Genomic DNA, 57,671 nt, shown 5'->3' with positions numbered 1-57,671 from the left:
GTGTGCACATCCATGTCGATGCGGGATTCGGTTACATATCCATTCGTGACCGTTTTCAGCTTTGGCTGCTTTTCCGGTTTGTTTTTGTACACGGCCATGCCTTCAAAAATTGATCCGGTTACATCGTAGATTTTCATGTGGAGTCACCTGCCTGGACATATGTTTTGAAAATGGCTGCTATTCCACTGCAAATACTGCTGTTCCACAGCATCTGCCGGTTTGTGCCCGATCTCGCCATCACGTCAATGGAAAGGCATCTACATCGATGCGGACAGCATTTCCCTGCGAACCACCAGCGTTCCTTCTTCCGCATGGCGGTTGAGTTCCCACCATGAAAAACCGTCTTCCTCCAGCAGGCGAAAAGCGGCTTCGGGACCCTGCGTGCCGGCTTCGTACAAATGAAGCGGAACTTGCTGATCGGAGAAGGCGTCGAGAATGGGCTGCACCCACTTCCAGCACCATTCAACCTCTTCCCAATGGGCAAAGAACGTAGAGTCGCCTCGCAGCGCGTCATAGAGCAACAGCTCATAGGCTTCGGGCACATCGTTGGCATTTGCCGCAAACTCCATGGTGATCGGCTCCACCCTGCTGTCTTTCCCCGGATGCTTGCTGTTTAATTGAAACGAAACACCCTCGTGCGGATTTACATGGATGGCCAACAGATTGGGAGCTGGATTCACATGGACGGGATACGACTCCCTCAACGGATTCTTGAATTCGATCACGATTCGGGTCGACTTCTCCTGCATGCGCTTCCCGGTCCGGATATAAAAGGGGACCCCGCTCCACATCTCGTTGTCAATCCACAGCCGGGCGGCGACGAACGTATCGGTGTTCGACTCCCTGTCCACCCCCGGCTCGTCCCGGTACGCCGCTGCCGGCTTCCCGTTGATCCATCCGCTTCCGTACTGCCCGCGAACCACATGCTTGGCCACGTCTTCCCGACGCAGCGGACGCAGCGCTTTTACCACCTTGATCTTTTCATTGCGGATTTCCCGGGCGGAAAACTGCCGGGGCATTTGCATCGCCGTCATCATGAGCAGTTGGAGCAGGTGGTTTTGAAACATGTCCCGAATCGCGCCCGCCTTGTCGTAATACCCTGCCCGTTCTTCCACCCCGACTGTTTCGCTGGCGGTAATCTGGACATTGGCGATGTGTTGATTGTTCCACAACGTCCGCAAAATGGGGTTGGCAAATTCCAATACCTCGAGGTTCTGCACCATGGGCTTGCCAAGGTAATGATCAATGCGGAAAATCTCCTCTTCGTCGAAGAACTGCCGCAAGGAACGGTTGAGTTCCTGGGCTGACCGGAGATCGTGCCCAAACGGCTTCTCGATGATCAGGCGTTTCCAGCCTGTTGCCGAACCCAACTCACTGTTTGAAATATGGGAGGCAATCACGCCAAACAGCTCCGGTGCCACCGACAACGAGTAGATTCGGTTTTCCGGAATCTTCCCGTCCTGCTCACGCTGCCGGATGCGCTGCGCCAGCTTCCCGTAATCCTGCGGTTGCGTCACGTCCATGGCGCAGTAGTGAAACATGCGCAAAAACTGCCCCGCACGGTCACGATCGTCATCCCAGCGACGGGAGAATGTTTTCACCGACTGTTCCACATGAGCACGAAAGTCCTCATCGGACATCTCCCGTCTTCCGGTACCAAAGACAGCAAACGCGCGCGGCAGCTTGTCATCAAGAAACAGATTGTATATGGCAGGATATATTTTTCTTTTTGCCAAATCCCCTGTTGCTCCAAACAGGATAAACGTCATCCCATCCATCCTTACACCCTCCGTAACTGCATATGACTGACCTGTTGTTGACGGATAACCGTGACGAACTCAATACATCGAACAATGATACATTATGATTCTTTCAGCCTAAATAAACAAGTATCTACTCAAGCAAAAATATTTATTGTCATTTTCTGGCGATCGACTGAACATAAAAAAACAGCACCTTTTCACTGGTGCTGCAATTGTTGTCCACTTCACCGGACGAGCTCATCGGGTTGCGTGACCAGCCGCACTTTCGTGACGGCGCTCGTCCATCTGTCAAGAGCAACCAGATCGTCCGCATTCACGTCCCTCACAGACGTTTTCCCCAATGCGCGAATGGCAATTTTCATCTCTTCTGCAAAGGCTTGAAGCAAGTTCTCCAAAGACCGCGCCGCCTTTTCCACTTCAAACTCGTCTTTCAGGCTTCCCGTGTAGAAGGCGAGCTGCGTGGGCGGCTCCCACGGAATCGCTTTTGTCACCTGATCATGGGCCATCCCCCACAGCAGGGCCGTTCCCATATAGACGCCGTCCGCTCCAAGGGCGAGCGCTTTCAAACATCGGCCGGGCGTGGCATATCCTCCGCCGGTAAGGAGGGTGATCCGGTCTTTTACGCCCCGTTTTTTCAGATATTCCACGGCACGGGACAAGGCAAAAATCGTCGGCAGGCCAAAATCGTCTTCCAGAATAGGCTCTCCCGCTTTTGTGCCGGCATTGCCTCCGTCCAGACTGATAAAATCCACCCCGGCCTGTATAGCGGCTTCCAGATCCGCTTCCAGCTGTCCGGTGGCACACATCTTCACTCCGATGGGGATGCCTTGGGTGATGGTGCGCAGTTTCTCGACCAGGGGCTTCAAGTCCTTCGGTTCGACCAATTCCGGAAAGCGGGAAGGGACGACGAGTACCTCATCTTCCGGAGCATGCATAAGTTCACGGGCCCTTCCCTTCAGATCCTCGGGCGAAATCTCGGTCCCGGCCCCTGCAACCGCCCCTTGGCCGAGACGAATCTCGATCGCGTCCGCTTGCTGGAGAATCTCTGTCTCTTTGGCCCAGTATCCGGAATGGTACTGCAGGATGTAGTGGGCGGCGCAGGCCCTCTCTTCGGGCAGCAAAGGGCCTAAACCTGAGTTCGTCGCGGTTCCGACCGCAGCCGTTCCTTTGGCGATGGCGATTTTCACCTTTTCGGACACCCCGATCCCGTAGCCCATCGCTCCGGCCAGCAGGGGGATGTTCAGGATGAGCGGCCGTTTGGCTTGCGGGCCGATCGTAATCATCATGTCGACGGGAGCGTTTTCCGATGCGGGCAGCGTGGCAAGCTGAGCGGGAGAAAAAACCAGGTTGTCATAGAACAGATACCGGCGCGGGGTGCCAAACGGTCGTTTGATGACGTCTCCTCTGGCTGCACGCATACTGTTTTCCACGACAATCCGGGGGCTTGTCCTGGTCAGCGCCGAGACCATCTCCCAGATGTTTTCCGGGTAACGGTCTTCCATCAGCCGTTTCGTAAAGCGCCCGATCACCCATTTGATCATGGGCCGGGCAGTCGCGATGGCAATCAGAGCCGCACAGAGAATGGCCAGGCATGCGCCAATAAACGAGCCGACGAGAAATTCCCCCCAGTTGATGGTCATGACAACCTCCTTGCACTGTTTCTTCCATCATTATCCCGCTCATGCGCGCTGTCTATGCACTGATCGGCTTGGGCCTAAGCCGCGTCCCGACCGCGTTCTCAAGCATCCCTACCGTTCCTGCTCTCACGCCCGCGAATCGTGACGGTCACTGAGGAGGTTTTCTCCGAATGCTTTATTGGCTGCCGTTCACGGGGAAATAGTTCGGAAAACGCACGGTGCAAGGCCAATTCGCCGTATTCCGCCCGGTATTCCTCCATCGCGGCGGAGCGGACGATTGTTCCGTTTATGACAAAAAGCGCCCGATCCGCCACTTCGTTCGCTGCTTGCAGCTGGTGCGTGGAGAAAATCACAGAGATGCCTTCCCTTTTAAGAGTATTTACCAGATCCACGAAGGCGCCCATCCAGTACGGGTCCAAACCGTTTGTCGGCTCATCCAGCACAAGCAGTGCCGGTTTGCCCAACATGGCCTGGGCAAACAGCAAACGCTGCTGCATGCCTTTGGAAAACACGGACACTTTTTTGTTGCGGGCCTCGTGAAGACCTACCGCCTTGAGCGCCTCATCTGCTTCTGACGCTGTCCTGCCGCGAAGCGAAGCGTAAAACCGCATGCACTCGCTCGCCGTCAGTCCGGCTGGAAAATTGAAGTGGTCCGGCATATAGCCTATTTGCTGCAAATAATTGACACGATCTTGCTTCAAGTTTATTCCGTTCAGCTCAATCGTTCCCGCACTGGGTTGGGTAATTCCCACAATCATGCGGAGAATGGTGCTTTTCCCCGCCCCGTTGCCCCCGCAAACGGCAACAACCTGTCCCGGTTCGACGTGCAAATCAAACGGATGCACAATGGTTTTTCCGCCGATCGCCTTTTCCACCTGCATCATGTGCAGTCCGGTCTTAGTCACGGTATCGCCTTCTTTCCCACACCGCTATCGCGGTCAGCATTGTTACGCCGATCCACATCAGGCAAAGCGCGGCAAACCCCGCTATGCCAAAAGGGGATTCCATCCAGGTTACCCACTTGTAGTACTCCGGACCGAAGATGGCGCCTCCGCCCAGGCTGACGACGGAAAACATGCGCACCAACTCAGCGGGATTCAGGCAGCTGGCCACCTGGAGTGCCGGTTTGATCCACGTATACGGCAAAAAGCTCAAGAGCGAGATCAGGAGCGTGGGCCAGGCCAGAACCAAGAAAAACCAGATGCTGACCCCGAGCGTGAGCGCCTGCCACCGATTCCGGCTGAGAGAGCCGACCACCATGGCGATCCCCAGAAACAGCAGCACAATGCAGATGGAAAACAACAGGAAAAACAGCAGGGCGGAAAGGGTGAACCCTTTTCCCAGAAGCGTGCCGGACAGCCCGGCAAACCCGTAACTAAAACACACGATGGAGACGAGCACCGCTGCCAATCCCGCGTACTTCCCCCACAAAAACGACGTGGCGGTAACGGCGTAGGTGGACAGAAGCTCCCAGCTCCCCTCCTCCTTTTCTGCCGTCACCGAAAAGGAGGCGAGCAGCATGGTCATCAAGGGGAGCAGGTACAAGATCAGGTTGAGAATAGTGCCGGTCGTATACGTGTATCCCTCCATGTAGGACTGGGATTGAATGATCAACAGGGCCAGCGTGAACAGGGAAAACAGGGCCGTGAACGAATACGCCCACGGATTGCGAAACCCGATCTGTATTTCCCGTTTGGCAATCGTCATGATGTGCACGTGTGCCACTTCCTCTATTAGTTTTGTGTTTGCTGTGCTTCTTGCGTACCGTGCTGGTTATCCTGCATGCCGTGCTGGTCGTCCTTCGAGCCATGCTGATCCGATTCTGAATCGCCCTTATGTTTCCCATGTTTTTTCATGCTTCTCTCCCAGGTGTGCTTGTCCAGTTCCTGTACGCTCATAACCAGGCCGGTTTGCTTTTCCTTGACGAACGCTTCCGCCGCTTCCTTGTCCTTGAAGGAATAGATGCCATAGCCCATTGGGGTCTCGAACGATTTGTCGTAAACATACGTCGCCTGATCGGTGTTTACCCATTCCTGGGAGAGGTAGTCGCGCACGAACTTGGCTTCCACCGATTCGTTTTCATGCTCCTTTGTCCAGCGGTGCATGCATCCGATATCGTCAAATTTTAACACTTTCCCGTTTTGCAAAACGATTTCCGTTGCGTTGTGGTCATTGGGCACATTCATATGGCAGACGTCGCATTTGTCCACGCCTTCGACAATGTCCACCGGTTTTGCTGCCTCCTTGCCGCATCCTCCCATCAGCATGGAGAAGGTCATCACCACTGCACCAATTGTCCACTTTCGCGATTTCATGTTCGTCTCACTCCTCTATACATCATTAAACAACTTCCGCTTAACAGCAGCACACTGAGTACGCCTGTAACCGTCTGCTGTTCCGCCCGCTGTTGGTCCGTTTGCGTCTTTGCCGGAGCCAGCAACGGGGCTCCGTCCCGAATCGATGCGTCGGTCCCGGCAGTAAACAGCCCCTCCAAAAACACAAAGCCGGGCGCTTGAAAAAAGATCTGATAAGGCGGCACTGCGTCAGTCAACGCCAGGAAAAACGGGTTGAGCTGATAGGGAATATTGCTGCGGCCGTCTGCATCCAGATCAATGCCCTGCATGTCGTCCCAGTAGTTCCCCTCCAACGTGTTGGCTGTGCTGTCCTGTGCCTGCGCCTGGATGACATTGGCGACAAAATGGTTGGACGTCATGGCATTCCCTGAGGCTTGTTTGAGCTGCATCCCGACGAAGTTCAGCGTGACTTCGTTGCCTTCCAGACGGTTCCCTGTGGAGCGTTCCACGTACACTCCGACACGGTTTCCCTCGATGCGGTTCCCCTCGAATTGCGAGCCCGTTACGTCGTAGAGAAGAATCCCCTGGGCGTTGGGATTTTCCCTTTGTTTGACAAAACGATTATGCTGAACGACTGCGCCATCCGATTCCATGAGCATCGCGCCTGTCATGTTGGCACTGCCCGTGTTGCCGAGCAGTTTCGTGGCATTCGCGCTCATCAAATGAAAACCGTAGCGGGAGTTCTCCACGACATTTTGCTCGATGCGGTTATCGTTGCTGTTTTCCACATAGATGCCGTCAAACACGTTGCTGATCCGGTTGGATACGATCTGGTTGCGATGAGCGTGTTTCAAGTCGATGCCGTTTCCTTTTTTGGGCGTTACCTCCGGATTTTTGTTGACTGGTCTCAACAGATGGTGCGCGTGTTGGCTGTGATTGTGAAGACCGTTTTCATCCTTGTCCGGGTCGGTTACCATGCCGATCACACGGATGCCGCGCAGCGTATTGTCGCTGGCATTGCGAAGCTGCACCCCTGTTCCCATCGTCTCGATCACAAGGTCCTCCACAATGTTGTGGTTCCCCTTCATGACCACCGACGCTTCAGCGGCATTGATCCGGTTGTCCACGATGGTCATTCCCCGGACGACGGCACGGTCGGTCAGGACCGACAAAACAGGGCTGCTGCCGTCACTGGCAATCTCCACGCCCCCCTCTGCCTGCAGCACGATCGGTTTGGTAATGCGAATCGGCCCCTCGTATTTTCCGGCCGGAACGGTGACGACGGCTCCCGGTTGGGCCCGATCGATGATCTCCTGCAAGGAGACCGATGCGGCACTGACCCGGTCGAAACAAACGGCCCCGACCGCAAATCCGGCGATTCCCGCGGCCAACAGCATGCGAGCAATGGTGCGGTTCTTTGATCGTTCAAACAGATGTCTCCCCCCTTTTCCATAAATCTTGTCAACTCCACCACCAACATAGCGCTCCCAGGGGGGTTCGTAAATGACTCAACCGGGCTATAAACCTTGACAAAAAAACAAATTTTTAATTCCCCTGACAGATTGCAGCAGGGTGGTGTCCAACCAGCAGCAACAAAAAAGCAGCACCTACTGCAGGTGCTGCAACCAATTTTTTCGTTTACGCCTTGATGGTCATGTCCCTTTTCTGAATGTCCAACACCTCTATCCTCACACTGCCGCCAAGATGATGACTCACTAACCGTGACAGTTCTGTAAGCGCCTTATGGAACTCATCGGTTCTGGTCTCATCCAGCAATTCAATGCAGAGGAATGCATTTGTCGTCGCTTCGGTCAGCATGGTCCGTTTCGCTTCACGCCAATTCCAGCATCTGCAAACTGCGCCGGCATCATCTTTGTACACAATCTCCCCTTCATATGGCGGTTCATTTTCATCACTTCCCAATGGAATAAACGGTTCAGTGCCATTGGCTTTCGTCAGCCGCAGATCGCCTGCAAACGTGTCGATGTCTTCTCCGCCGCACGGAAGCCCATAGCGTAATGAAATCGAGTTGTAGATGTCAACGAGCGGGTTTATCGTGCCTATATGCTTGCCGTTTTTCACTCTTTTTAACAATGCTTCAATGGAACACCTTGCCCCTCGCTTGGTCTTGAACTGTTGAAACGCTTCTCGCCATACCGCAATCACCGGATTGCTGCTGAATTCCTCCAGACTCAGGAATTTGTGTGCTTCTTTCTCCGCCTCCAGCAGCATCTGCTCGTACATTTCCACATCTCGACGCGAATTATCGATGCCCTGGCAAATAACCGTGCCGATTTTTGCCTGGGGGAATAACGACCAAAAATCATCTTCAATGATAAATCTCGTCATGCCACATCTCTCCATTTCTTTTTGCCATCATCTCTTGGTACAATCGCTATTTCTGCGCCACGAACGGCGTCATCACGTTTTGGAATGGGAGGGGCTCGCAAAGGCGGAGAATACCCCCAGAACGATATAGACATAACCGGTTATCCGATTTTGCAGTGCCGTATTTACGTTCATCCGTTTTCTGATACTTGCTGCAAGAAGTGCATACAGACTGTCGCTGATAAACGCCAGGAGCAAAAATATCGCGCCCAATTGCAAAAATTGCACGCTGACTGACCCGGAAGCAGGCGAGATGAATTGCGGAAAGAACGCGAGAAAAAAGAGGGCTGTCTTGGGATTCATTACTTCTACGAGCGCTGATTGGTAAAAAATCTGGATCAACTTTTTGCGGGGCACTTGTGTAACTTCAGCAGTCGTTTTGTCAGATTTCGAACATAACGTCTTGCACCCCAGATAGATCAGATACGCAGCACCCAGGTATTTCACAAGTTGAAAGGCGGTTGCTGATGTCATCAGGATGGCAGAAACGCCAATCGCACCAGCCAACACGTGAACAGAACCGCCAAGCGATACACCGAGAACGGATACCAGGCCTGCTTTCTTCCCTTCATTCATACTTCTCGCCATAATATAGAACACAGCTGGTCCAGGTATTAGTAACAGCGTTGCAGCAGCGATGACAAATAGCCAAATCGTTGAAAACTCCATGTCATGCAGCTCCTTGTTGCAGTTTTGCCCATGATCACAGCGGGCCCTTCAGTGATGAAGAAAAGCAAGATCACCCTATGTTTTTCAAATTTTCCTTCATCAGGGAGGCAATCTGTTGCTCGTTTGGAGATGGAATCTGTTCCAACTGTTTGATGACGAGCTCTTGTCTGTGTCTGGAATGGTTTTGACTGAGCTTTGCTTTGCCTTCGATCTTTTCGATTTTGATTTTGAATCCCTGCACGCCTTTGTTCATGGCTGAAAGGAGTTCAGCATCTACATCCTCCAATCGGTACGGACTGTCAGGCGCTTCATACTTCACGACCATGTCATGCATGGAACGCATGAGTTCGTGTTCATCCTCGATTAGTTCAACGTGCCCGTAAACATGAACGGTCACGTAATTCCAGGTCGGCACCGCCTGATTGGTCTCATACCAGGCGGAAGAGATATAACAATGAGACCCGTGGAAAACGGCCAAGACCGTCTGCTGTTGAATATCATGCCACTGCGGATTCGGACGGGCAAAATGACCGTACAGATAGGTTTGCTCCTTATTTAGCAGCAGCGGCAAGTGAGTGGCAAACGGCATGCCATGATGAAGGGAGAACAATGTGGCAAAACTGTTCTCCTGTATGACCTGGTAGGCGACTGTTACGTCTTTGATCAAAAATTGCGCAGGGATATACATGACACTCCTCTCCTCCTTTTTGATTGTTACGGACAGCACATATCCTTTACACGGTATGATATAATCGAAACTGACATGTTAAAAGGTACAATTTTAAAAAATTCTACATGTCAGAGGAGGGATGGCATTGAAAACGACCATTTTTCCCTTGGATGACAACACTCCGAAATACAAACAAATCTACGAAAAATTTAAATCGTTTATCGAACAAGGTGACTTACAGGCGAATGAACCCTTGCCCTCCATTCGTCAGCTTGCCGATTCCTTGCGCGTCAGCCGCAATACAACGTTACAGGCGTATGAACAACTGGTCGCGGAAGGGTATATCCGTGTAGAAAACCGAAAAGGGTATTTTGTAAATGAAATCGAACCCCGATTCTTTCAAAACGCGCCCCGTTCTGCTCAGCAGAAGCAAGCAGAGACAGTCCCGCCTGTCCGCATTGATTTCCGCGCAGACATGGTCGATCAATCGCATTTCCCTTTACAGACGTGGAGAAGGATTTCCAATCGGATACTCACCCGAAAAGACTGCTTTCGATACGGCGATCCATTGGGTGAATGGTGCCTTCGTGAACAAATTGCAGCCTATCTGCTCCAGGCTCGCGGGGTGCGAACAGATCCACAGTCAATCATTATCGGAAGCAGTACCCAACAAATGCTTGTATACCTGGGGCATATACTGAAGGATGAGTTTGAAAGCATTATCGTGGAAGACCCTGGTTACGACGGGGCCAGGGAAGCCTTCCAGTTCCATCGTTTTGCGATTGAAACCGTGCCGGTATATGAAACAGGTGCGGATCTTTCTCAATTGGACCAAATGACATCACGCTTGATCTATGTAACCCCTTCCCATCATAGCCCATTGGGAGTAAGCATGCCGATTCAACAACGCCAAATGCTCATTCATTGGGCAAACAAGCAGGAAGGCTATATTATCGAGGACGATTATGACAGTGAATTTCGCTATACCCAACAACCGTTCCCCGCGCTCGCTTCCATCGATTCAGCCAGAGTCATTTATCTGGGGAATTTCTCAAAGTCCTTTCTGCCAGGGATACGGTTAAGCTATATGGTGCTGCCGCAGCCGCTGTTGGACCGTTACAAAAACTACTATCAACGGTTCGAGAGCACCACTTCCATTTTAAGCCAACTCACGATGGCTGCATTTATGGAAGCGGGAGAGTGGAATCGCCATATTAAACGGATGCGGCTTGTCTACAAACGAAAAATGCAGCAGTTGGTTTCAGCATTACGCCATCATTTGGGGCAGCATATATCCATTATCGGCGAGCAGTCCGGTCTGTACATCCTGGTCAAGGCAGACCTGAATCGTTCAGAAGAATGGCTCATCCAGCAAGCGCTCCTGCACGGTGTGAAAGTTTACCCTACCTCCATTTACTTCATAAAAAATCGCACCGATAAACCAATGATAAAACTGGGGTTTAGCAATCTGTCTTGTGAAGACATCCAGCTTGGTGTGAAGCTCTTGCAGCAGGCATGGTTGTAAGTCAAAAAAACAAGGCCTCTCGTCCAATCGGAAAAGAGGCCGTTTTTTATACCCATTGATGTATGTTCAGCGTGTGCCGGCTGGTACGCAAAAATGCCTGTCCACACCAGAGGCGTACATCATTTCTACGTTTCACACAGGAAACGTGCGTCCATCTTATCTGCCAGGATTTTGATTCCTGTTTCGACCGGCCAGCCCTGCAAGACCAGCAAGCCCCAACAGACCTACCCATCCCCAGTCCACATCGTTGTCTGCAGCAGTCGTTCTATACATATTGTTCATATTGTTGCCTTGGTTTACATAATTTGCGTCTGTATTCCCGGCAGCACCAGTTTCTGCATGAGCGCTGAAGCCCATGGATAGCAGTAACACCGCTGTCAAAATCATTACGCTCAATTTCCGTTGCATAAGAACCTCCTAGACCATGTAGTTACTTACCATTAGTCATTATTTCCACCAGATAAATCTTTATGCATAAGAGCGTCCCCGCCGGGGGGAGGAAGTCTCCAATACATTTCATCCGACAAGAAAAGGCTTGGCGTTTGACAAACCGCGCTCGATTGGGTAAGGTGAGAGTAACGAACGGGAAAGGGTGACAATGAAGACAATGCACAACTAATCCTATTCTTACGAAACGATCAATGGAAGGCTGCACGGCTCGGATCCCCTGTTGATCCGCTAGTCGACCAATGCCGGTTTGTGACCATGACTGGTCTTGGGTTTGCTATGCCTTCAACCGCGTTTCAGAATAGGATTAGCATATTGCATTTGTCCCAGTGCGTGACCCTTTGCGGATAATATGCACCGTAACGGCGTGCATCTATGCCTCCTATTCTGAATGCAGAAAAGGGGGCTTTTTTTATCTGATCCCCCTCCTCTAATCAACCGAATCATGGGGATGATGCACGATGTTATTAGAGGCACATCACATCAAAATTTATGTAAAAGACCGCTTGCTCGTTGAAGCTCCACACCTTTATATTGGTGCGAATGACCGCATCGGACTTGTCGGACGCAATGGCAGCGGCAAAACAACGTTGATGGAAGTGCTGGCGGGAATGAAGTCACCGGATGAAGGCATGGTGACGCTCCGCGCCAGATGCGAATTCATTCCGCAATTGAAGCGAACGGATACGACCAAAAGCGGCGGCGAACTGACCCAGGAAATCATCCAGAATACGCTCTTGAAAGAACCGGAACTGCTGTTTGCCGATGAACCGACCACCAATCTGGACACTTCTCACATCGAGTGGTTGGAGAAAAAATTGCAGAATTGGCAAGGCGCGTTCGTCATCGTCTCGCACGACCGCACCTTCCTGGACGCACTCTGCACATCGATCTGGGAAATCCGTGACGGGAAGTTGAACGTGTACAAAGGCAATTATTCGAAGTATGCCGAGCAGCGGGAACTAGAAGACTGGCAGCACGATCAAGCATATGAACAATACATGCAGGAGAAGAAACGGCTGGAGCGTGCGATACGATTAAAGGAGGAAAAAGCCGAACGAGCGACGAAAAAACCGCGAAAAGTCTCACCTTCGGAAAGCAAAATCACCGGCGCCAAGCCCTACTTTGCCAAAAAGCAAAAAAAGATGCAGAAAACGGCCAAAGCGCTGGAGACGCGGCTGGAGAAGCTGGAAAAAGTGGAGAAACGGCGGGAGCTTCCCCCGATCCGAATGAATCTGTTGAACGAAGATACGTTCAAAGGCCGGATCATCATGCGGGTGAACGACCTGTCAGGAACGATTGAAAAGCGCATCCTCTGGCAGCCGGTGAGCTTCAATGTGCGCGGCGGCGATAAGCTCGCCATCATCGGCCCGAACGGCTGCGGCAAGACGACGCTGGTGAAGTCAATCATCCGGCCGAACGAACACGTGAAGCTCTCTCCTGCCGTCAAAATCGGCTACTTCAGTCAAAACATCGATCTGCTGGACATCAACAAGTCTGTATTGGATAACGTCCGATCCACGTCCTCACAGGATGAAACATTGATCCGAACGGTATTGGCACGACTCCACTTCTTCCGGGATGATGTCTACAAACCCGTGGCAGTATTGAGCGGCGGCGAGCGTGTCAAGGTCGCGCTGGCCAAGTTATTCGTCAGCGACGTCAATACGTTGGTGCTGGATGAGCCGACCAACTTTCTCGATATCGAGACGATCGAAGCGTTGGAATCTCTGCTGCAGGAATACGAAGGCACAGTGTTGTTCGTCTCTCATGACCGTCGGTTTATCAAGAACATTGCGAAGCGGATTTTGGCTTTTGACAACAGCCGGATCACTGTATTCGAAGGCAGCTATGAGCAGTTTCTCACTTACGTACCGCCGGATACGGAACTGAAAAACAGGGAGGAACAACTGCTTCTGCTCGAGACGAAAATATCTGACGTTCTCAGCCGTCTGAGCCTGGAGCCGTCAGAGGAATTGGAGAAGGAGTTTCAGCTGCTGCTCGCAGAAAAGCGGAAATTACAGTCGACCTAAGGTTTGCACATAGTAAACCGGCCTTTCCCGGTATCGTGGTATCACCGTGGAAAGGCCGCTTCGTTGCTTCCCCTCGCTCCTTTTATCAATTACGTTCGGGCACTGTAAAATCCCATTTTTTCATAATTACCACATAAACAACAGACAGTAAGAGATTGGATAGTAAAGGCGGAAAAAAGATAAAGTGTCTTCCCCCAAGAAATACTGCGAATTCAATAAGAGCAATGCTAACAAGCAAGATAAACAACTTTATGCTTCCCAGTCGGCAGATGATGTATATAACCAACGCCATGAAAAGGAAGCGAATCACCGTCAGTTTTGAAAGGCTCCAAAACTCATCCCAGGGCACTACCCCCTGGTTCACATCATCTGCAATTACAAAATACAGAAACCCTTCTAGCATGGAACTGCGAATAATAAAGATGGACAAAATCATTGAAATTACAGGACGGCAAACGTTTTGTGCCAAATTCACCTTCCAAATACCACCAATGCTAAGAATCGATTCCATTATACACAACCTTTACAACTATTTCAAATTACGAAATTAATTTTTGGGATAGATAAAAAATCGCCACTCTGCTTCCTTTCCAAGAAAGTGAGCGGCGATAAAACCTAGTCTTGCGTACCAGTGTACACTGTCACAATCACGCCATCCATATTGTTGCCTGAGATTTCATAATGGCCATGCTCAGGCACAGGGATCGTAATAGCTTGGGAGACTGGATAGTAATAGATGTTATAAACCTGGTTGTCGATCGTAACCGTAATGGACTGCTGTTCCTTCAAAAAATCCAGATATTCTTCGAGAACGAAATTCGCCTGGTTCATGATCGCACTGTGCGGCCAACCGACATAGCGGATATGCCATGGTTCATATTGAATGCCGGTCACATCGGTTTTATCTTCTGGATAGCGTAAGATAAAGCCGTATTTCCAGGCATTTTCTTTCAGCCACTTTCCTTCGGGAGCTCGCTCCATTTTCGTTACACTTGATCCTACATCAAGTGCCAAGCCTGAATTGTGTTCGCTGTAACCTCCCGGCAAGGAGTGAGCAGGGCCCATTTCTGCATACAATTGATTTTGCTCATGAACGGTACGGTATCCGCTGTTCATAAGGAAATGATTTACTCCATCCTTTTCGGCATCTATGACCATCTCGGAAAACTTTTGTGCGACTTCTTTTGACAGATACATATTTTGATGATGTAATCCGTAGCCTGCCAGCAATTCAGCATGCTTCGCCACATTGACAATATCTGATCGTACTCCCTCCTGGCGAACAGGATAGGTACTGTTGATTAAGAGCAGGTTTCCTTGGTAAATCTGTTCCTTTGCAATGGTTATCGTTTTTGTCAGGTTACTCTCAGCTGTACCGCGCGTTTCTATGTGGACATTGTTCCTTTGGTGAAATGGTTGAATCGCTCCTCGATCCTGAAAAAAAGGAGAATCCTTTATATAAACATAACCGGCTAAAACGAGACACAATAAAAATACCCACTTCTTCATCTTTTGCTTCCTCCTAAGTGAGCGCTTGTTGAGAGTGCCGCGCTTGCATGTGAGACGGCCTACGCGCCTGTTCTTGGTGAGGACGGCCTGTCCTCCCCGTGCTCAGCGGAAAAGGGAGACGAAATAAATGGACGGGCGGCACCTCACACCGCCCGTTTGCTCCGCCCATTGTCAACAGGCGGTTACGCTTATTTCACAGGGAAATCAAAATACGTATTGGGATAGGGTTCGTTTCGTAACACATAGTGCCACCATTCGAATTGATAGGATTCGAACCCGCTGTTTTCCATAATGGAACGCAAAAGTCTGCGATTTTGCAATTCCATGTCTGTAATCCCTTTGGCCTCATGATGTGAACGCTCATCCAACAAATCGAAGCTGCCTCCCATGGAAACAAGTTCACCCGTATCCAAGTGGTACAGCGTAAGATCAATTGCACTCCCGCGGCTGTGACTTGATTGTGACGCAATATATCCCTTTGCCACCAGCTCGGATCGCTCGATATTCGGATAGAATCTTTCTTTTGTGCGGTAGTCTTCCGGTTGTTCACACCAGCGCATGAAGCACTCTACCGCACGCTTGGGCCGGTACCCGTCCCATAACAGCAAACCGTACCCAAGAGCCGCCGCCCGCTTCTGCGCTTCCAGCAGCGCAAGGGCCAAGGCATGTGTTCCCACGATGCGATTGACTTCATAACCGTCTACGGGTTTTCCCGTAAAATTGTCCCACGTGGCGTATTTGGCGTCCCAGCGAACACCGGGCAGTATTTCATCCAAATAAACAAATCCCTGTTCCATGCTGATCACCTCTCTAACGCTAATACGATCAGGCGGTCAATCAATTCGGAAAGCGTTATGCCTGCAGCAGCCATCATACGGGGATATCGGCTGTATGAAGTGAAGCCGGGCAAGGTATTGACTTCGTTAAGCACAATGCTGCCGTTCTCTTGTAAAAACATATCAACACGGGCAAGACCGCTGCAGCCGAGCGCCTTGTATATTTGTTTGGCCGTTTCCTGTATCCGTCTTCGCTCCTCTGCCGACAGGTCTGCGGGAACGGTGATCTCTGCGTTTTCAGAGCCTTTTTCCGGTTCGGCTTCCTGATGAATGCGAAAGAAACCGTGCCGCAGCCTGATTTGGTCTACCTCGCCAACAATCAATTCGGCGCTGTTTCCCAATACGGCACAGCCGACCTCACAGCCCGATACAGCCTGCTCAATCAAGATTTTGCTGTCATATTGTCTAGCCGTTTCAATGGCCGCGTCCAATTCATCCGCACTGTTGACTTTTGTCACGCCAAAGGATGAGCCTGAACGCGCCGGTTTCACAAAAACCGGATAGGGAAACGCTTCTGCCGACAGCCCCTCGTCATGATTCAAGATCCAAAATTCAGGAGTCGCGATGCCAGCGTTTTTGGCAAGGATGTATGCCAGCGATTTGTCCATACATATCGCGGAGCTTTGAATATCGCAGCCTACATAGGGGATTCCGGATAATTCAAACAAACCTTGAATTGATCCATCTTCACCCGACTTTCCGTGCAAAACCGAAAATGCTGCATCAACGCGGCGGATTTCAAATTCGTTGTCCTTTAGCACAATCAATCCGTGTATGTGTTTATCCGGCGAGAGCACGGCTGAACAACAATTGCCGTTTTCCCAGTCCGGGCGCGGTTTTTCGCACAGTTTCCAAACACCCGATTTCGTAATGCCGATGTAAATCGGCTCGTATTTATCGGTATTAATGTTGGCGGCGATCTCAACAGCCGATTTTACCGACACATCATGCTCCTCCGAGCAGCCGCCAAAGAGGATGGCAACTTTGATTTTATCCATGAGCCAGACTCCTTTCAAAATCCATACAGTTTTGGACAGTTTTTTCAACGATTTCACGCAGCGCCTGTTCGGTATAGTAAGCCGTATGCGGCGTGATAATCACGTTTGGCATCCGCTGCAGTTTCTGAAAAAATGGATGGTCAATTGGTTTTTGGGTGTAATCGCAGTAGAAAAGCCCCTCTTCTCCCTCCAATACATCCAATGCGGCGCCGCCAAGTTTTCCGTTTTCCAACGCTTGAACCAGCGCAGCGGTATCAATGAGCGCACCGCGCCCTGTATTGATAATCAACGCGCCTTGCTTCATTCTTCGTATTTGTTCGCGGCCGATCATATGGCGCGTATCCGCATTGAGCGGCACATGAAGCGTAACAATGTCGCTCGTTTGCAGCAGCGTATCAAACGGAACATAATTCGCCTCGATTTTTTGGCTGCGACTATAAGCCAGCACCCGACAGCCAAATCCCCGCAGCCGCTCCATAACCGCTTCGCCGATACAGCCAGTCCCCACCACGCCGACCGTCATGTCGCTCAGCACCTTGCCGCGGACGCCGTCCAGCCTGAAATCGTGTTTTTCCACAGAGCGCATCAGCGATTTCGCGTTGCGTACCGCCATGAGCATCAGCATCATGGTATAATCGGCTACGCTATCCGGCGCATACGTCACATTGTCGACAGCAATGCCCAATCTCTTGGCAGCAGCCGTATCGATATGATTGCAGCCGACGCTTCGGGTCGAAATGTATTTCACGCCGGCTCGCTTCAGCGCGAGAAGGATAGAGGCAGAAACCTCGGTTTTGTGCCCCACGCTGATACATTCATGGGCGTATTTTGCGTTGGCTTCTGACACAGGGTCGTGAATGATCGTGGGAATCACGCCAAAACGCGGCGAAACGGCACGGAATGCATCTGCCTCATCCTGCTCGCATCCATAAACGGTGATGTTCATGTGTTTCAATAGGAAGTCCCCTCCTTTCAGCGAAAGGCACCCTTTTTCCATTGTGAACACCTGTTGTGCCCAAACGAAAAAGCTCGTTCTTACGGGTTTAAGTCTACCGCATAAGAACGAGCCATTTTTTAATAGGAACTTGTTATTTTCCTAAGAAAAAGTGGAGATTACCTTTAGATTTTCTTAAGAATCCATATTCGTTTCTCAGGAACTCCGTTTATCCAATTCTGGCATGGCCGGGAGCTCTACCGTGAACGTCGTGCAGTTATCATCACTTTCCGCGTAAATCTGTCCGCCGTGCTGAACGACGATTTCTTTAGCAATCGCCAATCCAAGTCCCGCGCCGCCCGTATCGGAGGAACGGGCATTGTCCAGCCTGTAAAACTTCTCAAAGATGGTAGCAAGCTTGTCTTCGGGAATGCTGCCGGTGTTTTTAAACGCGATGGACACCTTGTCCCCGGAGAGACCCGCTGTAATTTCAATCAAGCTGTTGTGCTCGCTGTATGCAACGGCGTTTTTCAAAATGTTGTTAAAGACCCTCGCCAGCTTGTCGGGATCACCGTATACAGTCAAATCCTCGGGAGCGTGCAGAACCGCCTGTTTTCCATTTGCGGCAAGCAGAGGATAAAATTCATCAATCATCTGCACGAGCATATAGTACAGGTCAATGTGCTTTTTCGTAAGCGTAATCGTTTGGAGGTTATACCGCGTAATCTCAAAAAACTCGTCGACCAGATGTTCGAGGCGAGACGCCTTGTCCAACGCAATCCGCACATACTTTTCCTTCTGCTTCTCCGGCATGTCCGGCGCCTCGTCTAGCAGGCTCAAATAGCCGATGACAGATGTAAGCGGAGTTTTAATATCATGCGCCAGGTACATGACAACCTCATTCTTTCGTCGTTCGGCCAGTTTGGCATCCTGCTCCCGCTTTTCCAGCGTCTGTTTTAATGTGTTGAGCTTCTGTTCCATGAACCCCAATTCCGGAGAAAGCTCTATTTGCTTGTCCTCGTTTTGAATCAGGATGTCAATGCCGGAATTGATCTCGTCGAAGTATGTTGCGAATTTTGATATCATGATGCGGCACAGAAGCAGAAAACTGATGGCAATCGCCGTAAAAATAATGAGTTCCATATTGTTGCGAAAAACATACTGATAAATCATCATCGCTTCCAGACGCCTCAGGTAAAAGATGTCTTCCAGTAACCGCACGATCCAATCCCCAAGTTCCCCCTGAATCAGGAAACGAATAGACAGCACCAATCCAACGGCTGCCACAGCATTCAAAAGGATATACACGTAGAGTTTTCGTGTCAGCTGGGAATAATCGATTCTTTTATTTGTCAATTTTATAGCCAACTCCCCATACGGTTTTTATATACTTCGGATTATCCATGTTCTCGTTCATTTTTTTGCGCAAATTCCGGATATGCACGGAAATGGTGTTGTTGCTCTTGCTGTAATATTCATCGCCCCAGATCGCGTGAAATAACTCCTCAGAGCTGACCACTTTCCCCTTGTTTTCACAGAGGATGCGCAGAATGGAAAATTCAGTAGGCGTGAGGGACAGAGGTTTTTCGTTCAAAAAACATTCGTGTGTGTTTATATCAAGAACGAGGCCAGAGTGGACAATAACATGTTCATGTTGCGCCGCAACTCCGCTGTATTTCTTGTAACGGCGCAGCTGCGCCTTGACCCGTGCAATTAACTCCAGCGGGCGAAAGGGCTTCGTGATATAATCGTCCGCCCCGATTGTCAGCCCGGTAATTTTATCCACCTCTGAATCTTTCGCGGTCAGCATGATGATGGGATAGTTGTGCTTTTCACGTATCTGCTGGCAAATTGAAAGGCCGCTCGAACCAGGAAGCATAACATCCAGTATCGCGAGGTCAAGCACGGTATTCTCGATGCATTCCAACGCTTCTTTTGCAGTATAGCATTTGAACACGGTATAATTCTCATTTTTCAAGTACAGCTCAACCAAATCGGCAATTTCCCGTTCATCGTCCACAACAAGTATTTTATCGCTCATAGCTATTACTACTCCTTTATGGTTTTGCTTTTCTCCATCGGGCTCTTCACCCGGACGGAACCGGACGGAACCCAATGAAACCACTGAACACTGACATCAACGATGATGTCTGATTACAGTGTTTCATTATATACGAACGATTGTTGGATTGCATTGTTCCACAAATCCCTATTTATGGTGCATTTTAGACCGTAAGCAAATAACACTTCGAAGGAATTCGCACAACGGCGAATTCAACACCCGAAGTGGCGGAGCGCTAGGGTTCATAGTATTGGCGAAAACCTTTCGTTATGAATCTGATGAAAATGGAAATGTGATAGAATAGCAGTGATGGAAATTCTTCTTTTTCAGCTTCTATTCCATGTTTTCCGTGGGGCTGCGTTGAGTCGAGCCTGATTAATCAATCCCATCGAAAGTCATATTGGTCTGTCAGGATGTCAATTCTCTTGCCGTCAATTTCAATTGTGCGGTCATCAATCCATTTCGGCTCTTCAAATTGATTGCCGCTAATCCAAAACACATTCCGCCGTTGATCGCCATATTCAATTTCTCCGATGTAGCTATAGTCAGACCGCAGCAAAACCCCTCCCATTACATACGTTTTTAGTACATAATGACCATCAGGTGACACACTTTCGGACACTACTTGAAGCCTCTTCGTATTAACGCTTTCAAGGCTGGGATAGAACCGGACCTTTATACCGACGGCGAATGCCAATAAGAGGATAACGATAATGATAGAGCGCCAATGCAAGCGCCATTTCATGTTTCTCACTCCCATTTCCGATATCGTCCAACTCTCCGTGCAATCTCCCTGGCTTGGCCATTTCCCAAAATTACTCCGCAAAAACACCAGACGATCTTTTCATTTGATTGTGATACGTAAAAGGTACTTACATGAAAAGGGGTTCTTCATTTGATTGCTCTTTTTCCTTATGCAGTCGCGTTTTTGAGTCGAATCGTCAGTAAAGTTTGACAGCGAAAAAATGTGATGTGACGACAAGGGAGGTTCATCCAACGTGAATCGTTCTATTACTTTACCCGAAGCCATCGCGCTATATATTACAGCGATTCTTGGCTCAGGGACTCTCTTTTTGTCTTCGAGTACAGCGACTGTGGCGGGGCCCGCCTCTATTGTTGCTTGGATGATGATGGTCCTGTTCAGCTTCCCGCTCGCCTATACATTTGCCGCGTTATCCCGTTCGTACCCCGACGCCGGGGGCGCAGCGACGTTTGCGCGCATGGCTTTCGGGGAGCATGCCGGAAATCTCGTGGGATGGTTTTATTTTTTGGCAGCGGCGGTCGGACAGATTATTGTGTCGTTGACAGGCGCTGCGTACATCGGAGCCGCCTTTGACTTCTCCGCTATGGAAAATGCCCTGATTGCCTGCTTCATGTTGCTTATCGGAGGTCTGTCCAATCATTTCGGTGTTCGGATAAGCGGCAAATTGTCTTTGGTGCTCAGTATACTTTTGCTCCTGTTGTTGTGTATTGCAGTGGCGGTCACATTGCCATACGTTCGCTGGGATCACTTCCATCCCTTTGCGCCAAAAGGATGGTATCCTGTAGGAACAGCTGTGATTATGATTTTTTGGTCCTTTTTCGGCTGGGAGGCAATCTGCAGTCTGGCTGACCGCTTCAAACATCCAGAGAAAGATTTGGTGCGCAGTGCTCTCCTTAGTGCGGTGATCATCGGCATCGTGTTTCTTCTGCTCAGTTTTATGACAATCGGCAGTGGAACGTATGGAAATGTGGAAAGTGATTCATCCCCTATCGGAATCATGATTCATCGCGCTTTGGGATTTGAAGCACAGCTGATTACCGCTATGTTGGCCTTGATCATATGTACGGGTACGGTCAATGCGTATGTTGCCAGTCTGGCTCAACTCGGTTACGCATTAGGGCGAGATCAAGCGCTGCCTGCCTGGTTTCATTATTTACACCCCCGAACCAGGACGCCTACGCGCGTCGTTTGGCTGGTCGTCATTTTTGCCGGATTGGGGGCCATCCTGACCGCGTTTTTACAAATTCATTTTACCCAATTGCTGTACATCCCGAATTCCCTGGGTATTTCTGTTTATATCATCTCGATGCTTGCCGCCCTCACCTTGTACAAAAGAAGAACCACACCATGGATGAGCAGTCTGGTCTCCTTGATCGTGCTTGTTCTTGCCGTTCCTTTTCTGGGTTTTCACTTGTTGGTCCCCGCTGTGGTGTGTGTTGTGTATTTTCTATACAGGAAAGCGACAGGAAAACGTAAAATCCAGTATCGAAATGATATGTAACGCGCAAAGGAGGAAGGCAATGAAGATTCAACGTGAAACCATGTGGGAAGCCGTTGTTCAGTGTAATGCAATGTATGACGGATGCTTCTACTATGCCGTGAAAACAACGGGAATCTTCTGCCGCCCCTCATGCAAATCCAAGACACCCAAACAAGAGAATGTCGAGTTCTTTTTTCATATAGCAGAGGCATTGCAAAAAGGGTATAGACCTTGTAAACGGTGCCGTCCGGATCTGGATCAGTCCACGTATGACCCCAATCACGAAGTCATTCAAGAAGTGCAACACATTTTGGAGAACGAATACGATAAACCTTGGACGCTGCAAACATTGTCCAAACGGATTGGAATGAGTTCGTACCATCTGCAGCGGTTGTTCAAGAATAAAACAGGAATCAGTCCAAAAAAGTATTTATACCACATTCGCATTGAACAGGCGAAACGTTTACTGTTACAGGGAGAGAAAAATAATACGGAAATCTGTTTTTTGGTAGGCTTCAATGATACTGCCCATTTTTATCACGTGTTTCGCAAACTCACCGGCTTTTCTCCGTTAGCGTTTAAACATCAACATTCCTAAACGTTGCGAAAGAGGACGTCATTGCCAGCTGCCGGGTAAAGAAATCCGTGTTATCCCCAAAGCGCATTTCTCTTCGTTGCTGAAAATGTTCGGCTTGCCACACACTCCTCTTCCAAGGATAATATGGTATTACATGTATGTACAGGTTTATTTTGTTTGCAGCTTTTTGAGCAGGAGGTGCAGCTCTCGGATGAATGCTTTTCGAAAAGGTTCCCTTTTTTGGAGGATTGTAAGCGGACTGGCAGGTTTCTTGCTAGCTTTCCTTGTATGGTATTTTTCAGTTGTCCATCAAACCTTAAACGTTTTGGACTTGTTTCTTGTGCTTTATATCGTCCTTCCAGCCGTATTCGCTTTTGTTGTCTTCTTCATTCGTACCCCCATCATCGCGATTCCTTTCATTTTTACGCTCTCGTTAAGCCTTTTCTTGTTATTCAGTTCCGCACTGATCTGGTACGAAGGAACCAAACACCTCATTTTGGAGTGACGTACTGCACTCCAGCGGACATAAGTTACTTGCTCACCAAATTCCATTATTTTTAGATTAAGGAAAAAAATGAGCGTCATCAGCTGTTTGTCGATTTGAAAATCAATAAGAAAACCGGCCCGTTTTCTGATCATTTACGCGAGATGATAAAAACTTTCGAGGATGATGGAAATACAGAAGTGGAAGTACATCAAGTAGTGAAAGTAGATAAAGGTGAATTCCTTATTATCTTGAATGTAAGTTCTGAGGAATAGGAGCACGCTTGGCACCCACGCGGTGCCTTTTCTTTTGGAGGTGGGTGATGTGAAGTACGTTTTATCCGGAACTGATGTGTCAACGTATCAGCCCGAGGACGTGAAGGAGCGAATCCAGGGGCTTACTGCGTTGCACGATTTTACGCCTGCGTTCAGTCATCTCATGACAGAGGAAGAGTTGGCTGCCAGACAGGCGGAATTCACGGCAGTTGAGCATCCTGTGGTTCGCACCCACCCGGAAACCGGGCTCTTCGTGAATCCATCCTTTACAACCCGAATCTTCGGGCTTGATCCAGATGAAAGCGAAAAACTGCTGCAATATCTATTCCGTCAAGCGCATGTCCCCGAGTACCAGGTGCGCTTTCGTTGAGAGCCAAATTCTATTGCCTTCTGGGATTACCGGGCGACGCAACATTACGCGGTATCCGATTGTTATCCTCACCCGTGTAAAGCTGAACGCGTTGCCATTGTCGGCGATCGTCCTTATTAGGTATCCAGCAAACGTGAAGAGAAATGGAACCGTAACTGGTTCCATTTCTGCCTGAATTCAAACTGTTTTTTATTGAGTGTCCGCAAGGAAACGATCTTCCATCGTTTCCAGGCCGGAAGGCCTGCACATTCAAACAGCCGCTCCGTTGCCTTCATTATAGATATCTCCCCCTAGAACGTGACTTCACAGTCGAGAAACCGAACCAGCAATGGGTGCCCATTTTACCCAGTTTCGTGTAGGAGATCAATAAATTTTCTTATCAGCAAGAAAGACTTTTTTTCAACGACAATACGCTTGTCCTGAAGACCTTTTGGAAAGCATTTGAAAAGAAAAAAGGATGTAAATGGACTGATACAGCGATCATGGCTACCAGTACACGTCCCGTGCGTACCACAAGATGCTGGTGAAGGTTGAAACACGAATTAGTATGACCCTAAGGGGCAATTGTTTGGAAAGTTTCCCCTATTAAGGGTTTACAAAATGTCGATCAGCATTATAAAAGCTTCATCCTCGAATGGATAAATTAGGTGATGAAGCTTTTATATTTATCTATTGTTTAAATGGGTTTACTCAAAATGGTTGACAGACTCCATGCTAATTATTCCATTTCGTAAATAGATCCAATTTTACTTCCAAAAAGTTCACCATGTATTTTCTCAGCGTAACTATCAGTCATACCTGCTAGATAATCAGCAACAACTCTCTGCCATCTCCATATACTCTGATTTTCCAGATACCTTTGATACCAATCAATTGGAATAATATCTTTAGCATTTGAATCTTGCATAAATACAGACCATAAGTCTTTTAATATTTTCTCACTTCTTTTTTGGAGACGTTGAACACGTAAATCTTTAACCATGGTAACCCAAGCTAATTTTTTTAATACTATCATTTGTCTTAATAAATCTAAATCTTCTTTGTTATCACTAATAAATGTTACCTTATACCAATCATCTTCTTTTATTATTCCTACTTTAGTTGCAAATTTATGAACCCAGGTTGCTTTCATATCTCTGCGTGCACGAGAAATATCTCTTTCACTTTCCTCTAATGTTCTGTTCCAGTCATCTTGATAATTTTTCAATATGCGCTCTACTGATTGTTTGATATCAACATTATGCCAAACTGATTCATACTTTTGAGCCTCATTCTTTATCTCTTCAACAATACCTTGGATCAGTTTTGTGTCTCTTGATAAATCAGAGGTAATATTTATTTTTCCAGCTTTTATACCATCTTCTATATCATGTGTAGAATAAGCTATATCATCACACAAGTCCATTAATTGTGCCTCAAGAGTTATTTTTTCTGAAGGGATACCCCACTCATCTCTCAATGACTTGATTTGATGCCATTCGGTACTGTATATTCCTTTTTTTCGAGCGTCTTTGCCAATTTCATAAGGATATTTATTTGTGGCCAGGAGAACTGCTGCTGTTAAATTTAATCCATTTCGATTCCCTGTTCTTTTTTCTAAGAACATTAATATACGAAAATTTTGCGCATTTCCTTCGTAGTGTAGACCGTATTCCTTAAGTAGTGAATCTAGGACTTGTTCTCCTTTATGCCCATAAGGTGGATGTCCTAAATCATGTGCGAGAGCAGCGCATTCAACTACTTCTGGATCAATAGTTAAACCGGCATTAGTGGGCCATTTCAGTAATGCCTCATACTCGTTTAAAAGCTTATAAGCCACTTGACGGGCTATTTGTGCCACCTCGATCGAATGAGTTAGTCTGGTCCTAAAGTAATCACCAGATCCAGCCCCAAAAACTTGCGATTTTCCTTGAAGCCTTCTAAAGGCAGGAGAATGAATTAATCTTCCATAATCTCTTTGGAATGGACTCCTAAAATCCTGTCTGGTTCCCTGTTCTTCGTCTAATCTTTTTTCTCTAAGATACCTAATATCTTCAGGTAGACTCATATCTTGTTACCCCCCTGGTTAGTTTATAATTGATTTATTTACTGATTATTTAGAGGAATCACCAATTAAATATAGCCTTTCAACCGTTATAGTTCTAACAATCTATACAAATATTGAATTATGCACTAGCATTTACATAACCAAACCATACTCTTTTTAAATATTCGACCAAGCAACTTGGTGTTTCAGCATATTGAGAAAAACTTGAAACAATGTCAGTGAACCCTCCACTAATACTTCTGGGTTTGTTAAAATACCCTAATCGCGGACGAGCAAGTTCCTCTTGAAGTTTTTCCAAAAAACGTCTTAAAAACTCTATCTCAAACTTGCCTCTGAAAAAGGCTTGAGGATCAACTGATTGTAACTCTCGCATTTTCTTTTCTAATTCTTCATCCGGTACTATATATTTACCTGAAAAACGATCTTCTATTTTCTTTTTATCATACAGAGGTTGGACAGACTCTAAACTAATTTTTACGAAATCCCTTAACTCTAGATTAGAGATTGAAGGACCTTTTTGAGTCCCTATACGTTCAGTTTGTTCCTTTACGCATTTGATCCAGGAGTTTAGCATAAGCATACTTTTATGAAATTCATTTTGCCTCTCTTTAAACAACATTATGCAAATTTCAAACTCCTCATCATCTTCCGTGATTTTAAATCTATTTCTTAATATCTTTATGAATGTGTCAATGGTTGTATAAAAATTTTCTATTGAATAACAAGGGGTTTCATATATTAGTGGATTTGATATTAACTCATCAAAATCTCGATCTACAAAATAAAACAACTTACCGTCTTTAAATTTCATACTTTTATTGATTAATTCATAGGTTTGAATAACTCCCTTTTTTCCATTACATTTTATAAAATACGGTTCTTGGTTCTCACATTGTATTTTGACCCTCAAACCGTAATATGCTTCGTCCTCACCTTCAACAAAACAAATAGGCTTGTCTTTATATTTTGGAAACTTAGTTAGGAATCGATGATATCCTATTGGTACCTGTTCCAACTTTTCTCTCATTATCTCTAATCTCGTCGTCTGTGTATTATTCCTCATATGTAATCTCCTCAATACATAATTCCATACTATCTGCATACTCATCTAAAGAATTATCTGTGTAAATAAATGGCGAGTGAGTAACCGCTAGTAGTAATTTGCACTTTCCGGAATTAACCACATCTGGCAATAATTTTTGTTGCCATTCAATAGATAAGGACAATTCTGGTTCATCAATTAACAAATAAATCTCATCACAATCAGTTAAGTACAATTTAGAAAAAAGTGAGACAATTTGCTTTTCTCCAGAAGATAGTTGGCTTAATTCAACATCTTCACCACTTCTTTGATCTTTAACAGCGATTTTTACGAGGTTCTCGTCGTAAGCTACATACTTATTCGGAAGCATATAACCGCTACATACTTTAGCAAATGTTTTAATCGCGTTATCTTTATCTCTTTGCTGATTATAAATGTTAATTAAGTTATACAAAAAATATATCAATAAGTTATAGTTCCCTTTTGTATCTTGAAAAATATCATTATTAGTGATTAATTGCCTAATTCTCCTTTTATCATCTTCACTTAAGTTACTACCGACACGATCCAATACTATATTCAGAGACTCAATGTTTTTAATACTGTCCCTCATTTCTTCTGTTATTGTGTTTTCTTGGACCAGTTGAGAAATCATCTTACCTGTAACTTCAGAGTACCCTTTAATAGCTGAATCCTTAATTTCTTCGGTAAAATTCTTGATTAAGTTCTGTACATCATCCATACCAAACTGAATAAGTTCAGTGTCAGTAGTAATGTTTTTACGTACAAAATCCACAGTTTCTTTTCCAAATGCATTTCTTGTCACAATTTTTTCAACCTTATTTGTAGAAACTATTAAGCCTAATTTACTTAAATCTTCCTCAATTCTACGATAAGTGGGCAAATAGAGTATTTTGCCATTTAGACGAGCAGACAATACCCTTCTGATATCCTGGAGAGAATCATTTAAAACAATCTCCAAAATACCAATATCAAAATTTTTAGTAATAAATTCAATATCTCTCGAGACGATATGAACCGGAATCTTACGCTCTCTAAATATTGAACGATATTTGTCAAGGAAATTTTGTAAAGACATAGATTGTTTCTTAACCACTTCATTAATTAGAGTTTCTATTTCTTCAGTTGTAAGGAAATTTTTTAGCCTTTTAACAGCACTTTTTACAAAAGAAGAAAAATCTTCGTCTTCTTCAAACATTAGCCACTCCCTCTTAATAAAAACCTTAACAGAGTCGGAAAATACTACTTCAATCGAATCAAACTCTATATCTTTCAACTTATTAAATTGTTGGGAAAGTGTATAATAAAATATGTTTAATATTGTAGTTTTGCCAATTCCATTTTCTCCAACATATATTTTGATATTTGTATTAAAGTCTAAATATACATTTCTCTTCCCATATAACCCAAAGATTTTAAATGATTTTATAGTTGGCTTTGCATTTTGCATGGCCCACACCTCAATACATTATTTGTTTAATTACTAAACTTTCGCAGTTTTCCCGAAACAAAAAGGTTTTGACAGAGAACGTCAGACTGATCCCTTTTATTCCCTTGAACGCCAAGAAAATGCCTATCAGGTATTGCAGAGCATAAGAAAACAGTCCTCCAAACGAACGTGCATCGTTTGGTTGACGACTTTCCTACTTCATCACGAGATGAAGCGTAAACACGAGATGCAATAGGAACAGCCTTTAAACTCCGTAACCAGCTTCAGATACGATCTGGCAAATTTGAAGAACGCCTCGATGCTCCAATGCATGCCATAGATGCGAACGATCTCGGTTTCTTTTAACGCCAGGCCGGTGCTGAGCAAAACAGCTAATCCCGCTGCCGGTTGTGGGAGTATAGCTTGGCGTATGCGCAAAAGCTCTTACATTTCAAAAAAAAGATCCACCGACTTAACTAAGTTAGTATGACAAAGTTAATGGGTGAAAGCGGAAGCAGGCCGATAAAGATACCAAGTCGTATCTACTCAGGGCTTTGTTCCTGTGAAAATAGTACCATGGTAAGATTTTGTATTTCAATGCTTAAATTACGTATATTCAGCAATGTCCGTCTCTTATTCTAACGATTCCATGTCGGTAATACGCCAGATATATCGAGGTCACAAGGAAGATTGCATGTTGCCTTTATGCTGCTTTCAAGCTATGACGAGTATCTACCCGCCTATGATCTGTTACCCCTTTCACAATTACTATTGTTGACCCATAAAAAACTCCTTTTCTAGTACCTTGTTAAAATCGTTTGGCTTTCAAATCTGTCAAACGTAAGTAACCGGGCTTTGTTCGAATACAAAGCGGAAGCCTTTATCCAGTCAGTTCTCCGGGGAACATTTCGTAGATCCTCGATGATGTGTGAAAGAATTGCAAATTAAACGGATAGCCCTTGTGAACTCCTCCTCATTTATCGGCTTGACCAATTGGGCCAATAGGCACGCATCATTTTGAACGCTGTAATGAATTTAGAAGGCCACGGTGTGAAGATCCGTTCCATGACCGAACCCTTTGACACTGGTGACCCATCTGGTCGCTTCCTCTGTGAAGATCAGCGATAAAATCCCCAATAGAATCAGTTGAAAATTCCCCATTTTCATTGACTCTCTCCTTGGAGGAGAGAGAAGTTATGGTAAAGAATGGGGAGTTTTACATGATTCACGAGATGAGGAAACGTGGCATGAGTATTACTCGGATCGCGCAGGAAATGGGGAGGGATCGAAAAACCATTTGCAAGTGGCTAAACAAGAAGGAACCTGAATCCTATCAGCGAAAGGTCACTGGTCTCGGCAAGCTGGATCGGTTCACTGCTCCATGAATTACGGGACAAGCGACGAACATATGTTTGAGCTAAAACGGTAAATTGTCAAAACGCTTGTCCAATCCATCCAGGTTCATACCATTGTGTACGGAACGATTAAAACTAAGTATCCTCCTTTTGCATTTTCTCCGTTTCATCAACCTCAACAATATCCCATGAAGTAAATGAAGTTTTATGCAATGTAAATATGAGAATTCCTCCATAAACTTCACGTATTTGATTATCTTCACCATAATCTATTGCTTGGGAAGTGGCCATTACTTGAGCATTGTCGTTGTTTTCCGCTACTTTCCTAACCTGCACTTCGAAAGGGGCAAACTGGTTAGCGTCTGCAAATTCAAAATAAGAGCGAATGTCTTAACATAGGGGCAACTTGTTGACTCGATTTAATGGTCTCTGGGTGGTAATCAGTTCTTTGCTGACTTTTTCGGTGTATCCGTGGATTACCTTCTCGGTCGTACCGATGATCCGGCATCCATCAACAAAAGCGAACGTCCTTAAACTGAACTAGAGAACCTCTTAACACAACCTTAGTCAATTCACTAGGTTTGTCAGACCGCGTGATTTCAAATAAAGAACCTTTCTTTAATGATATTTTATGTTAACATTACTCCTCTCCATTTTTTTAAATTATGGATTGACTTTTTAGCCATTGCTCGATACACCGTTTCATTTTTTGCCTTTGAAGAACCACCAATGGAGAAAATTTTGTTGTAGTTTGATCTATTAATTTTTCAATTATGATTAATTTGTTTCTTTTAAATGTTAACACGTGGCATAAGTAATCGGTTAATTGTTGTCTCGTTATTGGAGAGATACTTTCAATCCAGATCCAGCCAAGTATTGTTGCTACAAGATTTATCAGGAAATCTTCACTGAATTCTTCTTGCTTAAGATAGTCAAATAAAGCGATTACTTGTTCATTCATTTTAAAATTATTTTTCTTTAGATAATAAGTAAATACCTTTTCATTGACTGGGATTAAGGCATATCCCATCATAACCAGTTTTCCAATGCATTCACTCCACTTGTCATTGTCTATTACCCCTTCAAGTATAAAAACCTCCAGCACATCAAACGTCGTAAAATAATTAACCCCATGGCTTTCTCTTGCGTAACAACCTGTTACAAAACTATCCACTAGCATGGTAAATGAACGGTTTTTGCTCACTCGTATTGGATGATTTAGAAAAGCAATTTTATCATTTTTATTATCAAAATCATTTTCAATCACATTGCCGACCTTTTTGCAATTTTCATTTAACCATTCAATGAATTCTTCCTGATTTTTGACTGACTCCTTGACCAGTTCTGACGAAAATTCACGCAATACCAATCTGTCATTCTCATATGACAAGGTCTTAAGTCCATCGTCACTAATTAACTTAGTATTGAGGTATTCTTGAAAAACTAAATCAAAGTGCTCTTGATGAATGTACAGGTCGTATCTTTCCTTTAACTTGTCCAGTAGACCAAGGTGACGAATCGTAAGTAATGTAGTTACATCGCACAATACCTCTTTTGCATGTTTGGCAGCTTCTGCCCCTCGTAATAATTCTCTTTGATCCCCTTGAAGCATCCAGATACGCATATCCCGTTCATTCATAACATGTCCCCATGTCTCAAAAGGTCCCTTATTCAATGCATTAATCAAAAAACTTAAAGGCAATTTATATCTTTCAAAAACGGTTTTTACATGTAATATAGATTCTGTAGATTTTTTCAGTTCTTCAATAAATTGATTCGAGATTTTTCCTTCCTCGATTGCTTTAAACTCTTTAAATAAGGGTTCTTCATCAGGAAATTTTTTATTAAATTGAGTCGCAACTTCACTATAAGCCTCTAACCATTCTTTTTCCGGATCTGCTATAAACTGACCTAAATGTGCCATTTGCCAGAAAAAGAAACGCCATGCATTCGGGTTTTCTTTTCCCGCAAGGTAGGTTTGATATGCATACTCCATAGATTTTTGATACTTCAACGCATTCATAAAAGCAATGCTTAACAAATTAAAATCTTCCATTGATCCCGATTTCTTAACCCTATTCTCCGCTGACTCCAAAACTTCTAAACAATGATTTGCATTTCCTAATCGAAACAAACAATCAGCATATCTTAATAGATAATGTAACTCTTGGGTCTTTTGGTATAGGTTCAAAAAGTTTACTTTTGCAACTTCATACCAGCCTAAGTTAAAATAAATGGTTGTAACTACATTTAGCAAAAAGTCTGATTTTTCTGTCAACTGATCAATTAAGGAAAGAATTTGTTTATATTCTCCCAACTGAAATAGAGCACGTACATACCGATTGACAAGGATTTCATGTTGCATCCAGTTTGGTATCGACACAATTAATTCCTTCAGCTTTTTTAAATCGGCTTCTGTTCCTCTGTTCAAATAAGCAATGCTAAGTTGTATCTTACACTCGATTACAACTTGTCCATCTAACTGATCAATACATGACTCCCAATTGGTTACTGCTTCTTCCCAATCATGAAGTTTCATCGCGTAATAGGCTTTTAGTGCGTAGATTCCCTCACGGTCTGAGGTTGTCAAGTTAAGTACTTCAATCAAATTTTTTATTTCGCTATGATTCACATTTAGGAATAAGGCATCCATATATGTGAAGTAGTACTTTAAAGGAATCTTGAGTTCTGTCTCAACCAGCGACTTATTAGCCTCTAATAAAGCTAATGCATCATTTGGTCTTCCAGCTTCTACATAAACTTGACTTAAGGTAATGAGATCATTAAGATTTGGGGTTTCAACGGATATCTTCTCTTGAAGTAAATCAATCGCTCTATCCCAATCACCGTCAAATATACAACAAGAAATGAGATTATTGATATTTCCTTTGTCACGATACACTTCTTCATACAATATTTTTGCCTCAGAAAAGCGCTTGTTTCTAAAATATAGTGCCGATTTCAATTCCTTGATCCTGGTCAGAATGCCAATATTATCAATGTCTTGTTTCTCCAAATGATCCAACACTGGCATTACTTCTAGTAAAATTTTTTCAGGATCAACGAAAACGTTATTTGAAATATCATTTTCCATTTTTAGGATTTTTGATTCAATTTTGATTAATAACCAATTGATATTGTTTGGTTCATTATTCAAATAGTAATCAGATAGTTCGGTAACTTGATCGTATTTTTTTGTGTTCAGCAAAACGTGTGCCTTTATTTGATCTAAATCGGAGTCTGGGTTCTCTAGCAATATTTTAAGTGCTTCATCATATTTTTTTTGTTGGAGAAAAATGTTTATCAGAATCTCTAAATTCTTCGTTGTTTTACCTTCAATGTCAATCGCTTCTCTAATATTAGATAAGGCTTTATCTAATTGATTTTCGAAAATGTGTATTAAAGCCAGCAGTCTCTTTTTACGTGCTTCGTCGTTAGAATTTGCAACAGCGGCATATAAATGTGGAATTGCCTCGTTCTCTTTACCGCTCACTATATAACTTGTTGCGATTATGGAATGCAATTCCAAGTATTCTTCTTGCTTAAGGCTTCTTTTTAGCCTCTCTTCGGCTTTTTCACGGGCAACATTTGTTTTTCCCTGTTTTATGAGTTTACTTAAATCCTCGAACCCCACAGGGGTAAGAGCCTGTTTTAGTAAACGATTGTTTTCTTCTGTAATTTGAATAGTCTTTATTTGATTTTGCTCAATATTCTTAAACCCCTCTTTAATTTCGTCCTCAAAATAATTAATTCTATTTAGGATTTGCAAAAATTCAGGTTCCCATTGAGTAACTTTGTATTCTTCTAGTTTCAATAAGATAGTTTGGAAAAAAGGTACAATAAAGTCCTGATAAGAAGGATATGCCTCCATATATGGTTCCAGATTTAGCTGTTCACGAGTAAATTTCTCATATGGGACTCCCTCTAATATCCAACGAAACATTTCTTCTCTGTTAGTTCGGTCTTCTATTAGATCCCGAATTAACTCATCGGGCAAATCAAAAGTAGCTTTCGCATCAGCAAGTGCTGCTTCGAACATTAAGGTCGTTTTCTTGGCATAGTTATCTTTGACCCATTTTGCCTGAAGATCTCTAATTAACTTTGAGTTTTTTATTTTGGGCATCAAAAAGGAAAAAAACAACGGACCAAGCTTTCCCAAAATTGCCCCAAAATCCATAGAAATCACCTCTCATGGAAGTTTAATTCTAAAAAACTTCATTGTAAAAAGAGCCTGCCCATTATTACTAAAGTTTCCTTCCTGAATAAGCGACAACACCTAGCAAAATTTTACACTAGATAGTATAATACAAATAGTTCAATTGCACTACTTTTGATTTTAACGCGAACACATTCGCAGTCAAGGTGAAGGATCTTGTAACTTACCGTATTCCCCTACTCCGTTGGAATCATGTGTCTCGCGATTCTCCTATCCCTCGGTATTCGCGGGCCCATTGATATAGTTGAGTCCCGAATTGCGAAAGCCTTAATTATCTTTCTTGTGTATAAGGACGTCCCCTCACTGTCATACAAATTCGGACGATTCAGGAGCATTACAATAAAAGGCTTCCTGCCAAAGTTCAACGGGAACGCTTTTACCATATGAGATTTATCATATCCTCCGTCACGCTGGACGACAAATCATGCTGCTATAAGCGTTCCGAGAGCTTCCAGAGTGGGATTCCAGGAATTTCACCCGATATGCTTTTTTGCCATTACATATGCTAAGGATTTTAATTATTGAAGATCTAAGTATTATAAGAACAATTCAAGGTGACACCAGAATTGTGTGTTGAAAGGTTGGAGAAGGTAAAGCAAAAACTAAACTTCTATTCATTATTAATTTAATTTATCCTAAATCAATAACAGCAGATAATCAGAATGGAATGGACTGAAAATTTATAATGAAAGTATTTAATGTACTGAGAGATGAGTTTTTTAGGCTTGCTTATAATCAATTAACTATGGTTTCATTTCTATTGCTATATTTCTGCTTACCATTAATTCCGGGATACGTAGTGCTATTCGTTACATTATTTTTTTTGACTGTTTACTTCTATAAAGTTGCTACCAATTCTACTTTGACTATTGTACCCCGAATTTTCTTTCAAATAGTTATGATTGTACTATTTTCGACTATTATATTTCTATTACATGGTAAACTGCGTGTATTAATTTTTGGGGAAAACTTGACTCTGAACATAGTATTCTTAATTATTTGCTTGCTACCATTTCTTTATTTCGCGATAGTAAATTTAATAGATCTTATTAATCAAATAATTATTGAGTTTGACAATATTAAAGGAAAGAGTTTTAAAAATTTTTTTGCGTCAACAGTTGTGATAATTGGAGCAACCATTTTCATAACTGATTTAGTTTTTTGTTTTATATACTCGTTTGCAATATTGTTAGGAGAAATATTTGGTTATTTAAAAGGTATTCCACATTTCACAGAGATTAGAGATTCTTTTAACACAACAACTCCTGTAGCTTTCTACAATACCTTTTATTTTACTTTTTCAATTCACTTTGCTATTCCTTTCTCAGGTGATTCAAATTTCATTAGGCTTCAAGAGATGATAAACAAGAGTTTTTTGTTAAGTTCGATTCAAATTATTCACATTTTGTTTTCAAAAGCAATAGATCTTCTAATTCTTGGTCTAGTAGCAAATCGATTTGTTGAATTCTTTAATCAAACTAAAAGTAACACATTATAGTCCTTTATGGGCTTTTTTATGAAATGAACATGAACAAATGTTCGTTATTGAGGTGATATAATATGTACAAACTTGCATTTTATTAAGCTCAAACAATCAGGCCGAGCGAGGTTCAATCGAAAACCAGTTGGAGTTTGCACGGAAAAACAGGCATATCGGAGACCGCTGCAAGGAAAGTGCCCATCCAAAAACATTCCCCAAGACTTGGGCGAGGACTTGGTGTGGAATATATTTTCCTTAATAATATTCATTATCCTGGAGAAGCTCTTAAAGACAGCGGTCCATACATTACCATCTACGAGGTGCATACCAAGCGACCACCTGCATCCGTTACCATCAAGTACTCTTTTTCCAAGGATGTTATTCACACGACACGCGTGAAGATATCAACCTATAAACCGCGATTCATCGGGAAAATGATACCGCGGTTGACGCGTTAGATATTCACGCTAGAAAAAACATGATTCTTGCGATTAATATATGGAATATCTGGATACTTTCCAGGCTATTTTCCATTACCATCTATGCCTCTCCCGGATGTGCATAAACTCGTACGCGATTTAATTTTTGATAAAAAACAAGAGGTTGCCGCTATTGCCAAGCAACCTCCTCAATGCACGCAGGGAAATCATTTTTCGGGCTTCCAACAATCGCAGATACTGGATACGCTCGCATCTGTCCGGGGTCAAATGGAACGAGCAGCGACTGCAGCAAGTCGGGATCGTATTTCTCCCGATCAAGCCATAGGTCTTCATCTTCCTGCCGTAAAATGACCGGCATCCGGTCGTGGATGTCAGCGACGACCTCATTGGGCCGGGTGGTAATGATCGTGCAGGTGTGAAGTTTCTGGCCGTCAGGCGCTGTCCACGTGTCAAACAGACCAGCAAAGGCAAACGGTTCTCCGCTCCGCATGGTAATGCGCATCGGCTGTTTTCTCCCGTCCATCTGCTTCCACTCGAAAAAGCCGTCCGCAGGGATCATACAGCGCTTGCGCTCAAACAGCCTCCGAAAAGCCGGCTTCTCCTGCAGCGTTTCGGCGCGCGCATTGATCATCTTGTAGCCGATTTTATCGTCCTGTGCCCAAGATGGAACCAGCCCCCAACGCAATTGGCCAATTCTGCGTCGCCCACCGTCGGCAAGAATGGCCGGGATCTGCTGACCGGGGGCGATGTTGTACCTCGGCTTCAGATCAAACGGGATCTCCTGCAGGTGGAATCGACTCATCAGTTTTTCCGGGTCTGTGACTAGCGTAAACCGTCCACACATGGGCAGCTCCCTCCTTTTACCATGATGCCTCAACAAGCAAAAAAATAATCCCCCACCGTATTGGGGGAATTGAAGGAGGTACGTCTTGACGATATGACTGGTTCAATTTTTTATTATGTTGTGTGAGTCCGTCTTATGACCAAATCATGTGAACGGGACTCCGAAGCAACCCATTTCTGCACCACTTCTTGCGTTCTACCGTAGTCTGTAGCCGAGGCTAGGTAAACAAAGGCGTTGTCTTCCCCCGTTGTTCACAGAGGGTAGAACGCTTGCTTGTGGACGGGCGACTCGCCGCAATTAATGAATCACATCAATTTTTTTCGTATACTAGTAAGAAGGACAACTTGGCTGATACAGGTTAAAGATTCATGCCAGTGTAATAGTCCATACCGCCCCGTTAGCTAGGATTATCTTCAATCTGGAATACTTTCCAATACGAGTGAGTTACTATGAATTAAAATGGAGGGCTGTCTATGACAGTGGAATCGCAGAAAGATATCGATGGTCTGAAGGAAATCGGCAAAATTGTTAGGTTGACAATCAATGAAATGAAGCGTCACGCACGTGTCGGAATGACGACCAAGGAACTGGATGATATTGGAGGACAGATTTTAAAAAAATACGGGGCCGTGCCTGCACCCAAAACCGTATATAACTTTCCCGGCAACACGTGTATCAGCATTAACCATGAAATCGCTCATGGAATCCCGGGAAATCGAAAAATTCAACCGGGTGATTTGATTAACATCGATGTTTCCGCTGAACTGGGAGGATATTTTGCGGATGCGGGTCACTCTTTTGTCATGCCTCCCTACAACCCTGCTTTAACCCGTCTCTGTGATTACACATACAAAACGATGATGAAGGTCATCTCTTCACTCAAGCATGGAGTAAAAATGAATGAAATCGGCAGGATTATTCAAACCGAAGCGAAAAAAGGCGGCTATCAGGTCATTCAAAACTTGTGCAGTCACGGTGTTGGGAGGTCTCTGCACGAATCTCCAAATGAAATTCTCCCTTATTATGACAGGCACGATAAACGTGTGTTGAAAGAAGGAATGGTCATTACGATTGAGCCCTTTTTATCAACAGGGGCGGATTATGTGGTTGAGCAGCCGGATGGGTGGACTTTATGTTTACCGGATCGCAGCTTTGCGGCACAACAAGAGCACACCATCATTATTACAAAGGATCAGCCGATCATCGTGACTGTAGCTTAGATTATCTAAAGGGCGCTTGAATTTACTTGTTGCTGCACGAACACTGGGGCCACGTACCGCAGTTACAGGCGCCCGTAAAGGCTAAATACTCCAAAGCCCGAAGAGCTATTCTTCGGGCTTTTAATACTCGTTCCGTTCCTTTACGATTTACAAAAAATCCTCGTGCTCTTGCACTATTTCACGGCCATGCAAGGCGTCCTGCCTCATTTCTCTTCTTTATCCTGATCGGGGTAGTAAATTTTGTTTCGTCCGCAAACATTAAATTTCATTAAACCTTCTTTATAATTAGCTCTGAAAGGACCAGGGTAGACAACAAAAAACATCCCCCTTTCTCCATTACGCCAGGGGGATGTCTGCAAAACGAGCAGCAAGGTTTTTAACCGCGGTCTGTGCCCTTACCTTTCATATCTATTACTTTTCAAATGTTTTAATAAAGCGAAGGATTTCTTCTTTTGACGGCAAGGCTGAAATTGCCCCTTGTCCTGTTGTGGTGAGTGCACCGCTTGCATTGGCAAAGGTGAGGATTTCGTGATGGTGCTCATGCAATATATCGAGCAAGTTTTCCTCATTTCCTCCCTTTTCCAGGAGTTTATATAAAAACCCGCCGATAAAGGCATCTCCTGCGCCAGTCGTATCCTGCACCGCCACGTTGAAACCAGTGGATTCATATGTGGCATGCTTGGTGTAAAGGGCGGCTCCCTTTGCTCCTTTTGTGCAAATTACGGCTTTGACCTCACCTGTGAATAATTGTTCAATCGCCTGTTGTTCATTCGTGATTCCGGTGATAAACGTCAATTCTTCATCGGATATTTTGATCAGATGCGCTCTTGGAATAAATGCTGCAATCGTTTGTCTGCATTCCTCTGCGCTGTTCCACAATGGAAGTCGAACGTTTGGATCGAAGCTGATCAGCCCTCCTTTTTCTTTCACCAGATGAATCGCTTTTTCATGGGCTTTTTTCATCGGGCTTTCGACGAGATCGACGGAGCAAAAATGTAAAATATCGCCTTTCGCAAACCAGCTTGCTTCAATTTCGTCTTCTGAAAGCAATAGATCTGCAGAAGGATTGCGATAGAAGGAAAAGTCCCGCTCCCCATCTTCGCGCAAGGAAACAAACGCCAATCCTGCATGCGCTTCTGTTGTTCGTTTGATTTTATCGGTCTTTACCCTGACTTTTTGTAACTCTTCAATCAAAAAGTCACTGAAGGCATCCATTCCCAGCTTTGTAATCATTGCCGATTCTGCCCCGTATTTCGCTACAGCTGCCGCCACGTTTGCCGGTGCTCCCCCTGGCTCACGTTTGAAAGAGTGAACGTCCTTTAATGCTTTTCCTTTTTGCAGCGGAATAAAGTCAATGAGCACTTCACCAATGGAAAACAAGCGGCCCATCGTCTGCACCTCCGTTTTTTTGCATCGCGGTTAGATGATAGATCGTCGTATCCAATGAAACGTTTCCGTTTCGAGCAAAGAAGCAAATCTTTGTGCTTTCCGGACTGGGAAAAATCCGGCTTGTGAACACTTCCATGCCGTCATTGATAAAAATTTCGACGGAAGACGTATCAACAAAGAGGTGAAGCTTTACCGCATTTCCTTCCACGCGGCATGTGCTTGTTGTTCCGTATTTTTTCGCCGGAACTTCCCCGGAATAGGTGCGGTCTAACGTCACCTTTTGCTTGTGTCTGTTATAGGAGATGACCGTTTTTTCCTTATGAGATGACCGGAATTCAATCCCCACTTCCTCTGCTTCCATGTTCGTAAATTCACAAATCAGTTCATAGCAGGTCCCGTTGAATCCGTCATACCTTTTTTGCTCATTGTGAAGCGTATCTTTCACATGGACCGCATCTTGCCGCAATGCTTCCAGTTCTTTTACAGGTCGTTGAAGCAGCTTTCCGTTTTGGATGGTCAATTCTCGCGGCAGTGTGAGACAATGAGCCCATCCATCCTGATCTGTTGGATATGGAATGTCGGGAAGACCCATCCACCCGACTAATAAGCGCCGTCCCTTATGGTCGATGGTCGTCTGCGGGGCGTAAAAGTCAAAGCCGCGGTCCAACTTCACAAACTCACCGTGTTCAAAGATTTTTGTCTTGAGATCAAGTCTGTTTCCTGCGATATAACCGGATTGATGCACATATTGAAATTGCTCTCCCGCTGGCACTACTCCTTGCGGGCAGAAGATCAGCACACCGTTTCCATCCAGTTCAAAATAGTCGGGGCATTCCCACATGAATCCAAAATGCTGTAACCGGGTGTGAATCTCACCTTCAAACGTCCAATGCATTAAATCAGGTGATGAATAAAGCACAGCGCAACCCGTTTCGTTTTCCCGCTGTGCGCCGATTACAGCATAAAATGTGTCATGCACTTTCCACACTTTCGGATCGCGAAAATGATCGGTATAGCCTTTTGGCACTTCGTGAATCACCGGCGCTTGTAATTTTTTAATCTGCCCGTTTTCATCCATGAAGGCTAAACACTGATAAGGATGGCGCACCCAATTCTCATCCCTCGTATTCCCTGTATACATGAAATAAAGTGTCTGGTTATGAACAATGGCGCTGCCAGAGTAAACCCCGTGAGAATCAAAATAATCGTCCGGTTGTAACGCGATACCGACATTTTGCCAGTGGACAAGATCGCTTGATTTGGTGTAATACCAATATTTTAATCCATGAACCGGACCGAGCGGAAACCATTGATAAAACAAGTGATATTCTCCGTTAAAGTAAGAAAAGCCATTTGGATCGTTCAAAAGACCTGTGACTGGTTGGATATGATATTTCTGTCGCCACCTGCTGTTGTTCACCTTTTCTTGCAGGGCTGTTAATTCTTCTATCGTTGCTTCTTCGATTCGTCGATAGCGTTGTTCTCTCGTCCATTCCATTGATAGACCCAAACTCCTTCATCTCGTCCATACAGGGTCTGACCGTTTATCGATCAGACCTCATTTATTTTTATTGAGCTGCTTTTTTTGCTGCGCGTTTGGCCAAAATGATCGTCATGACAGAGGTAACGACAAACGAAATGACCATGCCGATGACATATGGAACGATGGAATCCGGGCGAATGGAAATAATCCCTGGCAAACCGGCAGCGCCAAGCGCAACCGCTTTGACCTTAAAGATGGTAATAAAGGCCGTTGATACAGACGCCCCGATGATCGCGGCAATAAACGGATAACGAAGCTTCAGGTTGACACCGAACATCGCAGGCTCCGTAATGCCTAAAACGGCCGAAATGCCGGCAGCGGAGGCAATCCCTTTCACTTTCTTGTCTTTCGTCATCAGGAAAACCGCCAACGTTGCAGCGCCTTGGGCAACGTTTGACATCGCGGCAACAGGAAAAATAAATGTTCCGCCTGTTTTCACGAAATCGGCCAGCAGCTGGGTTTCAACAGCAATAAAGCTATGATGCATCCCGGTAATCACGATCGGGGCATACCCCAACCCGAACAGCGCACCGCCGATAACGCCCGCTGTGTCATACAACCAAACCAGTCCGTCCGTTAGTACGTTGCCCGCAAGACGAGTCAACGGTCCTACGGCTGTAAAGGTTAAGATGCCTGTAATAAAAATCGTGAATAGGGGTGTCAGCAAGTTCGCAAGCGCAGAAGGGATATATTTGCGTAAAAATTGTTCGGTTTTTGCCAGAATAAAAGAAGCTGCTAATACAGGCAGTACCGTCCCTTGATACCCCACTTTTTCAATTTCCATGCCGAAAATGTTCCAGGCAGGAATGCTGCCGCTCGTCAAGGCGCTGCCGTAGTCATACCCGTTTAATAAGTCCGGGTGAACCATCAGCATGCCAAGCGCAGCTCCCAGGTACGGATTGCCGCCAAAACGCTGGGTGGCGGAAAAACCGATTAAAATTGGCAAAAACACAAATGCCGCATTGGCAAATGTATTAATAAGTGCGGCCAAGTCACTGATTTCCGGATACGCTTCAATGAGCGACTTGCCCTCGAAGATCAAGTCTTTCGCGATCAAAATATTATTGATCCCCATCAGCAGCCCGCCGGCAACAATAGCCGGAATGATGGGAACGAAAATATCAGAAAGCAGTTTCACGAAACGCTGGAGCGGGTTTAAACGTTTGGCTCCGGCGTCTTTTACATCTGTTGTCGACATTTCCTGAAGTCCGGTTAATCGGGCTAATTCATGGTACACATTGTTTACCAGACCTGCACCAAGAATAATTTGGAATTGTCCGCCAGTTGAGAACGTTCCTTTTACCGCGTCCATTTTGTCAAGCGCTTCTTGGTTTACTTTGCTTTCATCATGCAAAACGAGCCGTAAACGTGTGGCGCAGTGAGCCAAGGCAGAAAGATTCTCTTTTCCGCCAATCGCTTCCAACAGTTCTTTGGCAATCTGATCGTATTTCATCGCATCTCCCTCACCCATCGATGGAACCGGTTCCAAATTCGTTGTAATAAGAACCGGTCCTAATCCTTGTGATTTGGAACCGGTTCCAACCCAATTATACGTGACGAGGAATGATACTGTCAACGCTTTCTCGTTCAATGATTTCAAATTTTGATAATGTTCGTTTGGGGACTTCCTCTTCATTGATCAGCTTCACAATGTGCTGTGCAGCCATCTTACCAGCTTCTTTAAAAAACAATTTAACAGTTGTTAAACCAGGATGGATAATTTCGGTCACATCATATCCGCCAAAACCTGTAATCGAGACGTCTTGCGGAATGCGCAATCCCTTTAATTGGGCGGCTCTTAACGCTCCCAGTGCAATGTTATCTGTCGCGCATACGATGCAAGTGGGGCGAAATTGTTCCAGTAGTTCTGCTGCTGCTTGCTGTGCAACAAACATGTTAAAACCTGTTTCAAAATAATGGACCTCACACCCTTCCGCTTCCGCTATCGCCCGTTTAAATCCTTCCTTTCGTTTTACGCCCACTGCGACATCCTGTTCGCTAACACCCAAGTAGGCAATTTTGCGATGGCCTTTCTCTACTACATATTTTCCAATGGCATAGCCTGCTTCCACATCATTGTGAATCAGGCTGTGTACGTCGGGATGTTCTTGCCCAACAAGAAGAATCGGGATGTTCACCTTTTCAAACGCAGCCAAATGTGCCGGAGTGATTTGCGTTGCCAGCAAAATAATTCCCGCCACTTTCTGGCCAGCCAAGCTGTAAATCATTTCGATTTCCCGTTCAATTTGCTGGTTCGTATTAGAGATTAACAATTGAAAATGCAATTCTTTTAATTGTTCATCAATCCCGATGATTGTATGCGATGCCGCATAGGAATCCAGTCGCGGAACGATCGTGCCAATAAAGGCTGTTTTCTTCGCCTTTAAACTTTGGGCAAAAGGATTCGGTGTATATCCTGTTTCTTTAATAGCGCGTTCAATTTTTCGTTTGGTAGCTTCACTTACAGAACCGCCATTTAAGTAGCGAGATACGGTGCTTTTGGCCACTCCTGAAAGTTTGGCTACATCTGCAATGGTTTTATTCATTTTCTGGCCCACCTCAAACACGAGTCATCTTTTTTATTATAATATGAGGCCTATTTTTCATGCATAGGGTACGAGAGGCTGTTTGGATCATGTGAGGAACTGACAGGAACGAAAAAAGAATAGGAGCGACAAGCTCACAGCTTTCGCCCTTTACCAGCAGTGTTTGACATGGCCAGTTTTGCCGAGCTTACACCCGCATCAAGCCGTCCGTTGCTTTTTTACCTCACCTCGCTTCACGTTTCTGCTTTTTGAAAAACGTCTGGAGGGTGGGACATGAGCTGCCGGATTGGAAAAAGACAGTATTACGTTTGCAAAACGGACCAGCGTTTGACATGCTGTTCTTTGGCCATTTGCAAATAAAGACGTTGATCGTGGGTAATCACCTGTGTCGGCAAATGCTGAAACGTGGGAGCGAATGGGTCTTCTACCACGCTTCTGATGCCGGTCAACGCCTCGATCACCCGAAGCGTGCAAAACGGAACGTAGGCCGCGCTGTACCCGCCTTCGTGACAGGCAACCAGCCTGCCCTGACAGCATTGATCCGCCAGCGCAAGCATTTCCTGTGCCATCTGATAAAACCCTTCCGCGGTCACCATCATTCTGCCCAACGGGTCAAACAGGCTGGCATCCTGCCCTGCAGAGACGAAGATCAGCTCGGGGCCAAACTGGCGGATCACAGGCGCGACGATGGTGCGGATCGCCTCCAGATAGCCTGCGTCAGAAGTACCGGCCGGCAGTGGAATATTGATCGTGTATCCTTCCCCCGCCCCGGCTCCAGTATCAGACAAGCTGCCTCTGCCGGGAGGGTAGTTGTTTTCCTGATGCAGCGACACAAACAAGACCCCAGGGTCATCGTAAAAAATGCTTTCCGTTCCGTTTCCGTGATGGACATCCCAATCGACGATTGCGATCCGTTTCAAACCATACGCTCGCTGCGCGTATCTGGCTGCGACGGCGACTTTGTTGAACAGGCAGAATCCCATGCCCTTGTCCCGCTCCGCATGATGGCCGGGCGGTCGGTGCAGCACATAGGCGTTGTCCACCTCGCCGCGCATTACCGCATCGACAGCACGCAGACCTCCCCCCGCCGACAGACAGGCGATTTCAAACGATCCGTACCCGACAACCGCCAGTTCACCTGCATCGCCCGTCGTCTGGCTCAATGCTTCCACCCGCTTGATATACGCCGGATCATGCACAGCTGCGATCTCTTCTGCTGTTGCCGCCCTGGGCGGAATCGACACCAGTTCACGGATAAAACCGGAACGCTCCAACAGGTTTTTCACACGCCGTTTGGTCGCCGGATTCTCTGAATGCACATCCGTTTCAATCCAGCCGCCAGCGGGCAAAAACAATGCGCCATTCCCGGTATTGTGCCAAAAATAACTCTCATCGCAAACGAAAGCGGTTCTTCGCTTCATCAGACATTCTCCTTTCTGTAAAAAGAAGGGCTTCGCCCGTCGCGTCTATCCATCCTGGACGGGAGAAGCCTGATTCTCAAGCTTGCGCCTCCGCCCATATCGGGCGGTATACCAGACAATCATGGCGACGGGTACGAGGCTGAGAACCGTGAACACGCCAACGACCACTTGCGAAAACCCGCTTGCCCACACGATGGGCGCAACCGGGGCACCGGACGCTTTCAGGCCTGCCAGCCATTCATTGGCGGGAACTCCGCCTGTGTGCAGCGATGTATCGACCATCCTGCGAAAGAGGCTGGCCGAAAGCGAGCTCCCGATGACAGCGCCGACCAATCGCAGCATGTTCAATATGGCCGAGCCCAACCCCAGATGATCGTAGGTAAATTTCTTCATCCAGGCCGACGTAATGGAAATGATGGCGATCCCAAGCCCAAGTCCGGCCAGGAACGATGCTCCGATGTACACGTACAGGGGCACTTCGCGAATCATGTACAGGCACAGGCTCGCCAGCAGACAGAAAAATCCTGTGCTGACGACAATCTCCAGCGGCATTTTTCTCTCCAGCCGCCCGACGATTCCCACGGATACGATGATGGAAGCGCACAGAGGTGTGACGGTGTAGGCGATTTGCAGGCTGTCGTAGTCGAGAAAATTGCCCAGCATAAAAGGCAGTACGTACAGCAGGCTGTTCAGAACAAACCCGGCAAAGAAGTTGCCGAAAAGCAACAGGTACGTTTCACTTTCCTTCCACAGATTCGGCATAGGGACGGCCTGCGTCTCCTGGTCCTCCTCAGGTACAGCAGACGATTTGAGCGAGGCAATCATGGCCATCAACGCGAGCAGCACCAGCGTACCATTTGCCAAAAAGGTGAACCTCCAGGTCGCAAAATGACCGATCAACCCAGCACTGATGGGGCCGCAAGCCGCTGCAAGCGCACACGTGGCGCTCCAGGCGCCGATCGCTTGCCCATAGCGCTGTTTCCCAAACCGCTTCAGCAAGATCACCAGACTGACGGGCACGAGAATGGAAGAACCGATACCCTGAATGAAGCGGCAGGTCAACAGGAAAGGAAAGGAATTGCTGAAATACCCGAGGAAAGAACCTGCTGCATACAGTGCCAACCCGCTGAGGAACACCCGGATGTGTCCAAAACGGTCCGCCACTCTGCCCATGAATACCATGAGCAGAGCGAACGGCAGAATGTACAGATTCATGATCCAGATCGCTGTGGACAGACTGGTTGCGAATTGTTCCTGGATCTGCGGCAGCAGGACGTACAGCAGCGTTCCATCCTGCATCACAGTGAACAGGCTGACGATGACTGACAGGATAAACAGTTTTTTCATCGCGCGTCACACCGAAGCGGTTAGTTCGCTCACGGAGCGTTCCTTGTACAGCATTTGCTGCAAATGTGCAGAAGCAAGGGCGAGAGCAACGATGCGCGTCGGCTCCTCCTGCTCCATGCTCTGTGTCAGCACTGTTCGCACCATCCGGCGTATCCGTTTTGCCGACTCGGTCCACATGTCCTGCGGCAGGGCTTCCCCGGTAATGATCAAGCCAAACGACAATGCCGAACCCGCGTTGACCATAAAATCGGGGAGCACGATCACGCCTTTTTCCCGGAGGATTTCATCGGCTTCATTCGTAGTCGGCATGTTGGCCGCCTCGACAATGATTTTTGCCCGGATCGAGTGTGCATTCCCCTTATGGATCACCTGCGAGACAGAAGCGGGGATCAGCAAATCGACCGGCAGCTGCAGCAGCTCTTCGTTGGTCAGCTGCTTTACCGCCTGAGCGATCTTCTCGCGATCGATGCAGCCGTTTGGCTTGCGGATGGACAGCAGCTGATGGATGTCCAGGCCCTCTTCCCGATAGATTGCTCCCTCGGCATCGCCGACTGCTGTAATTGTGACGCCGCGATCGTGCAGCAGCTTGGCGATTTCACTGCCCACCGTGCCGAATCCATGCACGGCAGCAGTCGCCTGCTCCAGCGGAAGCTGAATCAGTTCGGCCGTCTCCAGCAGGCTCTCCATCAGGCCAAAGCCTGCTGTCGTCTCCATGTTTTGATCAGACAACAAGTCATGTGCCCGGACACCCTGACCAATCTCGTACTTTACGCCCCGCTCCTGCAGCCGGTTCAGCACTCGCTCCAGCGGGTCAAGCTGTATGTGGGCGTACATCGCTCTTACATCTTTCGCGTAAATCCCCATGTCCTCTCCCAACAACAGGCAGCTTTTCAACAGCGGTTCAGCCATTCGGGCAAAGGCCTGGATTTTTTTCTCCTTGTCAGGCGCTGACGGATCTCCGACAATTCCGGCCTTGGCTCCTCCCAGCGGCAGGTTCATCAGACCGTGCTTGTAAGTCATGACTTCCGCCAAATCCCGCACTTCTTCCAGCGTGACCGTCGGAGACATGCGCAAGCCTCCTGTGGCAATCCCTCCGATCAAGCGATCGATAACGATAAACGCCGTCGTGTCCGTTTCCGGGTCATGCATGGTAATTTCATAGTACGTATTCATCCATTACTCCTCCCGTTTTTTGAGTACTTCAAACGTAAAGGCAAAGGCCAGGTCTTCGTGATTCAGCCGCTCGATCATATCCACATCACGCTCATAGAGGGGCAAAAGCTCAGGGTTTACCATACGTTTCGCCAAAAAATTCCGATAACAAATGATTCCGTTTTTCCTTAGTTTTTTCGTGATTTCCGTGAGGATCTGTTGGAACGTTTCATTGGGAACCCAGCCGGATATGTCCGAAAGCGACACCTTGTCGATAAACGGCTCCTTTGCCCGGGCCAGATACCGGTCGATCAGATCCGTCACAATCTCCACTTTGTCCAGGTTTCGCTTGATCATCTCGTAGTGCTGCTTTTGCAAGTAGACGGGCATTGCCTCTTCGTTCATGTACTTTCCGCAGTACAAAAAGGTAAGAAAGTGGTTTTCCCGCACCAGATGATTTTCGAACGTATGGGTCAGCCTCTGCAAAATATAGTTGCCGATGCTTTGCTGCTGGCCGACCTCGTTGTCATAGCTGGGGTCCCCGAGTGTCCACTTGAAGACGGTGCGGCGGCACAGGTTCTCGATGGACCAGCGCCATAGCAGCGTGTTGAAATGCTCACGAAAATAGGCCCTCTGTTCTTCCAGGGAAGTGAGCGAAAGCATGTGCAGGAACTGTTTTCTCTTGGGTCGAAACAGCAGCGACCCGATATATTTTTTATAAAATTGCTCGTGTTTCCCCAGGAAAATCAAGCCTTCCTCGATTTTGTCGCGATAGCGGCTCCAGTACGCCTGGGCCTGGGGCGTCAAATTGGATTCAAACTCCCGGTATACGTCCATCCTGGAAAAGGTGGACGGTTTCACGCCGAGGAATTGCAGATACTCGTCATGCTGCAGCAGGCGCATGGCTTCGATTTTCAGTTCCAGCAGATAGTTTTGCGTAGGGTTGGCATCTACAGAAATCAGTCGTTTGGGTTCGTCGACGAGCAATGCGAGACTGCGGCAGCCGCTCCCCGTAATCACCAGCACAGTGTCGCTGGGACGGATGCGCAGCGCTTTTAATTCGGAGTACGAATCTTCATCACTGGTCGTGTACAAAATCCAGTCTTTTTTGTAAATGCTGTCTTGCTCGGAATAAATGATTCGTTTCGAGGCTGGCTTTTCTTTGATCGCTGTTGCCATCCACGGGACACCCCATTTACGAAAAAGTGTGGTTTGCGCAAGCTCGCCTGTGAAGCCAACCAGCCTCCTGATTTCCCGAAGGTTCCGTGTTCCGAGGCACAGGAGACTGGGGCAACCGTTGGCTTTGCGTTAGTTCAAATACTCAAGTCCGATTTTCTTCAAGCGCTCCCGATGACCGTTGATAATATCGCTCAGCACCATGTTCACCTGATCCACTACCGGCGTGTCGATCATGCGCATTCCTGGCGCAATCTCGGCATCTCCCACCAAGTCCTTGTGCTCCATGCAAGCTTCCTGATACAGCCCGACGAACTGATTGAGAAAGCTTTCAAACGCTTTTTGCATCCGCACCGAACATTCGGTAGCCAGGCGCGACAGCCGTTCTTTTTCTTCCGGACGCTGCTGGATCGCATCCGCCAGTTTTTTCTCGGCAAATCCCACATGGCGCGTCTCATCCTTGAACGCTCCGATAATAATCTCGGTCAATCCGGGATCAAACGGCTTCCAGAACCGGGCTTCGTAGCCGTACAGCGGGAACGCCATGCCTTCCAGGATGATATTGAGGGTGACCAATCCGCCCAGCAAATCTTTGTTGTCCACCTGCTGGAGCATGATCTGTTGGAAGGCGCGGTATTCCGGACTGGCCACTTCCTCGACCAACTGGCCGATCGCCTCATCGGACAGCCCCATCTCGCGCATCCGTTCCACGAACACCTCGTAATGACGTGCTTCGTCAAACGTCTGCGTCGCCAGAAAAACGCGGCTCCAATCGTCGTCGGCGATGCTGGTCAGACCGGAAGCGGTGGTCACGGCAATCTTTTCGGCGGAAGCGAAAATTGCCAAATCGTACAAGCATACCTGGCGCAGCTTGCCTTCCTCCTGCAGAATCTCGGGCACGTCGTACTGCGGAGAGCGGCCGTAAATCATGCCCTTCAGATAGCCGTGGGGTACGATCTCCAGCCATTTTTCAGCGGTAAAGTTGCGGACAGAGACTCTTTTCTTGCTGGAAGTTGTCGTCATGTTCTTTTCCTCCTTTTATATCTAGAAAATTATGAAACAACTTGTTTGTTGGCCGCCGCTTTGACCCGCGCGATGTACTCGTCATCGATTTCCTTCTCGAAGCTGTGCAGGCTGGCCAGTGTGAAACCGTGTTTTTCGGCGAGCCCCTGGATGTAGTACATGTCGTCCATCGTGATGCGTCCACCGATGCCCATATTGCGGTTGCTATTTTCCAAGGTTAAGAGAATCGTTTCCGAAAGGCAGGCCAAATTGACCCCCGGCTTGTAACCCAGGTTTTGACCAAATGCGAGATTTTCCGGAAATTTGACCAAACCGCCTTCGATCACCAATACATCCGGCCGTTTTTCCTGCACGATTTTGCCTACGTTGGCAGGACGGGAGACATCGCAGATGACTGCCCCAGATTTGATCAAATCCGGCTGCAGGAGTTCTCCGATGCTGCTGGTAGCGACCAGGATGACATCAAGCTCAGGCAGGAAGTAATCGATATCGACGCCGTAATCGATCGGAGGCTTGTGTCCGGCTTGTCGGAACAACAGCTCGATGTCGTCAATGATGTTTTCACTCATCTGCTCTTCGAGATTGTCTGTCTCCGCCGATTCGGCCGTCTGGAACAGTTCATACAGCCGTTCGCGTGTCTGATACAGACCGTCGCTGAATACGAGCTCGTTTTCCAGCAGCGATAACAGCTGCTTTCGGATCCCCGATCGTTCCTTGTGGTAAAAGATGGCATGCAGGTAGATTTCATTGGCCAACTCTCGCAAACGCTCCATATTTACTCTTTCATTACTTTTTCTACCGATTAATACGATATTTTCCATCTTTTGAGACAAAAGAATGGCACACAGCCGTCCGATCGATCCATTTGCGCCGATCACGGCTCCTCTGCACGTTTCGAGAGAGATGTCCATCTTGGCTGCGCCTGTCAGCAGCGCGTTGACGGATGTAATGACGGTAAACGTGTTGCCCGTCGTTACGATCTCATGATCCAGTATCATATCGCGCACATCGATTCCGCCGCGTGTGACGATGGAGGTGTACGCACCAATCCGAACACGGTGGCTCCCATTTCGCGCCCTTTGCGGATCGCAGCGCGAATGGCGGAAACGACTTCCTTTCTGGGACGCTCCAACACTTTTGGTCCCCCGAAGGGAATGGCGATGATGCTGCCGGCAGCGACATCTCCGTGTTTCGAGGAGATTTTGGAAAGTGTGCAAACTACTCCCGGCTCTCCGTAGTCAGCCTGCCATTCCAGTATCTCGGACAGCTCTGTATCATTGAATTGTTCAAATGACGGTGTGTTTATGACCAAGTCTCTCGTTTGCGGGTAGTGGGCAATAAAAGCGAAGCTGCGATGAGGTACTCGAGTGGTCGAAGAAACAATAATTTCTCTTCTTTTTGAACGATAGTCAGTAATTGTTTCGGGGATGGTATTGTCGTGAATGGTATAACGGTACAAATGATAGAAATCGCGATAGTAGAGAATCTCGCACGTACGGTCGATGGCGTGCAGCAGTTTGTCGATCTCTTCCCTGGAAATCGTGAGCGGCGGTTCAATCCGCACAGCCATCTCCTGGTTGAGATACGGCATGATCCTCAGTTTGTAGACATTGAGCAAAAAGCCGCTGATCAGGTATCCGAGACCGCCTTGCGAACAGAGAATCGCAAATTCATACGAATCTCCTGCATCGATCTCTTCAAACTCGATGGCTTGCAAATAGGCTTCACCGCGTACTTCCTTGATGACACCGGGCCACTTTTGCTGAATCTGCAGCAAGCGTTCGCGCATGTACGCGCCGTTTTGCTTCACCTGTTGGAACAGATGCTGGTTTTGCTCCAAATACTTGAGATAAGCCAGGCTGATTGAGCAGGTAAAATTGTTGTTGGCAAACGTGGCGCTGTGGTTTTTCCCGAAATCGTCCTCCTCCCAGAGAGCAGACGTGCTCATACATACACCGATCGGGACAATTCCTCCGCCCAATGCTTTGGACAGCAGCAGGATATCCGGCTCCAGGCCCTGCTCCACACACACGGCCCAATTGCCCATCCGGCCCAGACCTGTCTGAATTTCATCGAGGATAAACAGGACACCGTACCGGCGGCACAGCTCCTGCGCCTTGTGCAGATACGTGGGCAACGGTACGTTGACCCCGCCTTCTCCCTGCACAGGTTCGACCAGGAAACCGGCGATTTGATCTCCCTGCTCCTGCAACACCTTTTCCAAAGCAGCCTCGTCGTTGTAGGGGATCTTGATGTAGTCAGAGGTATCGATGAAAAACGGCTTTTGATAGACTTCCTGCCCGGTCGCCGCCAACGCTCCCGCTGTTTTACCGTGAAAGCTTTTCCATGTGCTGACGATCTTGCGTTTTCGGGTAGCGGCTCTGGCGAGCTTGATCGCGGCTTCCACTGCTTCCGCCCCGCTTTGGCCAAACGTGCAGACCGAGAGATTTTTTGGCATTTTGTCTAACAGGAACTGGGCCAGCTCTACCGCCTTAATCGGTGTGGATGGCTGACACAGGCTCGGAAGCATGTTCGCCCTGATTTGATCTAGGGCCGCCCAGATCGCCTCGTGGTTGTACCCCAAGGGGATGGCGCCGTACTGGGCGATGAAATCGGTATACCGCGTTCCGTCTGCTTCGTACAGATAGTACCCTTCACCCCTGACAAATTTCTTATCCATCTTGAAAATGGTGAGCAAATCCGCGATAACGGGATTCAGACGCTTCATCGACTTCTCCTCCAAAGATTAATCTAAAATGAATTACTTGTTCTCTTTTCGCATGAACAGCGGGATCAGCAGATAGAGTCCATAGGCAAATGACATCCAGATCGTAAAGGCGAGCAGCTGTTCACTGGACAATCCCGAAAAAAACACGTCGCGGTTCCACAACACGAAGGCATCGATGATCAAGCCGACTGCACTGCCGATCAGCCCCAGCTTCACCACCGCATACGGACTGGGATCCAGCTTGCGAAAGATCACAAAGACGATGTACAAGACCACTGCTGTCGCGATCTCCAACAACAGGAACCTCATGAAAAAGTCTTGTTGATACGGGTCGACCAACACCATGCTGCCGAAAAACACGAAGAACAACGTCGCCCCCAGCCAGACCAGGATCGAGAACAGCAAGGTCAGGCCCAGTTTTTCTGAGAACATACCCTCATCTCCTTTTCTAAAGTTTGAGGAAATATATTGGAAAAAAGTCTTTGGAGGTAAGTGTGGAAGAACACACGATGAAGCCAGCCTCCAAGACTTGATGTGGCTGCTCAATCCGATTTGTTTTCCAACAGCTTCTGAAAGAATACGCCCAATTCGGCAAACACTTTATCCCGGTCAAATTCGGGAGAGACCAGGCATTGAACCGCCAGGCCGTCAATCAACGCATTGATGAGGACCGCCCAGGTCTCGGTGGAAACCCCCATCAGCCGTTTTTCCCGGCCAGTCTGAACAGCAGTCCCCTCCACGCTGGAATCGGCGTGGTTGTCTGCGATCAGCTCCAGGATCTTTTCCGAAAGCACCTTGTTTTCAAACGCGAGCAGCTGGCCCAATTCCTGCCTGATTTCTTCGTTGTTGAAACTAAACACAACCAGCGACAAAAACAGCCGGTGGAAAAAAGAGTCCGGTCGGCACCGTTCCTTGGCGGCATTCAAAGCCTCCGGGACGGCGAATTCGACGGATTGCGTATGAGACATCTCCTCCCAGGAACGAAGGCACACATCTTTTACCACGTCCAACATCAGTTGGTTTTTGGTGTGAAAATGGTAATAGACGGTCCCCTGCGATACATTTGCCTTGTCAGCCACCATTTTCAGCGTGAGCTTTTCCAAGCCGTTTTCCACGATGCACGCCTTGGCTGCTTCAATCAGTTCCTGTTTGGAAACGACGTTCGGTTTTGCCATTCATCTCAGTCCCTTGCGTGTATTCCAGTGTGTTTCCTTACTCCACCCCGAATGATTATGTATGGAAGACATATTATCGAGTTAGTCATTCAACCAACTAATTACACTATATACCATTTCCTGCAAAAAAAGAAGATGATTTTCCATCATGTTGTCATTAATTTTTTGTAAATCGTCCCAAAAGGTTTTACAGGCATCACGTTGCCCGTACAGGAGGTTGGTCTGGACCAACATCCTGCACCAGCGCCGCTGCCTGACGATAAGTCAATCTGCCTGCTTCTGTTCGAAATAAAAATGCAGAAAATCAAAGGTACGCTCCAGCGCCTGTACAAATTCATCCCGGTTTTGAAACAAGAAATGAATCGTTCTGATATCGACCGGCAGGATGTCTCTGTGTTCCACTAAAAAATCTTGTAAGGACCTTTTCCCTGTCTCCTCGACCAGATACGTAACGATACTGGCTTTCTGAGGAAAATGTGTAAATTCAATCTGCATCCGATTGCCTTGGTAGATCGCCTTGCCGCCAAACAGAATACGATCATCCATATGTATGCGTTGAAACGCGTATTCCGCCATGAATCGATCAGCCATCTCTGCATAGAGGGCGTTGGCATCAAAGATCTCGATCCTGTTCGTTTTCAGCCACGCATCACCTGTTTGCTGAAACACCCGCACGATTTCCTCAAGGTGCTGGCGCAGCTCAGCTTCATTCGCATACTCAAAGCTTTTTAATCCCTTCTTAGCGATGTAGAACAGGTTTGCCCCTTTGCTGCGAGGCGTAAAGAGTCTGGGCTCGATGGTATTCTTCTTATGCATATCGATGATCAAGCCGTAATCAAAGCCGTTTTCACGTTTGACAAAGTACAGCCAGTCACTCCTTTCTGGCCGTTCTTCGTAGGCATATCCCATGTGACGCAGCGATTCATTCAGCATCTCTACAATAATTTTGTCTGCCAAGAATCGCTTTGTGGCGGCCGGTTTGCTGAAGCTAGCCCCTATTTCGTCAAGCTGGCGTTTGGACATCGTGGACACGTACTCATACGATATCCAGGAAATCTTTTCAAATCCCATCGCCTGCTTGAAATGCTCAACGCTGTGCAGCAGATCTTCCGTCTGAGGAGTCCGGGCGCAAAGGACGCGTTCCAGGCGTCCCAGCGCTGCTTCATCGACAGCCAGTTTCTTCAAAAGAGGAACATTCGCTTCTTCAATGCTGCTGTGATCGTATGTTTCGTAGTTGACCTCCAGCGTTCCCTTTCGCTCGCCATTTTCATACAGTTCATAGTGCCATCCGTAATCCTCTGCATGGACGAAGGAAAACGTATGGGTCTTCAGCTCGGTCGATAATTGTCGCGCCTGTTCCGATCCGGCTTCCGCTCCATCCTGCGTGACCACCGCATGCCATGTTTCGTTGGCGGGAAACAGGCACGATGGTGTTTTCCATTTCCGGACCGCGCTGCTTATCTTCCTTTTGCTTGCTTCCTTCACAAGCATGGCAAACGTGAATTCGCTCAAATGAATTCCCTCCAAAAAATTTCCCGGCAAAAGGTACCCTTGGCACAACAAAAGAAGACGCCAGAACATACCCATAGCAGGTGTGAATCTGACGCCTTCCGTATCCGGGTATCAGGCTTTGGGATAATCAACTGCGAAACATTTCGGGATTTTTGACTCTAATGGATATGACCTCTCCGCAGTTCAAACAAAACGTATACACTTTGGGAGAGCCAAACGACATTTTTTTGTCAATGGGCTTTATCGGCATGAAATCATCGCCTTCCGCGAACTCCGAACCATTGCAATTCGGGCATTTTCTTTGCTCAGTCAAGACACATCAACTCCAATAAGAATTACAGGAGACGTGAACTACTCACTTTCCCAATCATCCGCCTTGGCAATCTTTCCCTGACAAAATAGTACCACGATTTCGCCATACTCTGCCAGTGGGGCCAACTTGTCTTTTCTTTGTTTCGGATTCACCAGGACTATGGCTGGCTTTTTTCCCGTTGGGACCGGAATCGGCTCTTGCTAGCTGCTAATCTTCTAATCTCCCTATCAGATGTGCTCGTGTTATAATTTCCCTGGTAAAGTTATTCAGCTATGGCAAAGGGCTGCTTACTTATGAGGTGTTTCATATGAGTGAGGAACTGAAAAACTTCTTGCACGATCTTAATCGGATCATCCAGGACAGATACAATGATTCTATGGAAAGAGTGCCAGGTGAGAGCAGCGAAGATCGGGCCTTTCGGTTGGGCCAGAACTTTGCATATTACAGCGATCTTGATCTCATTGAGTCTCAATTAAAGTCTTGGGGATACGATATTGCTGACCTGGGCCAAATCACACCACAGTTAGGGAATAAAATTGTACGATAGCAGGACAGTTTTCTTTACTCCCGAAAATTTCGTGTAGCGTTACAAATGACTTATCGACATTAACGCAAATACTTATGTCTTATGTCGGTTTCCCCTAAATCTCTTTACACATTTTGTTAATGAAACAGAAACTCAATCCACGTAAGTACGTAAATACCAGTAAGTCTATAAACCTTGGAGGATTGACCTTGATGGAAAATGAATTTTTTGTCGGGTGGGGAACTCTGTCACTCATCAATGCTGGACTGGCTCAAGCAAAAAACCGCAGTGGTCTGAACTGGTTCTTCCTTTCATTATTTCTTGGGCCAATTGCGACACTCATTATTGTTGTTTCAGATAAGCTGCCTGACAATCAACATTGATCAAAACAAGCGTTGAAGTAAATGGTCGTGGTACTATCTGAGACAAAATTCTTGATATGGAGGTCTCCTAATGTCAAACCCAATCCAGGGCACTGTCATAAAACGTCATGTGACCAGTTATCCCACCCCCATTGTTTGTAACGCAGGAGATATACTTCAAATCATCAAAGAAGATGAACAATGGACCGGATGGGTCTGGTGCAGGAATGAAAGCGGACTGGAAGGATGGGTGCCCAAACGTTATTTGCAGGTAAATGGGAACCTTGGAACCGTACAACACGAATACAACTCGTATGAACTTACTGTGCACATTGGGGAAGACGTAACGATCACGTGTGAAGAGAGCGGATGGTTTCTCTGTATCAATGCAGATAACCAGGTTGGTTGGGTGCCTTGTGAATGTATTCAGATCAATGCCGGCACGCACTGAGCATGGTGGTATTCGCGGTAGTGCTCTGGCCGGATGGATTGCTGGATGCATTGCTAGCAACCACTGCGGGATCATGGTTCGTTGTGATATCGACACTGCCCCCCATTGAAAGCTCTATTCCCGTGCTTGCCCCCGCTTCACCGTTGAAAAAAATTGCCCCGTTTTCCGGGGCAACCAGACTGAAGACAAACTGTACTTTTTCATTGAGGTTCCGCAAGGAAACGATCTTTCCATAGTTGTCAGGCCGAAAGGCCTGCACATTGATCAACCGAAGGTGGAGATAAAGTACGGGCATGGAGTGATGGGCCAAGCGAGCTCCTTTGACGACCTGCTCAGCGGAAAAACGAAAGACGCGGGGAAAACAGGGGGCACAAGTCTCACTTCATCGAAATACCCAGATGTTTGCCCCCTGCCCGCGTCGCGTTTTGAAGCGGACGCGATCCGCTTCTTTGCTGGTCGTCAAGAGAGCGAGCGGGCCCTATCACCCATGCGCCATGGACTTTGTCTACACACTGATTGCCCCGTTTTCCGGGGCAACGTGTACTACTCTTCAGGTAATTTCAATACCTCAGTTTCAAATTGCTGGTAAGCACTCTGGATGCCAATGATCACATCCTTTATTTTGAAGTACCCTTGAGAATAGGCAACCGTATCCCTGATTTCTTCCCACATATAGTGGTATTGTTTCATGTCCTTGGTCTCACAGATTACAAAATCCGTATATCTGCCGCCTAATGCATCCGCATCAAAGAATTTTACTTTCACATGGTCTTGATACTTACCAATAATGTGGTACAGATCTTTTGCCAATTCTCTTCTTTTTTCACGCGGCAAGGCCAACCAGGATGGATAAAATTCAAGCAGTACAACAATTCCGTAGTTGAAGTCGCTCATATAATCCCCCAGAGAAAATTTGTCATTTGATAAGAGTTCGACCAGGCGTGTATATTTGCCTGCGCATGTATACAAAAAATGTTTGTGATGGTGAGTGTGTGCCTATCGCCTAGTCGCGATACATTAAATAAGCTAGGTGTTATATTCGTATGCGTAAATTATTGGAGTTGTCCATTATTGTCAAGATCAAAAGAAAGTTCCTCAAAAAAATCAAGCGAAAATTCCCCAGTAAGAGAAAGAGAATACTCAAATGCCTCTTAGGTGGTAATATAGACAAGACTACCCACTTGTGTTGTTCCCATCCC

The 57,671-nt window shown here is 46.6% G+C and carries 49 protein-coding genes and 1 pseudogene (1 of these 50 running past the window's edge); 10 read left to right on the top strand and 40 right to left on the bottom strand.

Translation table 11 applies throughout. The annotated features are described in order from the left end of the window. From ETC00_RS03440 to ETC00_RS03395, 10 genes are all read right to left on the bottom strand, one after another. Positions 1-137: the 5' portion of a cyclase family protein gene (locus ETC00_RS03440; protein ID WP_171564563.1), read on the bottom strand. The gene continues 493 nt to the left of window position 1, outside the view; 137 of the gene's 630 nt are visible here — the first part of the coding sequence; its start codon is at positions 135-137; its stop codon lies off the left edge, out of view. A gap of 120 nt (positions 138-257) precedes the next feature. Further along, positions 258-1,778, bottom strand: a complete 1,521-nt coding sequence (gene zwf, locus ETC00_RS03435; protein ID WP_171564562.1) for a glucose-6-phosphate dehydrogenase — start codon at positions 1,776-1,778, stop codon at positions 258-260. A 209-nt stretch (positions 1,779-1,987) separates the two neighbouring features. Next, positions 1,988-3,403, bottom strand: a complete 1,416-nt coding sequence (locus tag ETC00_RS03430; RefSeq protein ID WP_171564561.1) for an FMN-binding glutamate synthase family protein — start codon at positions 3,401-3,403, stop codon at positions 1,988-1,990. A 98-nt stretch (positions 3,404-3,501) separates the two neighbouring features. Then, a complete protein-coding gene (locus ETC00_RS03425; protein ID WP_171564560.1) occupies positions 3,502-4,305 on the bottom strand; it encodes an ABC transporter ATP-binding protein in 804 nt (267 codons plus the stop codon). Next, positions 4,298-5,116: an ABC transporter permease gene (locus ETC00_RS03420; RefSeq protein ID WP_171564559.1), complete on the bottom strand. Its 819-nt coding sequence runs from the start codon at positions 5,114-5,116 to the stop codon at positions 4,298-4,300. The genes ETC00_RS03425 and ETC00_RS03420 overlap by 8 nt, the downstream gene beginning before the upstream one ends. Before the next feature lie 17 nt (positions 5,117-5,133). Beyond that, entirely contained in the window at positions 5,134-5,715 is a 582-nt protein-coding gene (locus tag ETC00_RS03415; protein ID WP_253264229.1) for a nitrous oxide reductase accessory protein NosL, read from the bottom strand. Then, on the bottom strand, positions 5,712-7,091 hold the full coding sequence (locus ETC00_RS03410) for a right-handed parallel beta-helix repeat-containing protein (RefSeq protein ID WP_171564558.1): 1,380 nt from the start codon (positions 7,089-7,091) through the stop codon (positions 5,712-5,714). The genes ETC00_RS03415 and ETC00_RS03410 overlap by 4 nt, the downstream gene beginning before the upstream one ends. A 241-nt stretch (positions 7,092-7,332) precedes the next feature. Next, on the bottom strand, positions 7,333-8,043 hold the full coding sequence (locus ETC00_RS03405; RefSeq protein WP_171564557.1) for a B3/B4 domain-containing protein: 711 nt from the start codon (positions 8,041-8,043) through the stop codon (positions 7,333-7,335). Between the two features lie 72 nt (positions 8,044-8,115). Then, complete coding sequence (locus ETC00_RS03400; protein ID WP_171564556.1) at positions 8,116-8,751, bottom strand: LysE family translocator; 636 nt, start codon at positions 8,749-8,751, stop codon at positions 8,116-8,118. 70 nt (positions 8,752-8,821) lie between these two features. Then, positions 8,822-9,439 carry an FMN-binding negative transcriptional regulator gene (locus ETC00_RS03395; RefSeq protein ID WP_171564555.1) on the bottom strand — a complete coding sequence of 206 codons (618 nt, stop codon included), beginning with the start codon at positions 9,437-9,439 and terminating at the stop codon, positions 8,822-8,824. 127 nt (positions 9,440-9,566) lie between these two features. On the opposite strand from ETC00_RS03395, the gene pdxR reads away from it, so the two are divergent. Then, complete coding sequence (gene pdxR, locus ETC00_RS03390) at positions 9,567-10,946, top strand: MocR-like pyridoxine biosynthesis transcription factor PdxR (protein ID WP_371808868.1); 1,380 nt, start codon at positions 9,567-9,569, stop codon at positions 10,944-10,946. Between the two features lie 156 nt (positions 10,947-11,102). Here pdxR and ETC00_RS03385 read toward each other — a convergent pair whose 3' ends face one another. Beyond that, positions 11,103-11,354: a WGxxGxxG family protein gene (locus tag ETC00_RS03385; RefSeq protein WP_171564553.1), complete on the bottom strand. Its 252-nt coding sequence runs from the start codon at positions 11,352-11,354 to the stop codon at positions 11,103-11,105. Between the two features lie 500 nt (positions 11,355-11,854). On the opposite strand from ETC00_RS03385, the gene ETC00_RS03380 reads away from it, so the two are divergent. Then, positions 11,855-13,426, top strand: coding sequence for a Vga family ABC-F type ribosomal protection protein (locus ETC00_RS03380; RefSeq protein WP_171564552.1), 1,572 nt, complete (start codon positions 11,855-11,857; stop codon positions 13,424-13,426). Between the two features lie 85 nt (positions 13,427-13,511). On the opposite strand, the gene ETC00_RS03375 is transcribed toward ETC00_RS03380, so the two are convergent. The 8 genes from ETC00_RS03375 to ETC00_RS03340 all read right to left on the bottom strand — a co-directional run bounded on the left by ETC00_RS03375 (position 13,512) and on the right by ETC00_RS03340 (position 20,510). Next, entirely contained in the window at positions 13,512-13,937 is a 426-nt protein-coding gene (locus ETC00_RS03375) for a hypothetical protein (RefSeq protein ID WP_171564551.1), read from the bottom strand. Between the two features lie 104 nt (positions 13,938-14,041). After that, positions 14,042-14,935 (bottom strand): VanY-A/VanY-F/VanY-M family D-Ala-D-Ala carboxypeptidase, encoded by an 894-nt coding sequence (gene vanY / locus ETC00_RS03370; RefSeq protein ID WP_171564550.1) that lies wholly within the window; start codon positions 14,933-14,935, stop codon positions 14,042-14,044. A 188-nt stretch (positions 14,936-15,123) separates the two neighbouring features. Beyond that, positions 15,124-15,732: a D-Ala-D-Ala dipeptidase VanX gene (gene vanX / locus ETC00_RS03365; protein WP_171564549.1), complete on the bottom strand. Its 609-nt coding sequence runs from the start codon at positions 15,730-15,732 to the stop codon at positions 15,124-15,126. A 5-nt stretch (positions 15,733-15,737) separates the two neighbouring features. Continuing rightward, positions 15,738-16,769 (bottom strand): D-alanine--(R)-lactate ligase, encoded by a 1,032-nt coding sequence (gene vanA / locus ETC00_RS03360; protein ID WP_171564548.1) that lies wholly within the window; start codon positions 16,767-16,769, stop codon positions 15,738-15,740. Then, the gene (gene vanH / locus ETC00_RS03355) at positions 16,762-17,766 is read right to left on the bottom strand and encodes a D-lactate dehydrogenase VanH (protein WP_371808867.1); all 1,005 of its coding nucleotides are present in this window, start codon (positions 17,764-17,766) and stop codon (positions 16,762-16,764) included. Before vanH ends, vanA begins: the two co-directional genes overlap by 8 nt. Before the next feature lie 153 nt (positions 17,767-17,919). Further along, positions 17,920-19,071, bottom strand: a complete 1,152-nt coding sequence (gene vanS / locus ETC00_RS03350) for a vancomycin resistance histidine kinase VanS (RefSeq protein ID WP_171564546.1) — start codon at positions 19,069-19,071, stop codon at positions 17,920-17,922. Then, complete coding sequence (vanR, locus tag ETC00_RS03345) at positions 19,049-19,744, bottom strand: VanR-ABDEGLN family response regulator transcription factor (RefSeq protein ID WP_171564545.1); 696 nt, start codon at positions 19,742-19,744, stop codon at positions 19,049-19,051. The genes vanS and vanR overlap by 23 nt, the downstream gene beginning before the upstream one ends. Before the next feature lie 400 nt (positions 19,745-20,144). Beyond that, on the bottom strand, positions 20,145-20,510 hold the full coding sequence (locus tag ETC00_RS03340) for a DUF5412 family protein (RefSeq protein WP_171564544.1): 366 nt from the start codon (positions 20,508-20,510) through the stop codon (positions 20,145-20,147). A 253-nt stretch (positions 20,511-20,763) separates the two neighbouring features. Between ETC00_RS03340 and ETC00_RS03335 the strand changes: the two genes are divergently transcribed. The 3 genes and pseudogenes from ETC00_RS03335 to ETC00_RS03325 all read left to right on the top strand — a co-directional run bounded on the left by ETC00_RS03335 (position 20,764) and on the right by ETC00_RS03325 (position 23,834). Further along, a complete protein-coding gene (locus tag ETC00_RS03335; RefSeq protein WP_171564543.1) occupies positions 20,764-22,029 on the top strand; it encodes an APC family permease in 1,266 nt (421 codons plus the stop codon). A gap of 19 nt (positions 22,030-22,048) precedes the next feature. Next, complete coding sequence (locus ETC00_RS03330) at positions 22,049-22,606, top strand: bifunctional transcriptional activator/DNA repair enzyme AdaA (protein ID WP_171564542.1); 558 nt, start codon at positions 22,049-22,051, stop codon at positions 22,604-22,606. 772 nt (positions 22,607-23,378) lie between these two features. Continuing rightward, positions 23,379-23,834: pseudogene (locus tag ETC00_RS03325) on the top strand (TauD/TfdA dioxygenase family protein). A gap of 598 nt (positions 23,835-24,432) precedes the next feature. Here ETC00_RS03325 and ETC00_RS03320 read toward each other — a convergent pair. The 4 genes from ETC00_RS03320 to ETC00_RS20820 all read right to left on the bottom strand — a co-directional run bounded on the left by ETC00_RS03320 (position 24,433) and on the right by ETC00_RS20820 (position 29,420). Next, positions 24,433-25,761 carry a deoxyguanosinetriphosphate triphosphohydrolase family protein gene (locus ETC00_RS03320; RefSeq protein WP_171564541.1) on the bottom strand — a complete coding sequence of 443 codons (1,329 nt, stop codon included), beginning with the start codon at positions 25,759-25,761 and terminating at the stop codon, positions 24,433-24,435. 118 nt (positions 25,762-25,879) lie between these two features. After that, positions 25,880-26,788: a DUF4435 domain-containing protein gene (locus ETC00_RS03315; protein ID WP_171564540.1), complete on the bottom strand. Its 909-nt coding sequence runs from the start codon at positions 26,786-26,788 to the stop codon at positions 25,880-25,882. Between the two features lie 25 nt (positions 26,789-26,813). Beyond that, positions 26,814-28,274: an AAA family ATPase gene (locus tag ETC00_RS03310; RefSeq protein WP_171564539.1), complete on the bottom strand. Its 1,461-nt coding sequence runs from the start codon at positions 28,272-28,274 to the stop codon at positions 26,814-26,816. Positions 28,275-29,288: 1,014 nt separating this feature from the next. Then, entirely contained in the window at positions 29,289-29,420 is a 132-nt protein-coding gene (locus ETC00_RS20820; protein WP_256379851.1) for a hypothetical protein, read from the bottom strand. Between the two features lie 29 nt (positions 29,421-29,449). Here ETC00_RS20820 and ETC00_RS03305 point away from each other — a divergent pair, with 29 nt between their 5' ends. Next, positions 29,450-29,638, top strand: coding sequence for a helix-turn-helix domain-containing protein (locus tag ETC00_RS03305; RefSeq protein ID WP_349290996.1), 189 nt, complete (start codon positions 29,450-29,452; stop codon positions 29,636-29,638). Between the two features lie 628 nt (positions 29,639-30,266). Here ETC00_RS03305 and ETC00_RS03300 read toward each other — a convergent pair. Together ETC00_RS03300 and ETC00_RS03295 are read right to left on the bottom strand one after the other, a co-directional pair. Continuing rightward, entirely contained in the window at positions 30,267-33,785 is a 3,519-nt protein-coding gene (locus ETC00_RS03300) for a tetratricopeptide repeat protein (RefSeq protein ID WP_171564538.1), read from the bottom strand. 2,128 nt (positions 33,786-35,913) lie between these two features. After that, a complete protein-coding gene (locus ETC00_RS03295; protein WP_171564537.1) occupies positions 35,914-36,588 on the bottom strand; it encodes an SOS response-associated peptidase in 675 nt (224 codons plus the stop codon). A gap of 473 nt (positions 36,589-37,061) precedes the next feature. On the opposite strand from ETC00_RS03295, the gene map reads away from it, so the two are divergent. Continuing rightward, positions 37,062-37,808, top strand: a complete 747-nt coding sequence (gene map, locus ETC00_RS03290) for a type I methionyl aminopeptidase (RefSeq protein ID WP_171564536.1) — start codon at positions 37,062-37,064, stop codon at positions 37,806-37,808. Between the two features lie 411 nt (positions 37,809-38,219). On the opposite strand, the gene ETC00_RS03285 is transcribed toward map, so the two are convergent. From ETC00_RS03285 to ETC00_RS03220, 14 genes are all read right to left on the bottom strand, one after another. Next, positions 38,220-39,197 carry a carbohydrate kinase family protein gene (locus tag ETC00_RS03285; protein WP_171564535.1) on the bottom strand — a complete coding sequence of 326 codons (978 nt, stop codon included), beginning with the start codon at positions 39,195-39,197 and terminating at the stop codon, positions 38,220-38,222. After that, the gene (locus ETC00_RS03280) at positions 39,172-40,695 is read right to left on the bottom strand and encodes a glycoside hydrolase family 32 protein (RefSeq protein WP_171564534.1); all 1,524 of its coding nucleotides are present in this window, start codon (positions 40,693-40,695) and stop codon (positions 39,172-39,174) included. Before ETC00_RS03280 ends, ETC00_RS03285 begins: the two co-directional genes overlap by 26 nt. Before the next feature lie 70 nt (positions 40,696-40,765). Then, a complete protein-coding gene (locus ETC00_RS03275) occupies positions 40,766-42,193 on the bottom strand; it encodes a sucrose-specific PTS transporter subunit IIBC (protein ID WP_171564533.1) in 1,428 nt (475 codons plus the stop codon). A gap of 94 nt (positions 42,194-42,287) precedes the next feature. Then, positions 42,288-43,286 carry a LacI family DNA-binding transcriptional regulator gene (locus ETC00_RS03270; protein WP_171564532.1) on the bottom strand — a complete coding sequence of 333 codons (999 nt, stop codon included), beginning with the start codon at positions 43,284-43,286 and terminating at the stop codon, positions 42,288-42,290. Between the two features lie 302 nt (positions 43,287-43,588). Next, on the bottom strand, positions 43,589-44,707 hold the full coding sequence (locus tag ETC00_RS03265) for a class II histone deacetylase (protein WP_171564531.1): 1,119 nt from the start codon (positions 44,705-44,707) through the stop codon (positions 43,589-43,591). A 45-nt stretch (positions 44,708-44,752) separates the two neighbouring features. Next, positions 44,753-46,054 (bottom strand): MFS transporter, encoded by a 1,302-nt coding sequence (locus tag ETC00_RS03260; protein ID WP_171564530.1) that lies wholly within the window; start codon positions 46,052-46,054, stop codon positions 44,753-44,755. A 6-nt stretch (positions 46,055-46,060) separates the two neighbouring features. Beyond that, complete coding sequence (locus tag ETC00_RS03255) at positions 46,061-47,227, bottom strand: Glu/Leu/Phe/Val family dehydrogenase (protein ID WP_171564529.1); 1,167 nt, start codon at positions 47,225-47,227, stop codon at positions 46,061-46,063. Positions 47,228-47,230: 3 nt separating this feature from the next. After that, positions 47,231-48,385 (bottom strand): DUF3419 family protein, encoded by a 1,155-nt coding sequence (locus ETC00_RS03250; RefSeq protein ID WP_171564528.1) that lies wholly within the window; start codon positions 48,383-48,385, stop codon positions 47,231-47,233. A 129-nt stretch (positions 48,386-48,514) separates the two neighbouring features. Next, a complete protein-coding gene (locus ETC00_RS03245) occupies positions 48,515-49,405 on the bottom strand; it encodes a ferritin family protein (protein ID WP_171564527.1) in 891 nt (296 codons plus the stop codon). A 29-nt stretch (positions 49,406-49,434) separates the two neighbouring features. Beyond that, positions 49,435-50,412, bottom strand: coding sequence for a hypothetical protein (locus ETC00_RS03240; protein ID WP_171564526.1), 978 nt, complete (start codon positions 50,410-50,412; stop codon positions 49,435-49,437). Further along, positions 50,400-52,133 carry a class-III pyridoxal-phosphate-dependent aminotransferase gene (locus ETC00_RS03235; RefSeq protein ID WP_171564525.1) on the bottom strand — a complete coding sequence of 578 codons (1,734 nt, stop codon included), beginning with the start codon at positions 52,131-52,133 and terminating at the stop codon, positions 50,400-50,402. The genes ETC00_RS03240 and ETC00_RS03235 overlap by 13 nt, the downstream gene beginning before the upstream one ends. A gap of 33 nt (positions 52,134-52,166) precedes the next feature. Continuing rightward, positions 52,167-52,565: a hypothetical protein gene (locus ETC00_RS03230; protein ID WP_171564524.1), complete on the bottom strand. Its 399-nt coding sequence runs from the start codon at positions 52,563-52,565 to the stop codon at positions 52,167-52,169. A gap of 110 nt (positions 52,566-52,675) precedes the next feature. Beyond that, positions 52,676-53,308 (bottom strand): TetR/AcrR family transcriptional regulator, encoded by a 633-nt coding sequence (locus ETC00_RS03225; RefSeq protein WP_171564523.1) that lies wholly within the window; start codon positions 53,306-53,308, stop codon positions 52,676-52,678. A gap of 264 nt (positions 53,309-53,572) precedes the next feature. Next, the gene (locus ETC00_RS03220; protein WP_171564522.1) at positions 53,573-54,820 is read right to left on the bottom strand and encodes a hypothetical protein; all 1,248 of its coding nucleotides are present in this window, start codon (positions 54,818-54,820) and stop codon (positions 53,573-53,575) included. A gap of 620 nt (positions 54,821-55,440) precedes the next feature. Here ETC00_RS03220 and ETC00_RS03215 point away from each other — a divergent pair. The 3 genes from ETC00_RS03215 (at position 55,441) to ETC00_RS03205 (ending at position 56,472) form a co-directional block, all read left to right on the top strand. Next, a complete protein-coding gene (locus ETC00_RS03215; protein ID WP_171564521.1) occupies positions 55,441-55,680 on the top strand; it encodes a hypothetical protein in 240 nt (79 codons plus the stop codon). Positions 55,681-55,871: 191 nt separating this feature from the next. After that, positions 55,872-56,042, top strand: a complete 171-nt coding sequence (locus ETC00_RS03210) for a hypothetical protein (RefSeq protein ID WP_171564520.1) — start codon at positions 55,872-55,874, stop codon at positions 56,040-56,042. A gap of 70 nt (positions 56,043-56,112) precedes the next feature. Continuing rightward, a complete protein-coding gene (locus ETC00_RS03205) occupies positions 56,113-56,472 on the top strand; it encodes an SH3 domain-containing protein (protein WP_171564519.1) in 360 nt (119 codons plus the stop codon). 543 nt (positions 56,473-57,015) lie between these two features. Here ETC00_RS03205 and ETC00_RS03200 read toward each other — a convergent pair. Beyond that, positions 57,016-57,366, bottom strand: a complete 351-nt coding sequence (locus ETC00_RS03200) for a darcynin family protein (protein ID WP_171564518.1) — start codon at positions 57,364-57,366, stop codon at positions 57,016-57,018. Positions 57,367-57,671: the final 305 nt, after the last annotated feature.

Origin of the sequence: Brevibacillus sp. MCWH (genome assembly GCF_013096935.1) — a bacterium.
Taxonomy (GTDB): domain Bacteria; phylum Bacillota; class Bacilli; order Brevibacillales; family Brevibacillaceae; genus Brevibacillus; species Brevibacillus aydinogluensis.
This window is presented reverse-complemented; position numbering and strand designations above follow the sequence as displayed.

Excerpts from the sequence above, each read along its gene's own strand:
- ETC00_RS03225 (WP_171564523.1), bottom strand. The coding sequence starts at position 53,308 with ATGGCAAAACCGAACGTCGTTTCCAAACAGGAACTGATTGAAGCAGCC.
- ETC00_RS03385 (WP_171564553.1), bottom strand. The coding sequence starts at position 11,354 with ATGCAACGGAAATTGAGCGTAATGATTTTGACAGCGGTGTTACTGCTA.
- map (WP_171564536.1), top strand. The coding sequence starts at position 37,062 with ATGACAGTGGAATCGCAGAAAGATATCGATGGTCTGAAGGAAATCGGC.
- ETC00_RS03260 (WP_171564530.1), bottom strand. The coding sequence starts at position 46,054 with ATGAAAAAACTGTTTATCCTGTCAGTCATCGTCAGCCTGTTCACTGTG.
- zwf (WP_171564562.1), bottom strand. The coding sequence starts at position 1,778 with ATGGATGGGATGACGTTTATCCTGTTTGGAGCAACAGGGGATTTGGCA.
- ETC00_RS03200 (WP_171564518.1), bottom strand. The coding sequence starts at position 57,366 with ATGAGCGACTTCAACTACGGAATTGTTGTACTGCTTGAATTTTATCCA.
- ETC00_RS03380 (WP_171564552.1), top strand. The coding sequence starts at position 11,855 with ATGTTATTAGAGGCACATCACATCAAAATTTATGTAAAAGACCGCTTG.
- ETC00_RS03320 (WP_171564541.1), bottom strand. The coding sequence starts at position 25,761 with ATGAGTCTACCTGAAGATATTAGGTATCTTAGAGAAAAAAGATTAGAC.
- vanA (WP_171564548.1), bottom strand. The coding sequence starts at position 16,769 with ATGGATAAAATCAAAGTTGCCATCCTCTTTGGCGGCTGCTCGGAGGAG.
- ETC00_RS03215 (WP_171564521.1), top strand. The coding sequence starts at position 55,441 with ATGAGTGAGGAACTGAAAAACTTCTTGCACGATCTTAATCGGATCATC.
- ETC00_RS03255 (WP_171564529.1), bottom strand. The coding sequence starts at position 47,227 with ATGAATACGTACTATGAAATTACCATGCATGACCCGGAAACGGACACG.
- ETC00_RS03305 (WP_349290996.1), top strand. The coding sequence starts at position 29,450 with ATGGTAAAGAATGGGGAGTTTTACATGATTCACGAGATGAGGAAACGT.
- ETC00_RS03230 (WP_171564524.1), bottom strand. The coding sequence starts at position 52,565 with ATGTTCTCAGAAAAACTGGGCCTGACCTTGCTGTTCTCGATCCTGGTC.
- ETC00_RS03210 (WP_171564520.1), top strand. The coding sequence starts at position 55,872 with ATGGAAAATGAATTTTTTGTCGGGTGGGGAACTCTGTCACTCATCAAT.
- ETC00_RS03295 (WP_171564537.1), bottom strand. The coding sequence starts at position 36,588 with ATGTGTGGACGGTTTACGCTAGTCACAGACCCGGAAAAACTGATGAGT.
- ETC00_RS03330 (WP_171564542.1), top strand. The coding sequence starts at position 22,049 with ATGAAGATTCAACGTGAAACCATGTGGGAAGCCGTTGTTCAGTGTAAT.
- ETC00_RS03310 (WP_171564539.1), bottom strand. The coding sequence starts at position 28,274 with ATGCAAAATGCAAAGCCAACTATAAAATCATTTAAAATCTTTGGGTTA.
- ETC00_RS03395 (WP_171564555.1), bottom strand. The coding sequence starts at position 9,439 with ATGTATATCCCTGCGCAATTTTTGATCAAAGACGTAACAGTCGCCTAC.
- vanX (WP_171564549.1), bottom strand. The coding sequence starts at position 15,732 with ATGGAACAGGGATTTGTTTATTTGGATGAAATACTGCCCGGTGTTCGC.
- ETC00_RS03235 (WP_171564525.1), bottom strand. The coding sequence starts at position 52,133 with ATGAAGCGTCTGAATCCCGTTATCGCGGATTTGCTCACCATTTTCAAG.
- ETC00_RS03205 (WP_171564519.1), top strand. The coding sequence starts at position 56,113 with ATGTCAAACCCAATCCAGGGCACTGTCATAAAACGTCATGTGACCAGT.
- ETC00_RS03315 (WP_171564540.1), bottom strand. The coding sequence starts at position 26,788 with ATGAGAGAAAAGTTGGAACAGGTACCAATAGGATATCATCGATTCCTA.
- vanH (WP_371808867.1), bottom strand. The coding sequence starts at position 17,766 with ATGGAAAAAGGGTGCCTTTCGCTGAAAGGAGGGGACTTCCTATTGAAA.
- ETC00_RS03265 (WP_171564531.1), bottom strand. The coding sequence starts at position 44,707 with ATGAAGCGAAGAACCGCTTTCGTTTGCGATGAGAGTTATTTTTGGCAC.
- ETC00_RS03340 (WP_171564544.1), bottom strand. The coding sequence starts at position 20,510 with ATGAAATGGCGCTTGCATTGGCGCTCTATCATTATCGTTATCCTCTTA.
- ETC00_RS20820 (WP_256379851.1), bottom strand. The coding sequence starts at position 29,420 with ATGAAAATGGGGAATTTTCAACTGATTCTATTGGGGATTTTATCGCTG.
- ETC00_RS03285 (WP_171564535.1), bottom strand. The coding sequence starts at position 39,197 with ATGGGCCGCTTGTTTTCCATTGGTGAAGTGCTCATTGACTTTATTCCG.
- ETC00_RS03275 (WP_171564533.1), bottom strand. The coding sequence starts at position 42,193 with ATGAAATACGATCAGATTGCCAAAGAACTGTTGGAAGCGATTGGCGGA.
- ETC00_RS03410 (WP_171564558.1), bottom strand. The coding sequence starts at position 7,091 with ATGCTGTTGGCCGCGGGAATCGCCGGATTTGCGGTCGGGGCCGTTTGT.
- vanY (WP_171564550.1), bottom strand. The coding sequence starts at position 14,935 with ATGAAGAAGTGGGTATTTTTATTGTGTCTCGTTTTAGCCGGTTATGTT.
- vanR (WP_171564545.1), bottom strand. The coding sequence starts at position 19,744 with ATGAGCGATAAAATACTTGTTGTGGACGATGAACGGGAAATTGCCGAT.
- ETC00_RS03270 (WP_171564532.1), bottom strand. The coding sequence starts at position 43,286 with ATGAATAAAACCATTGCAGATGTAGCCAAACTTTCAGGAGTGGCCAAA.
- ETC00_RS03430 (WP_171564561.1), bottom strand. The coding sequence starts at position 3,403 with ATGACCATCAACTGGGGGGAATTTCTCGTCGGCTCGTTTATTGGCGCA.
- ETC00_RS03375 (WP_171564551.1), bottom strand. The coding sequence starts at position 13,937 with ATGGAATCGATTCTTAGCATTGGTGGTATTTGGAAGGTGAATTTGGCA.
- ETC00_RS03400 (WP_171564556.1), bottom strand. The coding sequence starts at position 8,751 with ATGGAGTTTTCAACGATTTGGCTATTTGTCATCGCTGCTGCAACGCTG.
- ETC00_RS03300 (WP_171564538.1), bottom strand. The coding sequence starts at position 33,785 with ATGGATTTTGGGGCAATTTTGGGAAAGCTTGGTCCGTTGTTTTTTTCC.
- ETC00_RS03405 (WP_171564557.1), bottom strand. The coding sequence starts at position 8,043 with ATGACGAGATTTATCATTGAAGATGATTTTTGGTCGTTATTCCCCCAG.
- ETC00_RS03245 (WP_171564527.1), bottom strand. The coding sequence starts at position 49,405 with ATGACGACAACTTCCAGCAAGAAAAGAGTCTCTGTCCGCAACTTTACC.
- ETC00_RS03250 (WP_171564528.1), bottom strand. The coding sequence starts at position 48,385 with ATGGCAACAGCGATCAAAGAAAAGCCAGCCTCGAAACGAATCATTTAT.
- ETC00_RS03280 (WP_171564534.1), bottom strand. The coding sequence starts at position 40,695 with ATGGAATGGACGAGAGAACAACGCTATCGACGAATCGAAGAAGCAACG.
- ETC00_RS03415 (WP_253264229.1), bottom strand. The coding sequence starts at position 5,715 with ATGAAATCGCGAAAGTGGACAATTGGTGCAGTGGTGATGACCTTCTCC.